53 protein-coding genes and 1 pseudogene (2 of these 54 running past the window's edge) are annotated in these 56087 nt (G+C 64.6%); 16 read left to right on the forward strand and 38 right to left on the reverse strand.

Translation table 11 applies throughout. From position 1 onward, the window contains the following. The 13 genes from HALZIN_RS0110690 to HALZIN_RS0110750 form a co-directional block, all read right to left on the reverse strand. On the reverse strand, nt 1-986 hold the 5' end (the start) of the coding sequence (locus HALZIN_RS0110690) for a DUF4214 domain-containing protein (RefSeq protein WP_031384209.1). Its footprint begins 1639 nt before the window's first position; only the first 986 of its 2625 coding nucleotides appear in the window; it begins with the start codon at nt 984-986; its stop codon lies off the left edge, out of view. 784 nt (nt 987-1770) lie between these two features. After that, the gene (locus HALZIN_RS0110695; protein ID WP_031384210.1) at nt 1771-4242 is read right to left on the reverse strand and encodes a glycosyltransferase family 4 protein; all 2472 of its coding nucleotides are present in this window, start codon (nt 4240-4242) and stop codon (nt 1771-1773) included. After that, the gene (locus tag HALZIN_RS0110700; protein ID WP_031384211.1) at nt 4239-5303 is read right to left on the reverse strand and encodes a glycosyltransferase family 4 protein; all 1065 of its coding nucleotides are present in this window, start codon (nt 5301-5303) and stop codon (nt 4239-4241) included. Before HALZIN_RS0110700 ends, HALZIN_RS0110695 begins: the two co-directional genes overlap by 4 nt. Then, nucleotides 5300-6862 carry a class I SAM-dependent methyltransferase gene (locus HALZIN_RS17120; protein ID WP_051907475.1) on the reverse strand — a complete coding sequence of 521 codons (1563 nt, stop codon included), beginning with the start codon at nt 6860-6862 and terminating at the stop codon, nt 5300-5302. Before HALZIN_RS17120 ends, HALZIN_RS0110700 begins: the two co-directional genes overlap by 4 nt. After that, a complete protein-coding gene (locus tag HALZIN_RS0110710; protein ID WP_035575307.1) occupies nt 6859-8106 on the reverse strand; it encodes an ABC transporter ATP-binding protein in 1248 nt (415 codons plus the stop codon). The genes HALZIN_RS17120 and HALZIN_RS0110710 overlap by 4 nt, the downstream gene beginning before the upstream one ends. Nucleotides 8107-8273: 167 nt before the next feature. Further along, nucleotides 8274-9077: an ABC transporter permease gene (locus HALZIN_RS0110715; RefSeq protein ID WP_031384214.1), complete on the reverse strand. Its 804-nt coding sequence runs from the start codon at nt 9075-9077 to the stop codon at nt 8274-8276. Nucleotides 9078-9108: 31 nt separating this feature from the next. Next, nucleotides 9109-10323 carry a glycosyltransferase family 4 protein gene (locus HALZIN_RS0110720; protein WP_051907476.1) on the reverse strand — a complete coding sequence of 405 codons (1215 nt, stop codon included), beginning with the start codon at nt 10321-10323 and terminating at the stop codon, nt 9109-9111. 7 nt (nt 10324-10330) lie between these two features. Then, a complete protein-coding gene (locus tag HALZIN_RS0110725; RefSeq protein ID WP_236254982.1) occupies nt 10331-11461 on the reverse strand; it encodes a glycosyltransferase in 1131 nt (376 codons plus the stop codon). Between the two features lie 85 nt (nt 11462-11546). Beyond that, nucleotides 11547-13013, reverse strand: coding sequence for a mannose-1-phosphate guanylyltransferase/mannose-6-phosphate isomerase (locus tag HALZIN_RS0110730; protein ID WP_031384217.1), 1467 nt, complete (start codon nt 13011-13013; stop codon nt 11547-11549). 14 nt (nt 13014-13027) lie between these two features. Continuing rightward, nucleotides 13028-14335, reverse strand: coding sequence for an undecaprenyl-phosphate glucose phosphotransferase (locus tag HALZIN_RS0110735; RefSeq protein WP_236254983.1), 1308 nt, complete (start codon nt 14333-14335; stop codon nt 13028-13030). A 72-nt stretch (nt 14336-14407) separates the two neighbouring features. Next, complete coding sequence (locus HALZIN_RS0110740) at nt 14408-15952, reverse strand: TolC family protein (protein ID WP_051907478.1); 1545 nt, start codon at nt 15950-15952, stop codon at nt 14408-14410. A gap of 2 nt (nt 15953-15954) precedes the next feature. Further along, nucleotides 15955-17322: an HlyD family type I secretion periplasmic adaptor subunit gene (locus HALZIN_RS0110745; RefSeq protein ID WP_031384220.1), complete on the reverse strand. Its 1368-nt coding sequence runs from the start codon at nt 17320-17322 to the stop codon at nt 15955-15957. Between the two features lies 1 nt (nt 17323). After that, on the reverse strand, nt 17324-19108 hold the full coding sequence (locus HALZIN_RS0110750) for a type I secretion system permease/ATPase (RefSeq protein WP_031384221.1): 1785 nt from the start codon (nt 19106-19108) through the stop codon (nt 17324-17326). Between the two features lie 708 nt (nt 19109-19816). Here HALZIN_RS0110750 and HALZIN_RS17125 point away from each other — a divergent pair. Next, on the forward strand, nt 19817-21859 hold the full coding sequence (locus HALZIN_RS17125) for a DUF4214 domain-containing protein (RefSeq protein ID WP_084173516.1): 2043 nt from the start codon (nt 19817-19819) through the stop codon (nt 21857-21859). Nucleotides 21860-22015: 156 nt separating this feature from the next. Then, a pseudogene (locus HALZIN_RS17540) lies at nt 22016-22931 on the forward strand (IS4 family transposase). Between the two features lie 239 nt (nt 22932-23170). On the opposite strand, the gene cysQ reads toward HALZIN_RS17540, so the two are convergent. From cysQ to HALZIN_RS0110815, 8 genes are all read right to left on the reverse strand, one after another. Continuing rightward, on the reverse strand, nt 23171-24022 hold the full coding sequence (gene cysQ / locus HALZIN_RS0110775; protein ID WP_031384223.1) for a 3'(2'),5'-bisphosphate nucleotidase CysQ: 852 nt from the start codon (nt 24020-24022) through the stop codon (nt 23171-23173). 229 nt (nt 24023-24251) lie between these two features. Continuing rightward, nucleotides 24252-24656 carry a nucleotidyltransferase substrate binding protein gene (locus HALZIN_RS0110780; RefSeq protein ID WP_031384224.1) on the reverse strand — a complete coding sequence of 135 codons (405 nt, stop codon included), beginning with the start codon at nt 24654-24656 and terminating at the stop codon, nt 24252-24254. Between the two features lie 183 nt (nt 24657-24839). Further along, entirely contained in the window at nt 24840-26102 is a 1263-nt protein-coding gene (gene glyA, locus HALZIN_RS0110785; RefSeq protein WP_031384225.1) for a serine hydroxymethyltransferase, read from the reverse strand. 336 nt (nt 26103-26438) lie between these two features. Beyond that, nucleotides 26439-26906, reverse strand: coding sequence for an REP-associated tyrosine transposase (locus tag HALZIN_RS0110790; RefSeq protein ID WP_031384226.1), 468 nt, complete (start codon nt 26904-26906; stop codon nt 26439-26441). A gap of 276 nt (nt 26907-27182) precedes the next feature. Next, nucleotides 27183-27506: a type II toxin-antitoxin system PemK/MazF family toxin gene (locus tag HALZIN_RS0110800; protein ID WP_201448192.1), complete on the reverse strand. Its 324-nt coding sequence runs from the start codon at nt 27504-27506 to the stop codon at nt 27183-27185. Further along, nucleotides 27503-27739, reverse strand: coding sequence for an AbrB/MazE/SpoVT family DNA-binding domain-containing protein (locus tag HALZIN_RS16870; protein ID WP_031384228.1), 237 nt, complete (start codon nt 27737-27739; stop codon nt 27503-27505). The genes HALZIN_RS0110800 and HALZIN_RS16870 overlap by 4 nt, the downstream gene beginning before the upstream one ends. 75 nt (nt 27740-27814) lie before the next feature. After that, complete coding sequence (locus HALZIN_RS0110810; RefSeq protein ID WP_031384229.1) at nt 27815-30361, reverse strand: ABC transporter permease; 2547 nt, start codon at nt 30359-30361, stop codon at nt 27815-27817. Beyond that, the gene (locus tag HALZIN_RS0110815) at nt 30358-31086 is read right to left on the reverse strand and encodes an ABC transporter ATP-binding protein (protein WP_031384230.1); all 729 of its coding nucleotides are present in this window, start codon (nt 31084-31086) and stop codon (nt 30358-30360) included. The genes HALZIN_RS0110810 and HALZIN_RS0110815 overlap by 4 nt, the downstream gene beginning before the upstream one ends. Between HALZIN_RS0110815 and HALZIN_RS0110820 the strand changes: the two genes are divergently transcribed. The 3 genes from HALZIN_RS0110820 to HALZIN_RS0110830 are packed head-to-tail and all read left to right on the forward strand — an operon-like array spanning nt 31085 to nt 32456. Next, nucleotides 31085-31807: an arylesterase gene (locus tag HALZIN_RS0110820; protein ID WP_031384231.1), complete on the forward strand. Its 723-nt coding sequence runs from the start codon at nt 31085-31087 to the stop codon at nt 31805-31807. The two genes, HALZIN_RS0110815 and HALZIN_RS0110820, sit on opposite strands and share 2 nt — an antisense overlap. Before the next feature lie 41 nt (nt 31808-31848). Continuing rightward, a complete protein-coding gene (locus HALZIN_RS0110825) occupies nt 31849-32112 on the forward strand; it encodes a type II toxin-antitoxin system Phd/YefM family antitoxin (RefSeq protein WP_031384232.1) in 264 nt (87 codons plus the stop codon). Further along, nucleotides 32109-32456, forward strand: coding sequence for a type II toxin-antitoxin system RelE/ParE family toxin (locus HALZIN_RS0110830; RefSeq protein WP_031384233.1), 348 nt, complete (start codon nt 32109-32111; stop codon nt 32454-32456). Before HALZIN_RS0110825 ends, HALZIN_RS0110830 begins: the two co-directional genes overlap by 4 nt. On the opposite strand, the gene HALZIN_RS0110835 is transcribed toward HALZIN_RS0110830, so the two are convergent. After that, complete coding sequence (locus HALZIN_RS0110835) at nt 32453-33343, reverse strand: DMT family transporter (RefSeq protein ID WP_031384234.1); 891 nt, start codon at nt 33341-33343, stop codon at nt 32453-32455. The two genes, HALZIN_RS0110830 and HALZIN_RS0110835, sit on opposite strands and share 4 nt — an antisense overlap. Nucleotides 33344-33454: 111 nt before the next feature. Between HALZIN_RS0110835 and HALZIN_RS0110840 the strand changes: the two genes are divergently transcribed. Continuing rightward, nucleotides 33455-34447 carry a zinc transporter ZntB gene (locus tag HALZIN_RS0110840; protein WP_035575309.1) on the forward strand — a complete coding sequence of 331 codons (993 nt, stop codon included), beginning with the start codon at nt 33455-33457 and terminating at the stop codon, nt 34445-34447. Nucleotides 34448-34508: 61 nt separating this feature from the next. Here the strand turns inward: HALZIN_RS0110840 and HALZIN_RS0110845 are convergent, their stop codons facing one another. Then, the gene (locus HALZIN_RS0110845; protein ID WP_031384236.1) at nt 34509-34778 is read right to left on the reverse strand and encodes an Rdx family protein; all 270 of its coding nucleotides are present in this window, start codon (nt 34776-34778) and stop codon (nt 34509-34511) included. Between the two features lie 160 nt (nt 34779-34938). On the opposite strand from HALZIN_RS0110845, the gene HALZIN_RS0110850 reads away from it, so the two are divergent. From HALZIN_RS0110850 to ettA, 3 genes are all read left to right on the forward strand, one after another. Beyond that, the gene (locus tag HALZIN_RS0110850) at nt 34939-35400 is read left to right on the forward strand and encodes a PAS domain-containing protein (RefSeq protein ID WP_031384237.1); all 462 of its coding nucleotides are present in this window, start codon (nt 34939-34941) and stop codon (nt 35398-35400) included. A gap of 136 nt (nt 35401-35536) precedes the next feature. Then, a complete protein-coding gene (locus HALZIN_RS0110855; protein ID WP_031384238.1) occupies nt 35537-35743 on the forward strand; it encodes a PA3496 family putative envelope integrity protein in 207 nt (68 codons plus the stop codon). A 289-nt stretch (nt 35744-36032) separates the two neighbouring features. Then, nucleotides 36033-37694, forward strand: a complete 1662-nt coding sequence (ettA, locus tag HALZIN_RS0110860) for an energy-dependent translational throttle protein EttA (RefSeq protein ID WP_031384239.1) — start codon at nt 36033-36035, stop codon at nt 37692-37694. A gap of 117 nt (nt 37695-37811) precedes the next feature. On the opposite strand, the gene lpxL is transcribed toward ettA, so the two are convergent. The 12 genes from lpxL to ftsB all read right to left on the reverse strand — a co-directional run bounded on the left by lpxL (nt 37812) and on the right by ftsB (nt 49242). Further along, complete coding sequence (gene lpxL, locus HALZIN_RS0110865; RefSeq protein ID WP_031384240.1) at nt 37812-38726, reverse strand: LpxL/LpxP family Kdo(2)-lipid IV(A) lauroyl/palmitoleoyl acyltransferase; 915 nt, start codon at nt 38724-38726, stop codon at nt 37812-37814. Nucleotides 38727-38913: 187 nt separating this feature from the next. Beyond that, nucleotides 38914-40017: an alanine racemase gene (gene alr / locus HALZIN_RS0110870; protein ID WP_031384241.1), complete on the reverse strand. Its 1104-nt coding sequence runs from the start codon at nt 40015-40017 to the stop codon at nt 38914-38916. 158 nt (nt 40018-40175) lie between these two features. Then, entirely contained in the window at nt 40176-41642 is a 1467-nt protein-coding gene (locus HALZIN_RS0110875; RefSeq protein WP_031384242.1) for a TolC family outer membrane protein, read from the reverse strand. Between the two features lie 198 nt (nt 41643-41840). After that, nucleotides 41841-42812: an RNA polymerase sigma factor RpoS gene (gene rpoS / locus HALZIN_RS0110880; RefSeq protein WP_031384243.1), complete on the reverse strand. Its 972-nt coding sequence runs from the start codon at nt 42810-42812 to the stop codon at nt 41841-41843. Between the two features lie 122 nt (nt 42813-42934). Further along, nucleotides 42935-44146 (reverse strand): peptidoglycan DD-metalloendopeptidase family protein, encoded by a 1212-nt coding sequence (locus HALZIN_RS0110885; protein ID WP_031384244.1) that lies wholly within the window; start codon nt 44144-44146, stop codon nt 42935-42937. A 4-nt stretch (nt 44147-44150) separates the two neighbouring features. Next, the gene (locus HALZIN_RS0110890; RefSeq protein ID WP_031384245.1) at nt 44151-45080 is read right to left on the reverse strand and encodes a DUF368 domain-containing protein; all 930 of its coding nucleotides are present in this window, start codon (nt 45078-45080) and stop codon (nt 44151-44153) included. Between the two features lie 62 nt (nt 45081-45142). Then, nucleotides 45143-45778 (reverse strand): protein-L-isoaspartate(D-aspartate) O-methyltransferase, encoded by a 636-nt coding sequence (locus tag HALZIN_RS0110895; RefSeq protein ID WP_231663925.1) that lies wholly within the window; start codon nt 45776-45778, stop codon nt 45143-45145. A 16-nt stretch (nt 45779-45794) separates the two neighbouring features. Next, on the reverse strand, nt 45795-46550 hold the full coding sequence (surE, locus tag HALZIN_RS0110900) for a 5'/3'-nucleotidase SurE (RefSeq protein WP_031384247.1): 756 nt from the start codon (nt 46548-46550) through the stop codon (nt 45795-45797). A 23-nt stretch (nt 46551-46573) separates the two neighbouring features. Continuing rightward, a complete protein-coding gene (gene truD / locus HALZIN_RS0110905; protein WP_031384248.1) occupies nt 46574-47647 on the reverse strand; it encodes a tRNA pseudouridine(13) synthase TruD in 1074 nt (357 codons plus the stop codon). Further along, nucleotides 47640-48149 carry a 2-C-methyl-D-erythritol 2,4-cyclodiphosphate synthase gene (gene ispF / locus HALZIN_RS0110910; protein ID WP_031384249.1) on the reverse strand — a complete coding sequence of 170 codons (510 nt, stop codon included), beginning with the start codon at nt 48147-48149 and terminating at the stop codon, nt 47640-47642. The genes truD and ispF overlap by 8 nt, the downstream gene beginning before the upstream one ends. Further along, nucleotides 48149-48919 carry a 2-C-methyl-D-erythritol 4-phosphate cytidylyltransferase gene (ispD, locus tag HALZIN_RS0110915; RefSeq protein ID WP_051907479.1) on the reverse strand — a complete coding sequence of 257 codons (771 nt, stop codon included), beginning with the start codon at nt 48917-48919 and terminating at the stop codon, nt 48149-48151. Before ispD ends, ispF begins: the two co-directional genes overlap by 1 nt. Then, nucleotides 48916-49242 carry a cell division protein FtsB gene (gene ftsB, locus HALZIN_RS0110920; protein ID WP_031384251.1) on the reverse strand — a complete coding sequence of 109 codons (327 nt, stop codon included), beginning with the start codon at nt 49240-49242 and terminating at the stop codon, nt 48916-48918. Before ftsB ends, ispD begins: the two co-directional genes overlap by 4 nt. Before the next feature lie 135 nt (nt 49243-49377). Here ftsB and HALZIN_RS0110925 point away from each other — a divergent pair, with 135 nt between their 5' ends. Then, complete coding sequence (locus HALZIN_RS0110925; RefSeq protein WP_031384252.1) at nt 49378-49689, forward strand: YqfO family protein; 312 nt, start codon at nt 49378-49380, stop codon at nt 49687-49689. Next, complete coding sequence (locus HALZIN_RS0110930; protein WP_051907480.1) at nt 49686-50216, forward strand: TspO/MBR family protein; 531 nt, start codon at nt 49686-49688, stop codon at nt 50214-50216. Before HALZIN_RS0110925 ends, HALZIN_RS0110930 begins: the two co-directional genes overlap by 4 nt. Before the next feature lie 183 nt (nt 50217-50399). Here the strand turns inward: HALZIN_RS0110930 and HALZIN_RS0110935 are convergent, their stop codons facing one another. Beyond that, complete coding sequence (locus HALZIN_RS0110935) at nt 50400-50957, reverse strand: NUDIX hydrolase (RefSeq protein WP_031384254.1); 558 nt, start codon at nt 50955-50957, stop codon at nt 50400-50402. Between the two features lie 89 nt (nt 50958-51046). Between HALZIN_RS0110935 and HALZIN_RS0110940 the strand changes: the two genes are divergently transcribed. Further along, a complete protein-coding gene (locus HALZIN_RS0110940; RefSeq protein ID WP_031384255.1) occupies nt 51047-51682 on the forward strand; it encodes a CoA pyrophosphatase in 636 nt (211 codons plus the stop codon). An 8-nt stretch (nt 51683-51690) separates the two neighbouring features. Next, nucleotides 51691-52362, forward strand: a complete 672-nt coding sequence (locus HALZIN_RS0110945; protein WP_051907481.1) for a 2OG-Fe(II) oxygenase — start codon at nt 51691-51693, stop codon at nt 52360-52362. A gap of 22 nt (nt 52363-52384) precedes the next feature. On the opposite strand, the gene HALZIN_RS0110950 is transcribed toward HALZIN_RS0110945, so the two are convergent. Further along, nucleotides 52385-53164 carry an enoyl-CoA hydratase-related protein gene (locus HALZIN_RS0110950; protein WP_031384257.1) on the reverse strand — a complete coding sequence of 260 codons (780 nt, stop codon included), beginning with the start codon at nt 53162-53164 and terminating at the stop codon, nt 52385-52387. Between the two features lie 90 nt (nt 53165-53254). Then, nucleotides 53255-54658, reverse strand: a complete 1404-nt coding sequence (locus tag HALZIN_RS0110955; protein ID WP_084173522.1) for an MFS transporter — start codon at nt 54656-54658, stop codon at nt 53255-53257. Between the two features lie 316 nt (nt 54659-54974). On the opposite strand from HALZIN_RS0110955, the gene HALZIN_RS0110960 reads away from it, so the two are divergent. The 3 genes from HALZIN_RS0110960 to HALZIN_RS0110970 form a co-directional block, all read left to right on the forward strand. Further along, complete coding sequence (locus HALZIN_RS0110960; RefSeq protein ID WP_031384259.1) at nt 54975-55358, forward strand: VOC family protein; 384 nt, start codon at nt 54975-54977, stop codon at nt 55356-55358. A 38-nt stretch (nt 55359-55396) separates the two neighbouring features. Further along, nucleotides 55397-55777: a DUF4870 family protein gene (locus HALZIN_RS0110965; RefSeq protein WP_031384260.1), complete on the forward strand. Its 381-nt coding sequence runs from the start codon at nt 55397-55399 to the stop codon at nt 55775-55777. Nucleotides 55778-55869: 92 nt separating this feature from the next. Continuing rightward, nucleotides 55870-56087 carry the start of a lysophospholipid acyltransferase family protein gene (locus HALZIN_RS0110970; RefSeq protein ID WP_031384261.1) on the forward strand. The gene runs 727 nt beyond the window's last position, so the window shows 218 of its 945 coding nt (coding positions 1-218); its start codon is at nt 55870-55872; its stop codon lies beyond the right edge, outside the window.

The raw sequence follows: 56087 nt of genomic DNA on the forward strand, positions 1-56087 counted from the left end.
GTCGCAGCACTGGCAGCAACACTGCTCAGGCTCAGTGCCAGAGTAGAAGCTGTCGAGCCGGAGAAAGTGACATTTTCAGACTGGTTAGCCACGTTCAGGGTACTAACGGCACCAAGGCCGCTTACAGTAGACGTACCAGTACTATTGGCAACGGTTACTTGCTCAACGCCAGTAGAGGCAGAAAGAGCCAGATCCGCACCGTCTGCAGTAGAACGGAGCTGAACGTTTTCAATATTCTCAAGCGAAGGTGTAACTTGCGCACCTCCGTTCAGCGTCACATTCAGCGTGTCGTTGCCCTCTGCGCCGTCCAGAATATCAACGCTCTGCAGAGAGTCCACCAATGCGCCGCCACCAGCGGAATCTGCAACAGCAGTCGCTGTAAACGTGTCGTCGTTAGCAGTACCGGTCAATTCGTCGGTACCTGCAGTGAGCGTGAAGGTCTGACCAGGATTCTGGTCGTTGTTATTGACCAACTCAGCGAGTTCGGCCTCGACATTGACAGCCGCCGGGTCGGTGGTTTCATCAACTGTGGACAGGAAGTCGCGAGCGGCCTGGGCAGCGCCTGTCCCCTGGTAGGCCAACACTTCTTCAGTGGTGTCGATGTTGGTGGTGAACTCGTTGGCCACAGCCACCTTGTTGTTCAGCGCGGTTGCGTCTTCGTTCTGGGCGCCATTGGCGATGTCCAGAGCGATTTCAGCCAAGGTGCTCTCGCCGGAAGCCAGTTGCTCGGAATAGTAGTTCAGACCTTCCAGCTCGGCGTTACGGCCGAACATCTGGTTGTAGAGGTTGTTGACCAGCTGCTCGTTGGTCAGGTCACCGAAGCGTGCGTCAAATTCCTCGGACGTGCCGAAGGCATTGACGACACTTTCCACACCGTTGGCTTCGATCTGGTCGGCCCAGTAAGTCAGACCTTTTGAGTCGGCGGGGCGACCGTAGTAGGCGACATAAAGTTGCTGGGCCAGGTCAAGATTAGCTTGTGTTGCCATGGGACTATAGTCTCCTAACGTTTGCAAAGTTGGCGGCCTAGTAACGCCAACCGTTCACACTGCGTGAGCGCTCGAGCTCTGCTCAGTGAGCCGCACCCGATTGCCAGTGATTGCTGTTGTGTCGTGCCGATTGTTCCTTAGGACCGGTCACCACATGAACCACCGCGAGGGATGCGGATACCGGCTAATGTAATGACGCAGCTCCTACCAAGTCAACGAGCGATGCTAACGAACAATCGACAAATTACCCTTCTCTTCGTGACATGCCGATGACCGAAAGTGCGCCTCGGGAGCGCCTGATGGGGTCACCTAAAGCCTGCCACTGACAGCGAGATTAGCTTATATCCGGGCTCATGGCGAGAGTGAACGCTTACTTTTTTGCAACTTTCGCCTGCCCTTCGCAAGCCGCTGATCTGGCTGAAGAAAACACTGTTTCCTTGAGCCGGCAGTATAGCGCATGTGACATTTTATTGCAGCGCGGGGGTGGAAAAATCATCTCGCGGCATTAAACCTCTATTCAACCCTTATCGCTTCATGCGGCCTGCGAAAGAAGCGGCCACTCACATTCAACTTAGCGCAGCGTGTGGCGACCCGAAAGCTCGGTGAAAAGCGACCCACTTTGGTTGTAAGCCATTTGCCACAGCCAAGAAATAATGCCGAAAGCGACGCATGGAATAACGCTCATCAGCACTTTCGGCATGGCTAATAAACGCTTGTTTTATAAGACTAAACGCGTTGCACACGTTTAGCTTTCGTCAAAAAATCGCTTTTGCCGGCCAATGCCTCAGACGACGCTCGCCAGTACGCGCACCGCCGAGCCCCAGGCGAAGTGGCGCTCGGTGCGCTCGCGGGCGCGGGCGACCCGCGCCTGGCGCGCCGCGTCGTCGCAGGCGAGCAATTCGCCCAGGGCGCGCGGGAACGCTTCGAGCTCGGCCAGCCACACGGCGTCGGCGGCGAAGTCCAGCCCGCGGTTGCCGAACGCCGTGGTAAGCACCGGCACGCCGCTGGCAGTGTAGTCGAGCATCTTGAGGTTGCTGCCGGAGCCGCTGGTCATGGGGTTCAAGGCGACGTCGACGCTGGCCAGCAGCACGCGCAGTTCGGCATCGCCGACCCGGCCCAGGGCGCGCACGTTGGGCGGCAGATGGCGAAAACCGGGGTGATCGCAGAGGCTGCCGGCAAGATAGAAGATCGTCCCCGGGTGGGCCGGCGCCAGCCGCCGGCAGATGAATTCCGCGGCCTGCAGGTTGGGGCCGTGCCAACTGCCCAGGAACAGCGCCACCGGCCGGTGCTGGCCGAGCCGCGCCTGCCAGCGCCGCCGGGTGGGCAGGTCGATCATTGGCAGCGCCGCGAGGTCGGCGCAATTAGGCACCACCCGCCCCTTGTCGGCGGGAAGCTGGTAGCGCTCGCGGAAGAGGCGCAGGTCGCCCTCGGCGCAGGCCAGCACTTCGCTACTTTCCTGACAGGCACGGCGCTCGGCGGCTTCGACGTCGGCCAGCGCGGCTTGCGCCTCCGCGACGCCACGGCTGAGCGCATCAGCGAGGATCGCTTGCTTCAAGTCGCGCTCGACGTTGTGCGATTCGTACAGCCAGGGGCCGTCGAAGTGCTCGCACAGCGCGTGGACGAGGTAGGGGTGGGCGCATACCCCCAGCGTGGCGTGGGCGGCGTGACGCTTGAGCGCGGCGATGAAGGCGGGGTTGTCGCGCCAGCCGTGGATGGCGGCGATGTCGTCGACCGGCGCCTCGAGCGCCTGGGTCAGATCGTGCAGGCGGCGCGCTTGAGCGCGGCTGAGCGGCACGCGATGTTCGCTCACGCCGGGGGCGATGGTCTGTTCGCGCTCCTCGTCGTCGGGGCCGGTCAACGAGAGCAGCGTGACGCGCACGCCGAGCTCGCTGGCGATATGTCGGTAGAGGTGAAACATGCGGCTCTGGCCGCCGCCCATCGGCGGATAGACCGGAAAGGTGTTGAGCACCAGCCAGTGCGCGCCGCCGCCGATGCCGGTGACGACAGGGAACTGCGGGTCGCTCGGGCGTTCGACCGGGGCCTCGGCGAGCAGGTGATCGAGCGTCTGGCGCCAATTGACGTGGGCGACGCGCACACGGGCATTGTCGCCCATCTGCCGGGTGCGCGCACGGTCCATGGCGGCCTCGTTCAGCGCCCTGGCCAACGCCTGCTCGCTGGGGGCGACGCTCCAGCCGGTGACGCCGTGTTCGACGAATTCGTTGACGCCGCCGGCATCGGCGCAGGTGATCACGGCCTTGCCGGCGCCCATCGCCTCGACGGTGATCAGCCCGTAGTCCTCGTCATATGGCAGAAACGGCACGGCGAGCGCGTCGCGGTACTGGGCGACGATCTCGCTGTCGCGAACGAAGCCGAGAAAACGCACTCGCGGGTCGTCGCCGGCGAGCGCCTTCAATTCGGCTTCCTGCGGGCCGGTGCCGGCGATGCGCAGCTCGATGTCGGCCTCGCTGCGCAAGAAGGCGCGCAGCAACAGGTCGATGCGCTTGGGGCCGTCGAGCCGGCTGACGGTGAACAGATAGTCGTGATTGCGGCCTTCGAATACCGGCAGGTCCGAGGGGTGGTGAATCACCTGGATGGGCACGCCGCGCGGAAAGTAGTCGGCGCGACGGGTGACGTTGCGCGAGATGGCGGCGTAGCGGCGGATCGCCCTCGGCGCCAGGGCGATGGCGTCGAGGTGATGGACGATCGCCCGGGTCAGCGGGCCGGGAAAGGCGAACAACCCGTCGCGGGCGGCCTCGGGCAGGCCGCTGCCGTTCAGCAGGGCGTGGACGATGCCGAACAGCTCGGGCAGTTGAGCACGCTCCGGCGTGGCCTCGAGCAGGTGCTTCAGGCGCTTGAGCCGTGGGTGGTGGCGCAGCAGGCGAATGGCCTGGCGGCCCTTCTCGCCCGGCCAGGCTTGGGGCTCGAAAGGGGCGTGTTCGGCGCGCTGCGGCCAGGGGTAGGTGTCGTAGAGCCCGCGCAGGGTGTGCTGCAGGTACAGGTGATGGTCGGGGTGTTCGACCATCCAGGCCGGGTACTTGGTGGAAATGACCCGGTCGAAATGGCTCAGGTCCAGCTCGGCGAAGCGCCGGTAGCTGGCGATCAGTTCGGGAAAGTTGCGCTCGGCGCTGGGCAGCTTGATCAGCTCGAGCTGATGATCGCTCAACTGGTTGACGTGATGCTGCAGGCCCCACCACAGCTTTTCGGCCCCGCCGACGGCAAACGGCACGCCACTGGGCGCGACCAGGGCGATCTTCATGCACCCTCCCCGAGCAGCGTGGCGACGACCTGCTGCCAGCCGATGCCGGCGCGGTGGTAGGCGGCCTGGCCGGCGCGGCCCATTTCGGCGCTGCGCGCGCGGTCGGCCCAGGCCTGGTCGATGGCGGCGGCGATCGCTTCGGGCTCGGCCGGCAGCACCCATCCGGTTTCGTCGTGTTCGACGAATTCACGCGGGCCGCCACTGTCCTCGCAGGTGATCACCGGCTTGCCGGAGAGCATCGCTTCGAGGGTGATGTAGCCGTAGTCCTCGTCGCGCGGGCCGAAGAATACCGCCAGGGCGTGGGCGTACCAGGCGCGCTTTTCGGCCTCGCTGAAGCGCCCGGTGAGGCGCACGCGGTCGTGCAGCCGGTGACGCTCGATCAGCTGCTGGTAGTGCCCGCGCTGGCCGCCGTCGCCGGCGATCAGGATGCGCGCCGGGCTCTTGAGGTGGCGCGCGGCCTCGATCAACAGGTCCTGACGCTTGAGGCTTTCCAGGCGGCTGGGGCAGAACACGTAGCCCCAGTCCTCGTCGCAGTAGAAGCGCTCGGCATCGAACGGCGGATGATACAGCGGCGTGGCGGTAAGCTCGTTGTAGTGCGCCAGGCGCTCGGCGACCCGCCGCGAATTGGCGAACAGCCGGCTGGCGCGCGCCAGGTGGCGGTTGTCGTAGGCGTGGATGGCATCGCGCAGTTCGCGCTGGGCGGCGCTGGCCTGATCGTCTTCCCCCGATTCGTCTTTCCCCGGTTCGTCTTCCCAAAGCTCATAGACGGCGCGGTGCTGATGCATCACCCACACGACATGATCGGGATGGCGCACGCCGTAGCCGGGAAACTGCAGGCTGACGACCTTGTCGATGGCCACGCCGTTGGGGGCGGTGAAATCCAGCGTTTCGGCGTAGTCCATGGCGCGCTGGATGTCGGCTTCGGGCTGGAAGCGAAACGGCAGCCTGAGCAGTTCGACCTCGTGGCCGTGCCGGCGCAATGCACGGGTCACGCCCTCGATGTGGTAGTCGGCGCCGCCGCGCATGAACGGAACGAGATTGGCGGTAACCAGCACTCTCACGGCTGCGCCTCCTCGGCCGGCGTGTCGTCATCGCTGGCGGCTTCCAGCCGGCGTGCATCGGCCGGTGCGGCCTTGCGGCCGACCACGGCGAAGTCCTGCGGGCCGCACAGGTGGCCGTTGACGCGCTCGGTGAGCGGGTCGTCGCCGGGCACCTTGGCCTCTTCCGGGTAGGGATTGAAACGCCGCACCTCGACATCGGCGAACCCCAGGTAACGCAGCAGAAAGCTCATCGCCGTGGGGGTGAGCGGGTTGAGATGCGTGGGGTCGTGATAGAAGGTGTGGCTGCCCACCAGCAGGTTCTCGGGATTGGGCGTCTCGACGATCAGCACGCCGCCGGGGGCGAGCACGCGCTGGGCTTCGTCGATCATCGCGTAGAGCGCAGCGAACGGCAGGTGCTCGGCGAGATGAAAGGCGCTGATCAGCGCATGGCTATCGGCGCCCTGCTGGCGCAATGCCTGAATGATGTCGCCGTGCTCGACCTCGAAGCCGGCGTCGCGGCAATGATCGATCATGGCGACGTTGAGATCGACCCCATGCGGCGCGAAGCCCTGCTCGGCGAGCAGCTGGAGCCATTCGCCGCGGCCGCAGCCCAGGTCCAGTGCCCGGTTGCCGACCTCCAGGGCCTGGTCCCACTGTGGCCGGTACTGGCGCAGATGCGCGTAGATCGCCGCCTCGCTACCGCGGCAGGCGTCCTCGAACGCCAGGTAGTAGGCGTCCAGCAGGTCCTGGTCGAGCAATTCGCCCGCTGGCGCCGTGGGTGGCGTCGCGGGGGGCTCGACGAGGCGTTCCACGGCGCGCCGGTGCTGCTGCAGCGCACTCCACAGCGCCGGTTGGTGGCGCTCGATCTCGTCGATTCGCTGACTTTGCTGCTGGGCTGACTCCAGCTGCTCGGTGAAGCGCTCGTCGTGCGCTCTCAGACGCTGTTCATGCACGTTGCCGGCGGCCTGCTGACGCTGCAGTTCGCCGTCGAGTTCGATCAGTACATCGCGCATCAGGGTATCGCGACGCTCGGCGCGATCCTCGAGCGAGGCGATGCGCTCCAGCAAGCGCATGCGCGGGCGCAGGGCGATCGATGCCAGCCGGTAGGCCAGGCGCATCGGCGGGCGCAGCGCGCGACCCAGCGGCCCGAGGCGGCCAACCAGGCGAAACGGCAGCGTGAGCATGCCCCGCCGCGGCACGGTCACGCCGTGACGCGCCAGGTAATCGCGCGCTTCGTTGGCACACAGCAGCTCGGCGAGTACGTACAGACGCCCGGCGCGGGGCAAAACGCCCAGATAGTGGCTGAGCCCGTCGTGGTCGGCGTCGCGGCCCATCAGGGTGCGGTAAACGCGCTGCAGGAAGATTTCGTCGCCATGGCGGGCGGCGACGAGCTCTTCGAGCCTTGGCCGGAGCGGATCGCTGACGCGCAGCGGGTCGACGGTGTCGTCGAGCAGTTCGCCGAAGCGCTCGCGGTAGGCGAACGGCGGCGGCTCGGTGGTGGCTTCGTCGGCTTCGACTTGCCGGGCCACGGCCTTGAGGCGGCCGATCAGGCTGTCGATGGAATCGAAAGTCTGGGTCATGACTGGCTTTCCTGGCGTTCGGTCGGCTGGCCCGCGTGCTGGGCGGCGGCGACCGGGGTCATCTGGATGTCCGTGGGGAGCCGGCAGATGCCGGAGAAGAGATGCTGCTTGTAACCGGCCACTTCGAACTGCAGGTAGCTGTCGCACCACCAGTAGCAGTCCTCGAGGTGATGCTCGCGGCTGTGCAGCGCCACGGTGACCGTGTACTTGCCGGGGGCGATGTTGGCGTCGAGCCGTAGCCGGGCCTGCTGGCGCTCGCCCGCCCGCAAGCTGAACGTCTGGCCCAGTTGGAAGGTATTGACGCCGAAGATGTCCTGGCCGAAGCGATCGCGGATCAGCACGCCGAGGGTGACGTCGTCGACGGCCTCGCGGGCTTCCAGCGTCAGGTCGAGCTCGAGGCGCTCGCCGCTGGCCAGAGTACTGCTGAGGCTGTTTTCGCCGAACAGCGAGCCGTCGACCACGCTGATCTCGCCGCTTCCGTAGGCGCGATCGTTACGTTGCTGGTGGCGCCCCTCCTCTTCTTCGGCCTGGCGCGCCATGATGCGGTTGTAGAGATTGACGGCGTCGTCGGCGTTGCCGTTGTAGGCCAGCTGCCCGCCTTCGATGACCAGCGCGCGGTCGCAGAGCATCTTCACGGCGTTGAGGTCGTGCGAAACGAACAGGATGGAGCCGCCGCCGTTTTTGAATTCACGAATGCGCTTCATGCATTTCTGCTGGAAGTAGCCGTCGCCCACCGAGAGGGCCTCGTCGACCAGAAAACAGCGCGGGTCGGCGTGGATGGCGATCGCGAAAGCCAGGCGCATCGACATGCCGGATGAATAGGTGCGCAGCGGCTCGTCGATGTAGCCGCCGAGCTCGGAGAACTCGACGATGGTGTCGCGCTTGGCGTCGATCTCCTCGTGACTCATACCCAGCATCAGGCCGTTGGCGGTGATGTTCTGCAGCCCGGTGAGTTCGGGATTGAAGCCGGTGCCCAGCTCGAGCAGACCGGTGATGCGTCCGTCGATGTGGATCGTGCCGCTGTCGGGCAGCAGCACCCCGGTGAGCAGCTTGAGCAGCGTCGACTTGCCGGCGCCGTTACGCCCCAGCACGCCGAGCACCTCGCCGGGCGCGACCTGGAAGCTGATGTCCTGCAGGGCATGGTAGCTGGTGTGCCGGCACTTGCCGGTCACCGCTTCGAAAAACCGGTCGAGCGGGCGGTGAAAGAGCTTGAAGGTCTTGCTGAGTCCCTGGATTTCGATCATGGCTCTCTCCCTACGCTTAGCCTGAAAAATGTCTGCACTCACTCATACGGCGTTAAAAATCAGCTCAAAATACTCATTTACACCATGTAAACTCGTGTGCGAGTCCAATCCGTTTCTCGCTGATTTTTGCCTTGTCTGAGCATCGCTCGCCTATTTTTCAGACGAAGCTAGAGGCAGTCGCGAAGGTCGCGTTCGGTGCGGCCCAGCAACCACAAAGACAGGCACAGTATCAGCGCAGTGACTGCGGTAAAGATGCCGAGCGGCAGCAGTTCGGGCAAGCGCTGGTACATGATCAGGTCGCGGTAGGCGTTGACCAGCGTGAAGAACGGGTTGAGCTGCATCCAGCCGAGCACCCAGGGCGGCAGGATCTGAGTGACGTAGACGATCGGCGTGACCCAGAACCAGACCTGTAGCACTACGGCGACGACTTCCTTGATGTCCTTGAGGTAGACCGCCATGATCGCCAGGCTCAGGCCGACCGCATAGACGCTCAGGCATTGCAGGCCAAAAATCACCGGTACCCCGATCCAGTAGGCCGACAGCGGAAAATCGATCAGCAGCAGAAAGCCGATGAAGAAACCCATGCTGATGATATAGACGATGGTTTCGGCGAGTAGCACCGACAGCGGCAACGCCAGGAGCGACACGCTGACCTTGGTGACCAGGTGGCTCTGATCCTTGTAGAGGTTGGTGATGCGGCCGAGGCTGTTGGCGAAGGCGGTCCAGGCGAGTACCCCGCAGATCAGGTAGATGCTGTAGGAGTACTGATCGATTTCGGCACCGAAGCCTTCCAGCTTGGCGCCCATGATGCGCGAAAAGACCAGCACGAACACCAGGATATTGACCAGTGGCGCGATGAAGGTCCAGGTTGCACCGAGCAACGAACCGGAATGGCGCTCGATGAGATCTTGCCGTGTCAGGTGCAGGATGACCGGCAGGCTGGCACGTATAGCGCTAAGGCGTTGTCGCATGAAGACGTATCGCTAGTTAAAAGATGGCTTGTTAACGCGTGGCTTGCAGGAACGAGGCTTCCAGGGCATCGGCCGATTTCTGCCAGGTGTAGGATTGGGCGCGTTGTCGCCCTGCTTTCCGTAGTTGCTGGGCCAGAGCGGTGTCGTCCTGGAGCCGGATCAGCGCACCGCGAATGGCCTCGACGTCGTCCGGCCCAACCGTGAGCGCCGCTTCGCCGGCCACTTCGCGCGTCGCTGTCCGGTCCGCCGTGAGTACCGGAACGCCGGCCGCCATGGCCTCGATCACCGGCATGCCGAAGCCCTCGTAGCGAGAGACGTAGGCGAAAACCGTCGCGTTGGCATACAGCGCCGGCAGGTCCTGGTCGCTGACATAACCGAGCCGACGTACCCGCCCTTCTTCGAGCGCTCGCGCCGTACCGTCCGGCAATTGCTCGTCGCCCCATCCGGTGATGCCGACGACCAGCAGCGGGCAGTCACGCTGGCGTTCGTGAGGCAAGCTGAGAAAGGCACGCAGTAGCGTCGTCAGGTTCTTGCGCGGCTCGAGCGTTCCCACGCTCAGGCAGTAACGGGCGGGCAATCCATGAATCTTGCGAACCCGGTCACGCCGAGCCGAATCGACGTCGAAGAAACGCGGCGCCACGCCCGGCGACACGAGGTCGATCCGCTCGGGAGGAACGTCGAACAGATCGACCACTTCATTGGCGGTAAATTGCGAAACCACGTTGATACGCGTCGCGCGGGCGACGCTCCGGGCCAGATGCCGATTGAAAAAGGTCGTTCGCTCCTTGGGGTGATATTCGGGAAAGCGGCAATGCGACAGGTCGTGAAGCGTGACGACACTGCGTCCCGGCCACGGCAGGCGGATGAAATTGGGCTCCCAGTAGAGGGTGTCGTGCACGTCCCGGCTGGTCAGGGCATGCACACGCAGACGCTGAGCGAATGCCTGGCGATAGGCAAACCGCGTCACCGAATTGCGCAGATACCGCCTGGCGAATTGCCAGGCGCCGACACGAGCACGTGCCGCATTCGCACTGCCCGGCTCGGCGATGCCCTGCGAAGCGGCGGCATCCAGCAACGGGTGATTGGCAGTCACGGCGTTCAGCCTCAACCCGGCCAGGCCGAGCAGCGACGACACAGGCCCGGCCGTCTGCTGGCGGCTCGCCAATTCACGGGTCAGCTCCCGCGTGTAATGGCCAACGCCGGTCAAGGGGCTCAGCAGGGGTTGCAGATTGACGATGACTTGCATGGGCGACTCAGTCATTGAACGCAAGCGCCGGCATGCAGCCAGCCAACTGCTGATGAAGGTTATGGTAAAAGGCGTCGTGGCGAAACCGACGGGCCTGGCTCAGACAATCCACGGCCTCGAAGGTGCGCGCTTCAAAACGCTCAAGGGCCGCCAGCAGGCTGGTCACCGTCTGTTCCTCGAAGAAACAGCCCGTGGCGTGTTCTGCGCCTTCCTCGCCACGCACGGTCTCGCACGCTCCGCCACTGCCGTAGGCGATGACCGGCGTGCCGCATGCCTGAGCCTCGAGCGGCGCGATGCCGAAATCCTCGTCAGCCGCAAAGACGAATGCGCGCGCGCGCGACAGCCGTTGTTGCAAGTCGTCGATGGGTAGATACCCCAATATCTCGATGTTTTCCGCGCCTTGCGCCAGTTGCTCCAATCGCTTGCGCTCGGGACCATCGCCGATTACCAGCAAGCGTCGCTGGGGCGTTTGGCGGAACGCCTCGATGATCAGATCCTGGCGCTTGTAGGGGACCATTCGCGAGGCGGTGAGATAATAACCTTCGCGTGGGCCGGGATAAAACGAGAACGCATCCAGGTCGACAGGAGGAGGCACGATGGCCGACGAGCGCCGGTAGTACTTGGTAATGCGTCGCGCGACGTTCTGCGAGTTGGCGATGAACAGATCGACCTGGCCGGCCGTCATGTAATCCCACTGCCGCAAACGATGCAGCGTATAGCGCATCAGCCAGTTCAACGGCGGAAACTTGACCCCGGAATCGGCCAGGTAGGCTTCCTTCATATCCCACACATAGCGCATCGGCGTATGGCAATAGCACACGTGAGCCTGGCCGGGATGGGTCATGACGCCCTTGGCCACGGCGTGGCTGGAGGAAATGACCAGATCGAAATCGCGCAGGTCGAGCTGCTCGATGGCATAGGGCATCAGCGGCAGATAATGCCGGTAATGCCGCCGCGCGAACGGCAGGCGCTGGATCAGACTGCAGTGGACGCGATGCCGAGAGATACGTTCGCGTATCTCCTCGGGCATAAAGTCGACAACGGTATAAATAGCGGCCTGAGGAAACGCCTCGAGCAGTGCATCGAGCACCTTTTCCGCCCCGCCACGAGCAACCAGCCAGTCATGGACGATGGCCACGCGTAATGAGGCTGCCGAATCACGCAGCGATTCCAAGGCATTCACGGTCGTACTGTCTGAGACGTCTGTCGGTTCAAGCGAGACTTCATGCATTCGCATCGACACCGGCCACGAGTGTCTCGACCCTCCCGTAGACGTCATCGAAACGCACGATATCGTCTTCTCCCAGGTAACTGCCGGTCTGCACTTCTATCAGTCGCAGCGGAATCTTTCCGGGGTTTTCCAGCCGATGTACGGTGCCCAGCGAAATGTAGGTCGACTCATCCTCGGAGAGCAGGAAGCTGTTCAGCGTGTCGTCGTTGCCTTGCCCCTGGGTGACTCGCGCGGTCCCCTGGACGATGACCCAATGCTCGGCACGATGATGGTGCATTTGCAGCGATAGCGTATGCCCCGGGTTGACGACGATCTCCTTCACCTGGAAACCGTCGCTGATCACCATGGTGCGGTAGTGCCCCCAGGGCCGGTAGACGCGCTGATGACTATGGCACTCGCTACGCTTGCGCGACTTGAGCACGTTGACGATCTGCTTGGTGTCCTGGGCATGGTCGCGATCGGCCACCAGGACGGCGTCGTCGGTTTCGACGATGATCAGGTTGTTGACGCCGACGGCGGCCACCAGCCGCGATTCGCTGCGCACGAAGTTATTGCGCGATGCATGCAACAGCACGTCACCCTGGATCGCATTGCCCTCGGCGTTGGCGTGTTTCGCCTTGAGGTCATGCAGAGAGTCCCAGGCGCCAATGTCATTCCAGCCCGGATCCATGGGGATGACGGCCGCGTGCCGGGTACGCTCCATGACCGCATAGTCGATGGAGTCGCTGCGGCATTCACCAAAGGCAGCGTTATCGACACGTAGAAAATCGAGATCTTCACTGCGATTGTGATAAGCGGTTTCACAAGACTGCAATATGTCCGCCGCGTGCTCGGCGAGCTCGGCCAGGTATTGGCGTGCCCGAAACAGGAAAATTCCACTGTTCCACAAATAGTCGCCGCTTTCCAGGTATTGCTGGGCCCGCTCTGCATCGGGCTTCTCGACGAAAGCGGACACGCTGAAGCCCGCTCCCTGCGGCGCGCCCTTGCGAATGTAGCCATAGCCCGTATTGGCGGTCGCCGGCTGGATACCGAAGGTCACCAGGCTGCCGCTTGCGACCATGGAAAAACCATCGGATACGGCTGCAAGGAAGGCTTCCGGCCGTTCGATGACATGGTCGGCCGGCATCACCAGCAACTGAGGATCGTCCTCGACTTCCAGCGCGGCCATGGCGGCTAGCGCTAGCGCCGGTGCGGTATTACGGCCTTCCTTTTCAAGCAGGATGCGCGCCGGCGGGACACCCAGGCTATTGAGCTGTTCGGCAACGAGAAAGCGATGCTGCTCGTTGCAGACGATCAAGGGTTCCCGACAATCCGGCAGGCCCTGTAGGCGCAGCACGGTTTCCTGCAGCAGGCTGTGGGTATCGGAGTTCAGCTTGAGGAACTGCTTGGGATAGTGCTCGCGTGAGACAGGCCACAGACGCGAGCCGGAGCCGCCGGACAAGATGACGGGTATGATCATGAAAACTCCTGAATTTAGGGTTTGTCGTTGACAAATCCCCGCGTAACTGTCAGCAACAGTACCTTGAGATCAAATCCCAGCGACCAGTTATTGATGTAATACAGGTCATATTCGATACGTTTTTCCATGTCGCTGACATCTTCGGTGATACCACGCAGGCCATGAACTTGCGCCCAGCCAGTAATCCCCGGCCGGACGCGATGACGCTGCATGTAAGCACCAATCATATCCTTGTACAAGGCATTATGATCCATTGCGTGGGGCCTGGGCCCGACCAATGACATTCGGCCCTGCAATACGTTATAGAACTGCGGAAGCTCGTCAAGACTGGTTCGCCTCAGCCAATACCCAAGCCGAGTAATGCGACCATCCAGATGCTGAGCCTGCTGGGTGCTGCTGCCCGTCTCATGCTTGTGCATGGTACGAAACTTGTAGATACGAAAACGCTTGCCATCCAAGCCGTGGCGGTACTGCTTGAACAATATCGGGCGCCCCATGGTTAGCCAGATGACCGCTGCGATCAGCAGCATGACCGGCACGAAGAGCGCGAACAGCAACGTCCCCAGCAACCGGTCTTCTATCGCCTTGGCAATCCGCGCCGGACCGCGCAAGGGGCTGTAGTTGAGATCGATGGAAAACATGTCGGCGACCTGGGTCATGCGATGATTGAGCAATCGCACATCTGAAAGATCGGGAAAGTAGCGCACGTCGACCGGCACGGCGATCAACTGATCGGCCAGTGCCTTGACGGTATTGCCGTGATTCAGTGGATAGCTCAGCCATATCTCGTCGAAGGTACGACTGAAAACTGAATCGTTGACCAACAGGCGAACCTGATTGAGGACCTGAGCCTCATCCTCGTGCACGATCAGTCTGTCGATGCGATAGCCCGCATAGGGGATTTCGGTCAGCCGCTGGCGCACCTGGTCGACGTTCTCGGGACGACCGATGAATAGCACGGACTTGAGATTGTGTCCGCTCGCTCGCAGGCGACGCAGGTAAACGTACAGCCCCCCCCGCGCCAACAGGCCGATGGCCAGGACGCCCAGACTGGAAAGCGCCATCCATAAGCGCGAATAGATATAGCCGCTCTGCGTGACGACCAGAAAGGCACTGATCAGCAGAACGGTGACCGCCCAACTGATGACGTAGGTACCGAACATGCTGAATATGCTGCGACCACGCCATGCCTGATAGAGGCCGAACATCTCACCTACCGCGGGTAACAATAGAGCCCCAGCGATGATCAACAGGGGATATTCGATTCCGTAGATATAGTCGAGATTGGGCAGACACCACAGGAAGAAGGCGCCGACAGCCATGGCCAGGGCGGCATCGAAGCCGCGCATGACCAGACGCAACATTTCATTGCTCGTTCGCGACGCCATGTCTTTTTAACCGCTTACACGCGACAGCAGCGCCATGCTGTCGACCAGATCCTGGGTGCCGAGATCGCCGACGGCGGCTTGCAGGTTCAACCGGTCGAGCAGGTACTGGCGCACGACGTCGACGAATTGGATACGCAGGTCGTAGAGATCGGCGCGTGCATTCAGCACGTCGACCAGGTCGCGAAGCCCCAGCTGTTCGCCCTTTTCGGCGGCCTCCAGGAACAGGCTGGCGGATTCGATCGAGCGCTTGAGCGCTTCGATCTGACGCGCATCGCCTTGCAGGCTACGCAGGCGCTGGCGAACCTCCTGGCGCGCCAGCTTGAGCGCATTGATGTAGCCCGCCTGGGAGGCTTGCTGAGCAAGCTCGCCCTGCTTGACGCTGGCGCTGGTGTAACCACCCTGATAGATCGGCACGTTCAGGCGCAAGCTGGCCGAGGTGTCACTGCTTTCGCGGAAGGGGTCGTTGGAGGCGCGATCCGAATACGAAAGATTGAGATTGAGCTCGGGGTAGCGTCCGGCGCGGCGTACACCGGTGTCGGCCCGGGCGATTTCCATCTGCTGCTTGCCCAGGGCGACTTCGACGTTGTTGACCGTGCGCGCGAGCCAGGGCTCGGGCTCGTCCCAGCTTCCCGACAGCGTCAGCCCGCCGAGATCGCCCAGGCCGCTACCGGCGAATTGGGGCAGTTGCCCGGTCAAGCGCTCCAGCATGCTCAGCGCGTTGTTGAGTTCGTTCTCGGCGCTGACGGTATCGGCGACCGCCTGATCGAGCCGCGACTGGGCTTCGAGCAGGTTGATGCGATCGCCGACGCCCAGGTCGTAGGCGCGTTGGGCCTGCTTGACCTGAAGCGTCAGCGATTCCTGCTTCGAGGCAAGCAAGCCGAGCTTGCGCGAGGCCACGAAGGCGTCCAGGTAGGCTTTCGCGACCTGCAGCGCCAGGTCGCGCTCGGCGACCGCGACTGTCAATTGCGCCGCATCGCTCTGCGCCTCAGCCTTGTCGACCTTGCGCCAACGCTCGAGGCTGAACAGCGGCTGGGTCAACTGCACCTGCCAGGTCTCGTCGCGAGTGACGCCCTGATAGCGCGCCTGGTAATCGTCGCTGGCGCCGCTGAGCTCGTTATCGGGATCGTAGGCCGGATTATCGGTATAGTAGTTGTCCGACTCCTGGTAGACGTAGCCGGCACTGGCCGATATCTGTGGCTTGAGCCCGGCCTGTGCCATGGGCACCTGCTGCGCGGTGGCCTCGGCATCGTAGCGCTGGCTGGCCAGATCGGCATCGTTCTGTAGCGCCAGGGCGAAAAGCCGCGGCAGCGAGGGCAGTGTCTCGGCCTGCCCGCCAGCCGTCGGCGCGGCGGCCTCGGGCAGTGTGGCGGCGCCGGACAGCCTGGCGGCGTCAACAGCCCGGCCGTCCAGCGCCGGCAGACTGGCATCGATCTCATCCATTAGCGTCGTCGCCTGAGCGACAGCCAGTGGCGCAAACAACTGCGCTATCAACAACGGGCCGGACAACAACAGGCCGGGCAGCCCCGTGCGCAACGTGCGTGGGCGTTGCATGCTCACTCCTCCCGCATGGCGCGAGCCAGCATGTCGGTGATCGGCTTGGTCATGTAGCTGGCGAACGTCCGTTCGCCGGTGCGAATCAGCACTTCGGCGGGCATGCCGGCGAGCAACTGCATGTTCTCGGTCATCTCGCGCTTGCCTTCCTCGGTGACCTTGACGCGCGCCTTGTAGTATTTGGCCCCGGTGGCTTCGTCCTCGAAGGAGTCGGCGCTGACGTTGATGACTTCGCCATCGATGACGTTGGACAGCCGCTGATTGAAGGCGCTGAAGCGGATTTCGGCGTACTGGCCGGGATAGATGTTGTCGATATCGCGATCGGGAACGCGCGCCTCGACGACGAAGTTATCGCCGGACGGGACGATTTCCATGATCGGATCGCCGGGCTTGATCACCGCGCCGACGGTATGCACTTTCAAGCCGACCACGGTGCCGGTCACCGGGGCGGTGACGGTGGTGCGCTTGACCTGATCGCTGAGCGCGGTGATGCGCTCCTCGGCATCGGCAATGTTGGCCTGGGCCTCGCGCAGTTGCTCGCCGATCTCTTTCTGGAACTCCTGGATCTTGACCTGCTTCTGGACCTTGTTCTCGCTGATCTGCGACTTGAGCTCGGCGATCTTGGAGCGACTCTGGGCGATCTCGCCCTGGTACTGCATGACCTGACGTTCCAGCTCGCGCAGGCGCTGGTTGTCGCCCAGCCCCTCCTTGAACAGCGCGCGGTAGTCCTGGGCCTCTGCCTGCAGCGAGGCCACGCGCTGCTGGTTGACCTCGATCATGCCCTGCAGGCCGTCGATCTGCTCGCGCATCTGGGCCATCTGCTCGTCGAGCGCGCTGAGCGTCCCCTCGAGTGCGCCGCGACGGGCCTGGAACAGGGCGCGCTGAACGGCCAGCACATCCTTGACGCGCTGGGCGTCGCTCGCGAGCAGTTCATCGGGAAAGGTCAGCGAATCGGCACCCTTCTGCTCGGCGAGCAGGCGAATCTCGGCGGCGCGATTGATCAGGTACTGGGAGCGCGATATCTCGAGCTGCGAACGCGCCTGGGTATTGTCGATCACCAGCAGGGTATCGCCGGCTTCGACATGGTCGCCGTCTTCAACGTTGATCTTCTCGACGATCCCGCCTTCCAGGTGCTGGATGGTCTTCTTGAACGATTCGACCGATACCGCGCCGGGGGCCACCACCGATACCGCCAGGTCGGCGGTCGCCGCCCAACCGCCGAAGCCGCCGAAGGCGACCAGCAGGATCGCCAGGCCCAGCCAGCGATAGCGCTTGTCGCTGGTGGGTAGCGAACTGGCCGGCGCCGACTCGCCCGAGCTCAACTGCCGAGGCGGCGTAATATCGATACTGCGGGAATTGTCGCCTGCCATGCTACTCGTACTCCCCAGGTTGCGGCTTGTCGGAATTGCTCGCCCCTTGCACGGCGGTCAGCCGGCCGGTGCTTGAACGCCCCAGCGCGGCGTTGCTCCTTTGCGCCGGCGTCTTGGCAAACTGGGCCAGCACCTGATCACGCGGGCCGAACATGCTGACCTGGCCCTCCTTGAGCACCAGCAGCTTGTCGACATGCTTGAGTACGCTATTGCGATGACTGATCACGAACAGCGTGACGCCTTCGGCCTTGAGCTGCTTGATCGATTCGCCCAACGCGCGCTCGCCGCTGTCGTCAAGATTCGAGTTGGGTTCGTCGAGCACCACCAGCACCGGGTCGCCATACAACGCGCGGGCAAGCCCGACGCGCTGGCGCTGGCCGCCGGACAGCGCGCCACTGGCGGCATTGATATAGGTGTCGTAGCCGTTGGGCAGCTGCAGGATCATCTCGTGCACCCCGGCCTTCCGGGCGGCGGCGACGACCTTACCGGCATCGACCTCGCCGAAGCGGGCGATGTTTTCGCTGATGGTGCCGTCGAACAGCTCGATGTCCTGGGGCAGATAACCGATATGCGGGCCGAGTTCGTCGCGGTTCCACTGGACGATATCGGCGCCGTCGAGGCGCACGGTGCCGACCTGCGAGGGCCAGATGCCCAGCAGTACCCGTGCCAGGGTCGACTTGCCGGCAGCGCTGGGGCCGATGATGCCGATATGCTCGCCCTTGCCGACCGTGAAGTTGATACCGCGAATCGTCGCCATGCGCACCCCCGGCGGCGCGGCGGCGACGGTCTCGATGGCGATGTCGCCACGCGGCGCGGGCAGCGACATGCGGCGCTGTTCGTCGGGAATCTGATCAAGCAGTTCGTTGAGGCGGTAATAGGCGCTGCGCGAACTGACGAAGCCCTTCCAGCTGCCGATCATCTGATCGATCGGCGCCAGGGCCCGTCCCATCAGGATCGAGCCGGCGATCATCATGCCCGGCGTCATCTCGCCCTTGAGCACCAAGAATGCACCCAGGCCGAGAATCAGCGACTGGAACAGCATGCGCAGCACCTTGGAGGCGTTGGTCAGCGCGCCCGCGCGATCGCTGGCCTGCGACTGCTTGGAGAGGAATTCGTGATGCTTGCCGGCCCAGCGCCCCATTATGCCCGGCAGCATGCCCATGGCGTACAGCACCTCGGAGTTGCGCAGATTGCTGTTGGCCAGATCCTGGGCCTTGATGTGGTCGTTATTGGCCTCGGCCAGCAGCGTCTTGGTGGCCTTTTCATTGACGATCGCCAGAACCAGCAGGACGATACCCGCTACAGTGGCAAACACGCCCAGCCAAGGGTGAAAGAGATAGAGAACCGCCAGGTAGATCGGCACCCAGGGCGCATCGAAGAAGGCGAACAGCCCGTTGCCGGTGAGGAACTGGCGCAGGTTGGTCAAATCGCTCAGCGGCTGCGCGGTCTGCTTGCCCTGGGTCAGCACACTGCGCCGGAACATTGCGCTGTAAAGGCGCTCGTTGACCAGCTTGTCCAACCGGTTGCCGACGCGAATCAGGATCCGCGAGCGCACCAGCTCCAGTCCACCCATGACCATGAACAGGAACACCACCACCAAGGTCAGCATGAACAGGGTTTCTTCGCTGCGCGAGCTGATCACCCGGTCGTAGACCTGCAGCATGTACAAGGGGGGCACCAGCATCAACAAGTTGATGAACATGCTGTAAAACCCCACCGAAAAGAAAGACCCGCGGCACACTTTCAAGGCGCGCTGCAGATCGGTGGCTGCTTTCTGGGTGGCCATGCAATCGCTCGCTATTGGACGAAGAAACAGGATGAGGAACAGGGTATTGCGTCGGCAGGCGCCCAGGCCCGGACCGACCGAGCGCCAAGGATATCAGATTCTCGTCGATATCATGAGAGGAGAGGACCATGGAATAGAACGTGGCATCGCTTGGCGAGGCCTCGATTAGGCACTTACCTGGAGGAGGGCCACCTGGTCCTCGACAATAACGCCACCGAGAATGCCATCCGCCTCCGACGCCAGTGCCATGCTCTACACACTGGTGGAAACGGCCAAGGCCAAGGCCTGGATCCCCATGCCTACCTGACCTACATCTTCGAACACCTGCCACGCGCCAAGACACCGGATGCGGTGCGATCGCTCCTTCCGCAGCAGCTTACAATGGCGGATGTCACGCCTTTGCCGCAATCCTGCCGATCACCGGACGCATACGAGCTACCCGCAATGAGTGAGAGACGACCTTTCGAGAGTGAACGGGCCTTGTAATGATCCCGATAGCGGCCTTGAAATGCTTTTAGTCGGTTGGGTCGTAAAAAATTTCCAGATGGCTGAAACCAAACCATCCCTTCGCACGTATGCCCTGAGAGGCTTGAGGAACTGGCCAACTCGCCTACGCTGAGGGTGGGCCAGGCTCAGCCCGATCCAGTACTGGTGAGCGCCATTCGCTACCGGTGCTGAAATGCTCAAGGACAGCAAAGAGGTACAACCATGGCTACACAAGCTGCTGAGAATTTCGTTCAAACCATGTACGTCGCCTATTACGGTCGCCCGGCGGATCCCGACGGTCTCGCCTATTGGGCGAACAGGGTCGACGATGAGGGAAATGAAAGCATCGTTGACGCCTTCGGCAATTCCATGGAGTTCACGACCCGTTTCGGGTCGCAATCGCCCCAGGATATGGTCGACAACCTCTACCAACAGTTGTTCAACCGTGAAGCCGAACCGGAAGGCCTGCAGTATTGGGTCGACCAACTTCAGTCCGGACAACGCTCACTGGCCGACATTTCGGTGGCGATTACTGAGGCGGCCCAGGGCGATGACATGGTGGCCCGTGACGCCAAGGTGAGCGCCGCGAGTGACTTTACCGACGCCCTCGACACGCCGGCCGAAATGGCGGCTTATCAAGGCGCCGATGCCGTGATGGTGGGGCGCGACTACCTGGACCCGGTAACCGATCCGTCATCGGCTGCCGCCGCCGACCCACAATCGGCGATTGCGAACCTGAATCCGGTGGATGGCAACGTGACACCGCTGACCGCGGCTGCCGATACCCTGGGTGGTACGGCCGACCGCGATCTGTTCATGGCACCACTGGATGACAATGGCGCCAATACGCTGACCAGTGACGACACGCTCAATGGCTTGGGGGGCGATGATACGCTGAGGGCGACACTGAGCGGGCCGGGCACCGCGGCACCGGAATTGAACAGCGTTGAAAACGTCCAGGTCGGGTTTGCCGGGGAGCCGGGTGCCACACTCGACTTGAGTAATGCGAGTGGTGTGGCGTCCGTTGGCGTGACGGGCAGTAGCTCACCCGGGTTCGTCACCAACCTGGGCGGGATCTCGTCGTTCAGGGTCGCCAACCAGAGCACCACGGTCGGGTTCGAGAGCGTGGCTGCTTCCGCGTTTACCTTGGCGCTGTCCAATGTGGCGGCACAAGCCGATGGCGATCTGGCCGTGGTCGACTTCGATGATATCCAAACCAGCGATATCACGATCGACGCGAACAACTCCACGGCAGCGCTCGGGCTTGCCAACATCCAACGTGATGAGGCGGGCAACCAGGTTGCCGACAACAGCACGCTTCAAACGCTGACCGTCAACGCAACGGGTAACAACACCCTGGGTATTACCGGGACCGGCAATACGACGACCCTCAATGTGACGGGCGAAGGCAACGTCAATTTGGTTACGGGTGCCGTCGATGGCGCGACCTCGGTCAGCCCCGTGGATGGACTGAATCTAGAAACGGAATTCAACCCCGGAGCTTTCGACGCGCTGGAGACGGTCAACGCCGGCGATGCCCAGGGCAACATCTCGCTGACGGCAGGTGCGGCGTTGACGTCCGCTGACCTGGGTAGTGGCGACGATAGCCTGGCCATTGCCGATAGCGATGACGCAGCCAACGCCGGGGCGACCGTCAATGCCGGGGCCGGCAACGACACGGTGCGCGGGGGTAGAGGCGACGACACCCTCAATGGCGATGCGGGCGACGATCTGCTGGTCGGTGGTGATGGTGCTGACAGTCTCGATGGCGGCGACGGTAACGATATCTTTGGCGGCCTCGCCGGCAACGATACCTTGACCGGGGGCTTGGGCAGCGACGAGTTTCATTTCGATGCCGGCGTGGGGGTGGACACGATCACTGATTTCGATGTCAACGACGACGTGATCTCCTTCCTCGACACTGAAGACGGCGCCATCCAGTTCGCCAACTCGAGCACCGATGACGTCCGCGGGGACAGCGACTTGGCTGCCGGCGACTTCCAGATGCGTACGTCGCTGGCCAATACCACCACGGCCGATGATCAGAAGGTCGTATCGCTCGATGAGTCGATGACCGCTGATCAGCTGATGACGAGCGCTGGCGCCGCCGCCGAGTTCTACCTGGTCGCCAATAACTCGGATTCGGGTAATGCCGAGATCTACTATGACCAGGATTGGTCCGATAGCGCGGGGCGTGAACAAATCGCCACCTTGACCGGCACGGACAGCAACGATCTATCGGCAGCTAACTTCGACGTGTATTGAGCAATGACGATGGCCCTGCTTGAAGGGTCTTTCGCTTTGCATTTGGCAAGCCGTTCCTCAACCTAGGGGTAATGCCAGTCAGTTAAGTCTATTCTCAAAAAGCTGATGATGAGGATGAGATCGTCCCGTGTCAGATCCACTGACACGGGACGATCCATGCACTTCAGCGACGCCATCGATGCCATCGCCAAGGTGGCACCCGACGACTTCTCCAGCCTCTCCGAGGTTCTCTCGCCCGAACTGATCGACACCTGTCTTGAGCAAGCCGGCGTGGCCACACTGCGCAAGCGTCGCCTGCCGCTGGACATGGTGGTCTGGGCCGTGGTCGGGATGGCGATGTTCCGCCACATTCCCATGGGGCAGATCGTCAACCACCTCGACATCCTGCTGCCCGGCAAGCGCCCCTTCGTCGCGCCCAGCGCCGTGGTTCAGGCGCGCCAACGGTTGGGGGTCGAGCCCGTCAAGCGCGTCTTCGCGCAGACCCAGGCCCTGTGGCATCGGCAGACCCCTCACCCTCACTGGTGCGGGCTGACGCTGCTGGGCGTCGATGGCGTGGTCTGGCGCACCCCCGATTCCCCGGAGAACCAGGCGGCGTTTGCCCGCACGCGCAATGCCCAGGGGGACGCGAGCTACCCGCAGGTGCGCATGGTGTGTCAGATGGAGCTGACCAGCCACCTGACCTGTTGACGGGCTCGGCCTTCGACAGTGTGGCGACAAGTGAAATGGAGCTGACGCCCGAGCTCATCGCCAGCACCCCGGAGATGGTGCGCCAGGAGCTCTGGGGCACCTTGCTGGCCTACAACCTGATCCGCTTCCAGATGGCGCGCATGGCCTATAGCCTGAAGGGCGTTCACCCGAATCAGCTCAGCTTCCACCAGGCCGCCCACTGGCTCATCAAGGAGCTGACGATACTGCCTTGGGTATCGCCGGGCGAGCGCCCGGCGTGATTCAGTCGATGCTGGACATGGCACCGGCCTTCGTTCTACCAGAACGACGCGAACGATCGTATCCCCGATCGGTCAGGCCCAGACCACAGAAGTACCCCACCACAAGAAATGCCAGTCAGCGCTAACTGACTGGCATTACAACCTAGGGGCGGTTTTTTATGGTGCGCCAGGTATGGCGCTGTTCTAGTACAGGTGGTGCTGGCGGGATGACTTGGAGTACAGGGTCGACAAGCGAAGGGAGCTGGGACATGGGAGCGAGTCTCAAATGCCCCAGCTATAGCGCTTCAGGCTACATTGAGCAAATGCGATTCATTCCGGGTGTACGATTACCCTGTCCCGCCATGCTAAATCAGACTGACCTTCATCAGCAATTGTTAACATCTCCTAGACTTAGGCACAGCGCTCGTTCCCAGCGCTCGTCGCGTTGGCTGCAGGCGATGAAGAACGGGTTGAGCACGCTGTCGTGCTGGTTGCAGCGCAGCGGCTCGAGCGTTTCGACGTCGAGCACCTCACCGCCGGCGGCGGTGGCCACGGCCTGGGCGGCGGCGGTGTCCCATTCGCAGGTGGGCGCGAGCCGTGGGTAGAGATCCGCTTTGCCCTCGGCGACCAGGCAGAGCTTGAGCGAGCTGCCCATGGAAACGCGCTCGTTGGCGGGCAGGTGGCGACAGAAAGCCTCGAATTCAGCGCCGCCGTGGGAGCGGCTGCCGACGACCTTCCAGACGGCCTGCGCGGGGTCGGGCAGGCGGCGCACCTGAATCGCGCACGGCGCTTCATCGCCCTGCTGTTTCCAGGCGCCCTCGCCCACTTGCCCCAACCAGGTGGTACCGCCTTCGCCAACCACCGGGGCGTGCACGACGCCGAACACCGGCACGCCCGACTCGATCAACGCCACGTTGAGGGTGAACTCGCCGCTTTTCTTGATGAATTCCTTGGTGCCGTCCAGCGGGTCGATCAGCCAGTAGCGCGCCCATGACCGGCGCGTGGCGTAGGGGATCTCACCGGATTCCTCGGAGAGAATCGGCACGCCGGGCGTCAGCGTCTCGAGCAATTTCACCAGGGCATGGTGCGAGGCCATGTCGGCTTCGGTCAGCGGGCTGTCGTCGCTTTTGGTTTCCACCTCGAAGTCACGGCGGTAGATGGCCAGCACCGTCTCGCCGACTTCGCGGATGCCCTCGACGAGGCGCTTGCGTATGGCGGTGGTTATGAAATCGGTCAATGAGACTCCTTAGAACAGCTACGGGCTTCGAGCGCCAGGTTCGGGGCGCTGTGAAGAGCGGCTTCGAGCGCCAGGTTCGGGGCGCTGTGAAGAGCGGCTACGGGCTAGACAAAAATAATGCACCAACACTTTCATCTTGCAACTTCCAGCCCGAAGCTCGTTACTGGCGCGCAGCACTCGGCCAAGGCTCGGCGAATGGCCTCGCTCGTGGTCTCTGATAGCCCCAACATCAGCGATATTGCTCCATCATCTCCCGAAACTGCTTCAACGCCGGACAATAGCGTTCGACGATCTTCTGGAACTCGGTTTCCAGGATGCTGCGGCGGTAGGCATACACTGTGTGATTGCGGGTTTCTATCATGTCCATCCATACCTGACCATCTTGCAGCAGGCCGATGTTGAAGGCATGGCGGGCCGCGCTGCGCGATCCAGTCACGTTCTGGATACCTTCATGCTCGAGGTAATCCTTCATGACCTTCCAGGCGAGTTCGTGCGTGAACTCGAAGCGCTGGATGACACCCTCCTTGATGATATCCAGTTCCGTATCGCCATATGCTTCGACAGCCTGCTCCAGCTGTGATAACGCGTTGAGATAGTTGGAAAATCGCTGTTGCCAGCGGATATCGTCCGCCATCACCATCCCCTTTGTGGTTTGCCACGGCGCGCCTGGCGCTCGCTACTGCCTATCCTTCACGATTCTACGCACCACCCGGCAAAGGGACTATTGTCAGGCCAGCAGACGAAAAGGCCATGCCCCTTGCGGGGACATGGCCCGAGCCTTGGTGACGCCGCATGCAGCGTCAAGCCTTCACGTCACTCAGCGATACACCGGCAGGCGCGCGCAGACCGCTTCGACCTTGGCCTTGATCTTGCTCTCGGCGACGTTGGAGTCGCCCTCGCCCATGGCGTCGAGAATGTCGCAGATCCAGCCGGCCAGATCGCGGCACTCGCTCTCGCCGAAGCCGCGGGTGGTGACCGCCGGGGTACCGATGCGCAGCCCGGAGGTGACGAACGGGCTCTGTGGATCGCCGGGCACGGCGTTCTTGTTGACGGTGATATGCGCGCGGCCCAGCGCGGCGTCGGCGTCCTTGCCGGTCAGGCCCTGCTTGACCAGCGAGAGCAGGAACAGATGATCTTCGGTACCGCCGGAGACCACGTCGAAGCCGCGTTCGAGGAACACCCCGGCCATCGCCTTGGCGTTGGCGACCACCTGCTGCTGGTAGGCCTTGAATTCGGGCTCCATGGCCTCCTTGAAGCACACCGCCTTGGCGGCAATGACGTGCATCAAGGGGCCACCCTGGCCGCCCGGGAACACCGCCGACTGCAGCTTCTTCTCGATCTCGGCGTTGCCCTCGGCGGACAGGATCAAGCCGCCACGCGGGCCGCGCAGGGTCTTGTGGGTGGTGGTGGTGACCACATGGGCGTGGGGCAGCGGGCTCGGGTAGACACCGGCGGCGACCAGCCCGGCGATGTGCGCCATGTCGACCAGCAGGAATGCGCCCACCTCGTCGGCGATCGCGCGGAACTTCGCCCAATCGATGATCTGCGAATAGGCCGAGAAGCCGGCGATGATCATCTTCGGCTGGTGCTCGCGGGCCAGGCGCGCGACCTGGTCGTAGTCGATCAGGCCGTTCTCGCCCAGGCCGTACTGCACGGCGTGATAGTGCTTGCCCGAGAAGTTGGGCTTGGCGCCGTGGGTCAGGTGGCCGCCGGCGTCGAGGCTCATGCCCAGCACCGTGTCGCCGGGCTTGACCAGCGCCTGGAAGACCGCGCCGTTGGCCTGCGAGCCGGAGTGCGGCTGGACGTTGGCGTAGGTGGCGTTGAACAGCTGCCTGGCGTAGTCGATGGCCAGTTGCTCGACCACGTCGACGTGCTCGCAGCCGCCGTAATAGCGCTTGCCGGGATAGCCTTCCGCGTACTTGTTGGTCAGCTGCGTGCCCTGAGCCTGCATGACGCGCGGGCTGGCGTAGTTCTCGGAGGCGATCAGCTCGATGTGCGCTTCCTGGCGGGCGACCTCGTTGCGCATCGCATCCCACAGCGCGTCGTCGAATCCGGCAACCTGCATATCACGGGTGAACATCGGCGATAATCCTCGGCTCAAAGCGAAAAAATCAGCCGCCATGATACCCCAGCGCCCCGGGCCTTTCACATGAAAGCCGGTCACGCCGACCCGAGAATTTCTCACCTTGGGTTTAGCCAAACTGAAGGCTTGGGGCTGGCAGAGGCAGGATTTGGAAGGAGGCGCTGGGCTGGCCCGATTGCCTGGGGTCCTTGTGGGAGGGAACTTGTTCCCGATTGGCTTCGGCTATCCCCATCGCGAATAAATTCGCGTCCACGAAACCCAGACGTGGATGGCCCACTGGAGCATGGAGCTGGGGATTTTTGTGGGAGGGAACTTGTTCCCGATGGGATAGGCTCACAGCCATATAGCATCCCAGTGAGGATAGAGACCGATATTCTCGACCAGTCCTGCGCGCAGTGGGTTGGCCACGATATAGCGAGCTATTGCCTGCCAATCCTCTTCCGCTCGGCTCAAGTGATCATGATAGCCCTCTTCCCAAACCGCACCCTGTCGGGCCAAGTACCGGTTGATAGCCTGCGCCGAGCGTCCCTTGAAACGTTTCACGACTTGGCTCAGGGGTGGACCGTCACTCAAAGTGAAAAGCCAGTGAACATGATCCGGCATGATAACGAAACATAGCGAGCCCACCCACTGATCGTCATGCAGGTCCTTCATCGAATGGATGGTTAGCCTGGCCAACCACCAATCGGTAAATAAGGATTGGCGTTGATGGGTGCAGGTCGTTATGTGATAGGCATGGCCCGTTACCGAACGCCGGCCCGCCCGCAAAGCTTTGTAACCTGGCCTGTTGTTCTGGGGCATTTTGAGTACAAACTGGTGCTTGGAGCTGCCTCGATAGGACTAACCTACCCCATCGCGAATACATTCGCTCCCACGAAACCCGGGGCGTGGGTAGCTATTGGAACATGAGGATGGAGATTCCTGTGGACCGAACGAATCTGAAACCGGGCCTGCTGGAGACATTAGAGCGTCTCGAGCTCCTCGATGAGTCGCTGGGAGACGTCGACGACGGCTTGCTGCCACTCGACGACGTCGAACTATGAGTGCGGCTGGCCACCTTGGACACCCATGTCCTCGCTACTCGAACATTTCCAGTAGCAGTGGATGCCATAACGCCTTGTCGATCTCGCCCAGCCGACCCAGCAGGCGGGTTTTATCGATACAGCGCACCTGGTCCAGCAGAATGCGGGCTCGCTTGCCCTGAAAGGTCAGTTCGGGCCGACAACCCAGTGGCTGGCCCTTGCTGGTGATGGGCGCCACGATGACACGCGGCAAGGCTGCGTTCATGTCATCGGGCGAGACGACCAGCGCGGGCCGGGTCTTGCGTATCTCGCTGCCCAGGGTCGGGTCCAGGTTCACCCAGAAGACATCGCCGCGCCGGATCGATGTTGGCCGTTTCACCATTCCCAATCGTCACTGTCGGTATCGGGGGGCAATCCCTGCCAGGCGTCGGTATCTCGCTGTTCCTGATAGTCGTCGAACCATCCCTGACGGGCCGGCTTTATCGGCTCTATGACGATGCGTCCGTTTTCCTGGTGCAGCTCGATCTCGCCATCGATACCGCACTCATCGAGCAGTAGCGCGGGAATCAGCACGCCGCGTGAATTGCCGATCTTGCGCAATGTCGTTCTCATGGTTTCTCCTGGTCGAACCGAGTAATAACTATGTTATTACTTTACAGACGGTTTCGCCAACGCCATTAGCTTGAATCACGCCTCGCCCAGCAGCCCCAGGCTGGCCATCGGAGTCTGTCGGCGTACACCGCGCGACAGCAGATGACCGATTACTCCGATCAGCAGCGCCCCGCCCAGCGGCAGTACCAGCCACAGCGTGAGGTGCAGGCGCGGCGCCAGGTCCAGCCAGCCGACATACACCCCGGCCGCGGCGAGCTCGGCGAGCAGCGCGCCCATCAGCCCGCTGGTCAGCCCCAGCAAGGCAAATTCGACGCCCTGAATGCGCGAGATCAGCCGGTCGCCGGCGCCGAATACCCGCAGCAGGCCGCTTTCGTGGGTGCGCAGCGAGTGACTGGCGGTGAGCGCGGCGTATAGCACGCTGATCCCGGCCAGCAGCACGAATATCAATACCAGTTCCACGGCGCGGGTGACCTGTGCCAGCAATTCGCGAACCCGTTCGAGAATGGCATCGACGTTGAGCAGCGACACGCCGGGGTAGGCTTCGACCACGCGTCTCAGCAGGTCGCGGTTCTCGCTGGCATCGAGCTTGAAGGCGGTGATGTAGCTGTGGCCGTAGCGCTCGAGCACCCCGGGCGGGAAGATCACGAAGAAATTGGGCCGGAAGCTGTCCCAGTCGAGATCGCGCAGGCTGGTGATCTCGCCGGTGACCCGGTCACTGCCGATGGTGAAACTCAGGGTGTCGCCGAGCCCCACGCCGAGCCGTTCGGCCAGGCCGTTCTCGACCGAGATCGGCACCGGCCGTTCACTATCACCGCCCACCGGCTCGCCGCTGTCGTCAGCGAACCACTCGCCGGCGACCACGCGGTTGCCCTCGGGGACGTCGGCCCGCCAGGTCAGGTTGAGCTCGCGTTGCAGGGCGTTGTCGCCGCGATTCTCTTCAGGCACCGCCTCGCGGGGTTGGTCGCCGTTGATCGCGGTGAGCCGGCCACGCACCATCGGATACAGTGCGGTGCGCGCATCCACCGCGCCATCGAGCAGTTGGACGAAGCCGTCGCGCTCGCCGGGCTGGATGTTGATGGCGAAGTAGTTGGGGGTGTCCGTGGGCAGTTGCGCCTGCCAGGCGCTCAGCAGATCGCCGCGTACCAGGGTGATGATCGCCATCGCCGCGAAGGTCACGGCGAAGGCCAGCAGTTGACCGAGACTCGCCTGGCGGCGCCGCGCCAGCTGGCGAGCGCCGAGCCGCAGCGCCTGGGCGAAACTGCCACTGGCGACGCTAGAACGCCCGGCCAGCCGCAGCACCAGGCCGAGCAGCAGCCCGCCCAGCCCCCACAGCAGCGCCAGCGCGATGAGCCCGCCGACCAGCAGCCCCGCAGAGAGCGCAAGATCGCCGGAATACAGCCACAGCAGCGCGCCGAACACCAGGCTGGCCACCGCCACCACCAGCCACGCCGAGGCGGGCAGCGGGTCGAGTTCGCGGCGCAGCACCTTGAGCGCGCTGACCCGCTTGAGCCGCAGCAGGGTCGGCCCGGCGAAGCCCACCAGCACCGCCAGCGCGGTGAGTATGCCCATCAATAGCGGCAGCAAGCCCGGCGGCGGCAGCTCCATTGGCAGGAACTGTGCGAGCAGCGCCAGCAAGCCCGCCTGCCCGGCCAGCCCCAGCAGCGCGCCGAGCGCCGAGGCGCTGAGCGCCAGCCACAGCAATTGCCAGGCGAACAGGCTCGACAGCTGCGACTGGGTGGCGCCGAAGCAGCGCAGCAGCGCAGCGGTATCCAGGTGGCGGTCGACATAGCGGCGGGTGGCCATCGCCACGGCGACCCCGGCGAGCAGTACCGCGGCCAGCCCCGCCAGGCTCAGGTATTTCTCGGCGCGCTCCAGTGCACTGCCCAGCTGCGGACGATCGTCGCGCACGTCCTCGACATCGACGCCCTCGCCGGCGAGACGCTCGAGCAGCGCGTCGACGCCGGCCACCGCCTCGGGCGGGCCCTTGGCCAGCAGTTCGTACTCGATGCGCGAGCCGGGACGCACCAGTCCGGTGGCATCGAGATCGGCAATGCGCATCATCAGTCGCGGGTTGAAGCTGGAAAAGCCCGCCGACTGGTCCGGTTCGCGCTCGATCAGCCCGCTGACCGTGAGCTCGGCCTGACCGACCTGCACGCTGTCGCCGACGCCCACGCCGAGCAGCTGGGCGAGGCGCGGCGCGATCCACACCGAGCCCGGCTCGGGCCCCCGGGGCAACTGGCTGATCTGGCCGTCTCCGAGGTCGACGCGGACTTCGCCGTAGAGCGGATAGGCCGCGTCGATCACCTTGAGACTGGCCAGCTGGAAGGCCTCGCCACGGCTGATCATCGAGACCATGTCGACCTGGTCGGCGAGCGTCAGCCCGGCGTCGCGCAGCGTCTGGTAGAGCGACTCGTCGAACGGCTGGCCCTGTTCGAGCTTGATGTCGCCGCCCATCAGCTGGCCGGCCTGGCGGGTCAGGCCGCGATCCAGGCGGTCGAGAAAGAAGCCGATCATCGTCGACGCGGCCACCGCCAGCGCCAGGGCGATGAACAGCGCCCGTACGTCGCTGGCGCGCAGGTCGCGGCGCAGCCCCTTGAGCGAGAGTCCGAGCATGCCGTTCATGCCTCGACCTCGTCGCGATCCAGCGCCACCAGCCGCCCCGCGTCGAGACGCAGGCAGCGCCCGCAGCGCCGCGCCAGGTGATGATCGTGGGTGACCAGCACCAGCGTGGTGCCGGCCTCGCGGTTGAGCGTGAACAGCAGGTCGATGACGGTCCGCCCGGTCTCGCGATCGAGATTGCCGGTGGGTTCGTCGGCGAACACCAGCTCGGGCCGGGTGACGAAGGCCCGCGCCACAGCGACGCGCTGCTGCTCGCCGCCGGACAGCTGCTTGGGCAGATGGTCGAGACGCTCGCCGAGCCCGACCCGTTGTAGCCATTCACGCCCGCGCGCGGCGGGATCGCCATCGGATGCGAGTTCCAGCGGCAGCAGCACGTTTTCCAGCGCGGTCAGCGTCGGCAGCAGCTGGAAATTCTGGAACACGAAGCCGACCCGCCCGGCACGCAGCCGCGCCCGACCGTCCTCGTCGAGCGCCGGCAGCGACTCGCCGAACAGCTCGAGACTCCCCGCGCTGGGCACGTCGAGCCCGGCCAGCAGGCCCAGCAGGGTCGACTTGCCGGAGCCCGAGCTGCCCAGGATCGCCACGCTCTCGCCGGCCGTCACGCCGATGTCGAGCCGGTCGAGGATGGTCAACCGGCGCTCGCCGCTGTCGACATGCTTGCTGAGCCCCCGGGCCTGTAGAATGGGTACCGAGGACACCGATGATTCACGCGCTTGGGAGTTGGACATGATGCAGACGTTCCCTGTGGTTGGGCAATCTATAGTTGGGCGAGGCTTGGTTGGGCGATGGTCCGACCACAATGGTAAACGTACCTGGCTGGCGGCGCTGTTGTTATGGCTGCTGTTGGCGGCCTGGGCCGGGCCGGCCATGGCGGCGCCCAAGCTGCTGGTGATGGGCGACAGCCTGAGCGCGGCCTACGGCATCGAGCGCGAGTCGGGCTGGGTGCAGCTGCTCGACGAGCGGCTCGCCGACGAAATCGAGGTGATCAACGCCAGCATCAGCGGCGAAACCACCTCGGGCGGCGCCACGCGACTGCCCGAACTTCTGCGACAGTATCGGCCCGACATCGTTCTGCTCGAGCTCGGCGGCAACGACGGCCTGCGCGGCCTGCCGCCGCCGCAAATGCGCGCCAACCTGGCGGACATGATCGAGACCAGCCAGCAGGCCGGCGCCGAAGTGCTGCTGCTGGGCATTCGCATTCCGCCCAACTACGGGCAAGCCTACGCCGATGCCTTCAGTCGGGTCTACCGCACCCTCGCCGAGCGCTACGACGTGCCGCTGGTGCCGTTCATCCTAAAGGGCATCGCGCTCGACGACTCGCTGATGCAGGACGACGGCATCCACCCCACCGCCGAGGCGCAGCCCCTGGTCCTCGACAACATCTGGCCGGCGCTGGAGAAGCTGCTGCCCGAGCAGGCCATCGCCGAGGCCACATTGCCTAAAGACTAAAAAAAGACCAAGATAAGACCACTCAACTGGAGAAGCGAGCCATGCGTGTCGAAACCATCAGCTACCTGAAGAAAAACGCCGCCACTCTGGATGTGCAAGAACCACTGGTGATCACCCAGAAGGGCAAGCCGACCTATGTGGTCGAATCCTACGCCGCCCATGAGCGCCGGGAGCAAGCCATTGCCCTGCTCAAGCTGCTGAGTCTGGGCGAAAAGAGCCGCGCGGAAGGCAAGACCATGAGCGCCGAGGAATTCATGGCGAAGCTGGAAGCTCGCCACGAAGCCGACAGAGGCGAGTCGATGTGAACTCGCCTGTCGAGATCACCTTCGAGCAAACCGCAGATGCGACGCTCGAGGCCTGTGAGCACTTTCTGATCGACAAGCTGGAGATGCCGATCGATCAGGCCCAGGCGCTTTCCCTGCGATTGCTCTCAAGCACGTTGGAGCGGCTGTCGCAAAGACCCGGCACCTATCGTATCTGTCGCATCGCCCTGGAAATGGGCGTCGACCATTATCGCGAGCTGCTGGTCGACGACTATCGGGTCATCTATCGCTTCTGGCCCGAGGAAAACCAGGTCTCCATCTACCTCTTTGCCCACCAGCGCCAGGACTTCAAGCAGTTGCTGTTCGAGTATCAATTGCTGCGTTAAGGCTCTGAAACCGGCAGCGGGGCCTTCTGCAACTGCTGCAGACCCAGCCCGGCGAGGATCAGCACCAGGCCGATCAGCGTCGAGGCCAGGATCGGCTCGCCGACGATGAAGTGCAGCAGCAGCAACGACACCGGCGGCGAGAGGAAGATCAGGTTGGAGACCTTGGCGGTGCGCGAGACCTGATGCACCGCCATCTGCCACAGCACGAAGGCGAAGCCCATCTCGAACAGCCCGACGTAGACGCCCGCGCCGAGGCTCGCCCAGCCGTGCCAGTTGAACCCCGGGCCGAAGGCGACGATGGCGGTCAGCACCGGCAGGCCGACGCTGAAGTTCTGCCATTGAGCCACCAGCGGCTGGCGATGATCGCGGGTGTTGAGCAGCCAGTAGAGCGCCCACAGCAGCGTCGAGAGCAGCGCCATCGCCACCCCCAGCGGGTCGGCGAAGGCCACGTCGAGCACCTGCCCGCGGGTGGCGATGGTCCACACCCCGGCGTAGGCGATCAGCCCCGCGAGCACATCGAAACGGGTCAGTCGCTGGCCGAGAATCGGCACGGCGAGGAACGCCATCGCCAGCGCCCAGGTGTAATTGAGCGCCATTGCCTCCTGCCCGGGCAGCCGGTCGTAGGCAGCAAACAGCGTCAGGTAATACGCCACCGGGTTCATCAGCCCGGCCCATAAAGCCGTCCGCCAGCCATGGCGCAGGGCGCTGGCCAGTTGCCCGCGGCGCACCACCAGCACGCCGATCAGCAACCACGAAACCAGCGCGGCAAGCCACATCAGCTCGGCCGGCGTCATGCCGGCCAGCGCCAGCTTGAAGGCGGTGGCCACCGTCGACCACAGCCCCACCGCCCCGACGCCGCAAAGCATCGCCCGTTGATCGCGCGTCATCTCGTTCCCCCGCTTCCACGCCTGGCGCGGCTTCCATTAGGATGAGGCGAACAGCCTAGCCGGGCCGCCGAGCGCTGGCGAGTCCGGGGCGCCGCCCACAAGGAACCGTTCATGCCGAGTCAATTGCCGACAGCCGTCGAAAGCGCCTTCGTCACCGCCTACCGTCTCGATGGCCGCGGGGGCGGCGTAGAGCTCGATAACGAGGCCCTGCACCGCGCCTGGGACAGCGACAATGCCCCGCTGTGGCTGCACCTGGATTTCCGCCACGACGACGTCACCGACTACCTGGGGTCGCTGGCCGGGCTCGAGGAGGCGGTAATCGAGGCGCTGCTCGAAGCGGATACCCGGCCCCGGGTCGCGCGCTTCGGGCGTGGCGTGGTGACCACCCTGCGCGGTATCAACTTCAACCCGGGCGCGGCCCCCGACGACCTGATCTCGCTGCGCGTGTGGATGACCCCCAAGCGGCTGATCACCCTGCGTCGACGCACCCTGCATGCGGTCAACGTGGTCCGCGAGCGCATCGATGCCGGCGAAGGCGCGCTGTCGGTTCCCGACCTGGTCGCCTGGCTGGCCGAGACGCTGGTCGACCAGGTCGGTGATGTCACCCATCAGCTCGAGGAGCGCATGGCCGAGCTCGAGGACGCCCAGCTCGCCGCCCGCGGCAACCTCAACGCCGACGAGCTGACCCGCATCCGCCGGCCGCTGATCACCCTGCGGCGTTTCATGGGCCCGCAGCGCGACTGCCTGTCGCAGCTCGCCCAGGGCCCGCTGTGGCTGGACGACGAAAGCAAGGTGTCGATTCGCGAGAGCGCCAATCAGCTGTCGCGCTACGTCGAGGACTTCAACGCCATGCAGGAGCGCGCGCTGATTCTTCAGGAGCAGCTGTGGAGCGAACACAACGAACAGCTCAATCAGCGCATGTACATGCTGGCCATCGTCACCACGGTATTTCTGCCGCTGAGCTTTCTGACCGGGCTGCTGGGCGTCAACGTCGGCGGCATTCCCGGCGCCGACAGCCCGCTCGGTTTCACGGTGTTCGTCGTCATCACCGTGGCGATAGGCATCGCCGTGATGGCGCTGCTCAAGCGCAAGCATTGGTGGTGAATTGCAGTGACGAGCTACGGGCAGCGAGCTGCGGGTTTCGTGGGAGCGAATTTATTCGCGATTATCGATCGACATGCCCCAGATCGCGCTGCGGGTCGAGCCGATCGCGCACGCGGCGCTTGAGCTCCTTGATGTCGGGAAAGCCACCGTCGCGCTTGCGCTCCCAGAGCGTCTCGTCGTCGTAGCTGATTTCGAAATGCCCGCCGTGGCTGGGTATCAGCGCGACACTCTCGAGCTCTTCGCCGAACGTGGACAGCAACTCCTGGGCGTACCAGCCGGCACGCAGGAGCCATTGGCATTGCGTGCAATACTGAATGCGAACCGAGGCCATCGCGGATCTCCTTTACATCGCCTTGCAGGTCGCCGATGACCCGATGATAACAACTCGGCCGGTACGCTCAACGCGTTGAAATCCCTGTCCGCTCTGGCCATGATGCTAATTCTGTAGCAGCGTACGCGCGGCACGCCAACGTCACAGGACAGCAAAGCGCATGAAAAGACCCGCCATGATCGACGCCCGGTTGCTGGAACGCATCGTCGATGCCTCGGCCGACGGTATCGTGGTCGCCGAACAGGAAGGCGACGAGACCATTCTGATCTACGTCAACCAGGGCTTCGAGCGCCTGACCGGCTATAGCGCCGACGAGATCCTCTACCGCGACTGCCGCTTTCTGCAGAACGACGACCGCGATCAACCCGCCCTGCCGCGCATCCGCCAGGCGCTCAGCGAGCATCGCCCGTGCCGCGAGGTGTTGCGCAACTATCGCAAGGACGGCACGCTGTTCTACAACGAGCTGTCGATTACCCCGCTGTTCGACGAGCAGGACCAGTTGACCTACTTCATCGGCGTGCAGAAAGACGTCACGCAACTCGCCGAGGCCCTGGCCGAACTCGAGGCGCTCAGGCTGAAACAACAGGAGTTGCAAGAACGGACGAAACACGGCCACGAGTGAGGCCGCCCCACATACGACGACGCGCCTGGATTTTATTGGCCTCAGCCTCTTGTACAGAGCGCCGGGTGGCGTTATATAGCGACCAAGGCATCATCGGGATGCCCGGAAGCTACCCGCGTCAGGGAGGTAGGTGGTCATGAGCCGTGAATCCTTCATCGCAGAACAGGCCAGCGAAGAGCAGGACTTCTTCGAAGCCGTCAACGACGAACACTTTACACGCCCCCGCGCCAGTCGCGCCGACAGCCTGCGCGCACGCCGCCAGGTCGAAGCCTTGCTCGAGGAGCGCCGCCTCAAGAAAGCCATCGAGGATGACTGGTTCACCGGGCTCGACGAGGAGGAGTAGACGTTGCGTGGGAGCGGTTCATTGGCGGTGGAATAGCTGACACCCATCGGGAACAAGTTCCCTCCCACTAAAACCCCCGACCCATGCTCCAATGAGCCATCCGGGCCGGGTCGCGTGGGAGCGAATCTATTCGCGATCGGGTGGGCAGCTTTACTTGCCGGGCTATACCGGGCGCCTGACGGCGCCAATCGGGAACAAGTTGCCTCCCACAAGACCGGCTGGCTGGCCTTTCCGCTGGACCGCCACTATCATCGAGGCCCATCGTTCATTTCCAACCGACCGGATTTCCATGGCGCAATACGTCTTCACCATGAACCGGGTGGGCAAGATCGTGCCCCCCAAGCGCGAGATCCTCAAGGATATCTCGCTGTCCTTCTTTCCCGGCGCCAAGATCGGCGTGCTCGGCCTGAACGGTTCGGGCAAATCGACCCTGCTGCGGATCATGGCCGGCGTCGATACCGAATACAACGGTGAAGCTCGGGCGATGCCGGGGCTGAACGTCGGCTACCTGCCGCAGGAACCCGAGCTCGACGACAACAAGACGGTGCGCGAAACCGTCGAGGAAGCGGTCGGCGAGATCAAGCAGGCGCAGGAAAAACTCGACGCCGTCTACGCCGCCTACGCCGAGCCGGATGCCGACTTCGACGCGCTGGCCGCCGAGCAGGCGCGGCTGGAAAACCTGATCGAGGCCGCCGACGCCCACAACCTGGAGCGCAAGCTCGAAGTCGCCGCCGAAGCGCTGCGCCTGCCCCCCTGGGACGCCAATGTCGGCGTGCTCTCGGGCGGCGAGCGCCGCCGCGTGGCGCTGTGCCGGCTGCTGTTGTCGAATCCCGACATGCTGCTGCTCGACGAGCCGACCAACCACCTGGATGCCGAATCGGTGGCCTGGCTGGAGCGCTTCTTGCACAACTATTCGGGTACCGTGGTGGCGATCACCCACGACCGTTACTTCCTCGACAACGTCGCCGGCTGGATTCTCGAACTCGACCGCGGCCAGGGCATCCCTTTCGAAGGCAACTACTCCGACTGGCTCGCAGCCAAGGAGAAGCGCCTCGAACAGGAAGCCAAGCAGGAAGCCTCGCGCAACAAGGCGATCAAGCAGGAGCTCGAGTGGGTGCGCAGCAACGCCAAGGGCCGCCAGGCCAAGAGCAAGGCGCGCCTCAATCGCTTCGAGGAGATGCAGTCCGGCGACTTCCAGAAGCGCAACGAGACCAACGAGATCTACATCCCACCCGGCCCGCGGCTCGGCGACAAGGTCATCGAACTGCACGACGTCGCCAAGCGCTACGGCGACAAGCTGCTGTTCGAGAACCTGTCGTTCCAGGTACCCAGGGGCGCGATCGTCGGCATCGTCGGCGGCAACGGCGCGGGCAAGTCCTCGCTGTTCCGGATGATCAACAAAAGCGAGACCCCCGACAGCGGCGAGGTGGTGCTCGGCGATACGGTCCAGATCGCCTATGTCGAGCAGCTGCGCGATGCGCTCGACGACAAGCAGACGGTGTGGGAAGCGGTCTCCGACGGCCAGGACATGCTCAACATCAACGGCTATGAAGTGTCGTCACGGGCCTACGTGGGTCGCTTCAACTTCAAGGGCAACGATCAGCAGAAGCGCCTGTCGGAGCTGTCCGGCGGCGAACGCGGCCGGCTGCAGCTGGCCCAGACCCTCAAGCAGGGCGCCAACGTGCTGCTGCTCGACGAGCCGTCCAACGATCTCGACATCGAGACCCTGCGCGCCCTTGAGGAGGCGCTGCTCGCCTTCCCCGGCTGCGCCATGGTGATCTCCCACGATCGCTGGTTCCTCGACCGCATCGCCACGCACATCCTGGCCTACGAGGGTGAATCGCAGGTGGTGTTCTTCGAGGGCAACTACACCGACTACGAGGCGGATCACAGGAAGCGCGTCGGCAGCGATACGCCCAAGCGCATGAAGTACAAGCGCATCGACGCCTGACCGGCTTCGCCGGAGCTATAAGCTGTAAGCTTATAGCGGTAAGTAAAACCCCACGGACCTCAGGGTCGTGGGGGTTTCTTATAGCTTACAGCGCCCGGCCTGTATTGACGCTGCGCGTCAATACAGGCCGGGCTCGCCACGCGGACGCGTCTTGAAGCGCCGGTGCAACCACAGGTATTGCTCGGGTTGGCGGCGGATCGCCGCCTCGATCACCGCATTGATGCGTGTCGCGTCGGCCACTTCATCGCCGCTGGGGAAGTCTTCCAACGCCGGCAGGTATTCCAGAGTGTAGCTGCGATCGTCGGGGTTGCGATGGAAGATCAGCGGCATCACCGGCGCTCCGGTCATGCGGGCGATCTTGCCCGTGAGCTTGACGGTCGCCGCCTCGACGCCGAAGAACGGCGCGAACACGCTGGCATCGCGCCCGAAGTCCTGGTCCGGCGAATACCACACCGCATGGCCGGCCTTGATGCGCCGTACCACGCCGCGCAGGTCGCGACGGTCGATCGCCTGGCCGAAGATCCGCGAGCGCGCGCGGGTCATGAAGCGCTCGAACAGTGCATTGTCGTGCGGGCGATAGACCACGTCGGCGGGGAAATACAGCGAATGCAGCGCGCCGCCCAGGTCGAGCGTCGAGAAGTGAATGCCGATGATCAGCGCGCCCTTGCCCTGGGCGAGCGCCCGGTGCATGTGCTCTTCACCACGGAAGGTGACGCGGTGACGCAGGTGCTCGGGGTCACGACACCAGCCGGTCGCCGTCTCGAGAATGCCGATGCCGTTGGCCAGAAAGGTCGACTTGACCAGCCCGGCGCGCTGGTGCTCGTCGAGCTCGGGAAAACACAGCCGCAGGTTGGTTTCGGTGATGTGCCGGCGGCGCTTGCCGAAGCGCCAGGCCAACCAGCCAATGGCCCGGCCGACGGCCAGCTTGAGCGACCAGGGCAGCCAGGCGCCCAGGCGCATCAGGCCGATCGATAGCCAGGTCGGCCAGTAGCGCGGATGGGCCAAGGAGCGTGGCGAAGTCGTATCGGTCATGGAAAGCGCTTCCGTCATGCTGCGAAAAGTGGCTAGTTTACCCATCGGCGTGGGGAGCGTCAGTGCAGCCTGTTGATGGGGGCGAATGTATTCGCGATAGCGGTGGCCACTGTGCCTGCCGGGCCATGCCGGGCGCCTGGCGGCGCCAATCGGGAACGAGTTCCCTCCCACAAAATCACCCATCCCCTCAGGATTGGCGGTAGCGCCGCGGCACCCGTGGCAATATCCCGGTCAGCAGCGTATAGCTGACGGTGTCGCAGTGCCGGGCGACCTCGTCGATCGACAGCCGCGTGCCGTCGGCCGCATCCTCGCCCCAGAGCACCACGCGACTGCCGATGTCGGCCCCGGGCAAATCGGTGATATCCACCGTCAACATATCCATGGAGACCTTGCCGGCCAGCGAACAGCGCTGGCCGTCGACCAGCACCGGGGTGCCGTCGGCGGCGTGGCGATCGTAACCGTCGCCATAGCCGGCGGCGACCACGCCGATCCGCGACGGCCGCGGCGCTCGCCAGCGCCCGCCGTAACCCACCGGCTCGCCGGTGGCGATCTCGCGGACCGCGATCAACTCGGAGCGCAGCGTCATCACCGGCCTGAGGTCCCGCGTGGCATCGTTCTCGCCCACGAGCGGGTTGCTGCCGTAGAGCATCACCCCGGGGCGATTCCAGGCGCCATGCGCTTGTGGCCAGGCCAGCGTCGCCGGCGAGTTGGCCAGACAGGTCGGCGCGCCGAGTCGCTGCGCCAGCGCCTCGATCATCCCTAGCTGGTATTGGAAATAGCCCGGCTCCAGCGCATCGGCGGTGGCGAAATGGGTCATCAGGTGCAGCGCCGTGACCCGCTCGGGCACGGCGCGAAGGCGTTGCCATAGCGCCTTAGCCCGCGCCGGATCGAAGCCCAGCCGGTGCATGCCGGAGTCGACCTTGAGCCAGGTCGGAATCGGCCGGCGCGGCCGGTAATCGAGCAGCGCCGCGACCTGCCACTCGCTGTGCACGACGAGCCACAATCCCCATGCATCGACCCGTTCGAGCTCGTCATGGGCAAAGATTCCCTCGAGCAGCACGATGGGCTTGGCGATTCCCGCCTCGCGCAACACGGCGGCCTCTTCGAGACTGGCAACGGCGAAGGCCGGCGCCAGATCCTCGAGCGCCCGGGCACAGGCCACGGCGCCATGCCCATAGGCATCGGCCTTGATCACCGCCAGCGCCTGGCTGGAAGGCGCCAGATCGCGTGCCAGGCGATAATTGTGGCGAAGCGCGTCGAGATCGATATCGGCATGGAGCGGCCGGGCCATGCGAGCCTCCTGAGACGGCGTGTTCGGGATTCAAAGGACCCATTATTTGCTAACGGAATCATGATTTCACGCAGCTGAACTCAACAGCGCGACAATCCAGCGATGGTCGCTGAATTGTCGCGCTTCTGGCGGCCTTTGGGGCTACGGCAAATCGGCCGTTATTCGCTGGGTGGCGTCGGCGGCTCGCCGATGTCCATCATCGCCTTGTAGCGACCGCCCTCTTCGTTGGGCAGAGCGAGGCGAACTTCCTCGCCGGTCTGCAGCCACTCGCTGAGGGCCTGCAAGGTCGCGGTCTCGAGAATGCCCGACTCACGGCGCAAGGCCAACAGGTCGATGACGTAGCTGTAGCGCGCCTCGGCATAGTTGGCCAGGGCGGTATACAGGCGCTGCTCGGCGTCGAGCACGTCGACGATGTTGCGCGTGCCTACCTCGTAACCGGAGCGTGTGGCCTCCAGGGCGCTGCGATTGGAGACGATCGCCTGCTGCTGGGCCTCGACGGTCTCGACGTCGTTGACCACTTGAGTGTACAGCGAGCGAACCTGCTGAATGGTCAAGCGACGCTGCGATTCGAAGTCGTATTGTGTGGCCTCGAGTTGATAGGTATTGCTATTTATCTGGGCACTGGTGCTCCCGCCGTTGAAGATCGCCCATGAACCGCGCAGGCCGATCTCGGCACCCGAGCTCTCGCCCACGAGGTATTCGTTGTCGCTGTCCGCGTAGTCGTAGCTGGCGTAGGCGTCGAGACTCGGCAGGTAGCCCGCCCGCGCGACATCGACGTCGCGATTGGCGACATTGATGGCCTGGTTGGCGGCCAGCAGGATCGGGCTGTTGTCCATTGCCAGGGTCACCCAGGCATCCCGGGAGCTGGGCTGGGGAACTTCGATGGGCAATGTCTCGGACAGCGTACTGATGGCGTCGTAACGCTTGCCGGTAAGCCGCTCGAGCGACTCGAAGCTGACCTGCAGATCGCTCTCGGCGGCGATGCGCTGGGCACGCGCCAGGTCATAGCTGGCCTGCGCCTCGTTAACGTCGGTGATCGCGATCAAGCCGACCTCGAACTGCTCGCGGGCCTGCTCGAGCTGACGACTGATCGCCTTCTCCTGGGCGACCCGCGCAGCGAGGATATCGCGCGCCTGAAGGATATTGAAGTACGCCTCGGCAACGTCGTAGAGCGTCTGCTGGCGCTCGCCCTCCAGCACCAGCGCCTGCTGGCCGATCTGCTCCTCGGCGCGTTGCAATTCGTACCAGTTGGTCGCATCGAACAACGCCTGGGTGGCCTCGATACCGACACTTGCCGAATTGTAGTTATCGTCGTTGGGCGACGCCCCGGCGCGCGCAGTGCTTGTCTGGCTCTCGAACGTGCGGTTGTTGGCGGCATTGGCGGTAGCGTTGACCTGCGGCAACAGATCGCCACGCTGGACATCACGCGCTTCCTCGACGCTCTTGAACGTGGCGCGCGAAGAGGCCAGATCGGCATTGTTTTTCATGGCATCGCGGGCAATCGTGGCGAGATCGGCAGCCTGGGCCTGGGCACCCAATGCGGAAGCGACCAGCACGAACAATAGCCGCCGGGCAAAGCCCGACCGCGGCGACGGGTGCGGAAGTGAGACGGAACGTGACGGCATCGATGTTTCCTTTCGATAGCAAGCGATAACGGCAGACATTATACATACAATGCCGCATGTTAGCTTGCTTAGCAAATGACAGTACCTTGCTTGGCCAAGGACAATAAAGAGTCACATCGAATGCATGGCCGGCCTAACGGCAAGCGCGGGCCAGGGCCCGCGCTTGCCGATGCCTCGATTCTTGTGGGCAACTCCGCCTCACTCGAAGATTGCGTCCAGCGAGAGGCCCTGCTTATCCAGCACGCGGCGCAGCTTCTTCAACGCCTCGACCTGGATCTGACGCACCCGCTCACGGGTCAGGCCGATCTCCTCGCCGACCTCCTCGAGCGTCGCCGCCTCGTGACCACGCAGACCAAAGCGGCGGACGACCACCTCCATCTGCTTGTCGGTCAGCTCGGCCAGCCAGTCGTCGACATGCTGCTTGACGTCTCCATCGACGAGCGAGGATTCCGGACCACTGTCGTTCTCGTCGGCCAGGGTCTCGATCAGCGGCTTGTCGCTCTCGCCGCCGAGCGGATAATCCACCGACGAGACACGCTCGTTGAGTCCCATCATCCGCTTGACCGCGCCCACCGGCTTGTCGAGGAATTCGGCGATCTCCTCGGCGGTCGCCTCGTGGTCGAGCTTCTGGGTCAGCTCGCGGGCGGCGCGCAGGTAGATGTTGAGTTCCTTGACGACGTGAATCGGCAGGCGGATGGTGCGGGTCTGGTTCATCAGCGCCCGTTCGATGGTCTGGCGAATCCACCAGGTCGCGTAGGTCGAAAAACGAAAACCGCGCTCGGGGTCGAACTTCTCGACCGCGCGAATCAGGCCCAGATTGCCCTCCTCGATCAGATCCAGTAGCGACAGGCCGCGATTGAGATAACGTCGGGCGATCTTGACCACCAGTCGCAGGTTGGACTCGATCATGCGTTGCCGCCCGGCGGGATCGCCCTTCTGGGCGAGGCGCCCGAAATGCACTTCCTGCTCGGGCGTCAGCAACGGGGAAAACCCGATTTCATTGAGGTAGATCTGGGTGGCGTCGAGGCTTTGGTGGTAGCTGCTCTCTTCGCGGCTAAGCGCCTTCTCGAAGGCTTCCTCCTGCTTGGCATCGCCGTCGTCGACGACCTCGACGCCGGCATTCACTTCGTTGAGATCGACTTCTTGAAGGTCCCGTTCAAGCATGCTCATGTCGCTACCCCGTTTGTCTGCTGCGTTCAATGCAGCCATCGGCCGGCTCGAATTATTGTTCTGGCCTGGCTGGGGCGACCGGCATTACCGGTCGTCCGTCCCTGTTGGCGATCACGATCCCCTCAACGCGATGGCAGGTACTCGAGGGGATCTTGAGGCTGGCCTTCCTTGCGTACCTCAAAGTGCAACTTGACGCCATCGGCATCGGTATTACCCATGGTGGCGATCACTTCTCCCGCCTTGACCACGTCGTTTTCCTTGACCTTAAGGCTGTCGTTGTGCGCATAGGCACTCAGAAAACGATCGTTGTGCTTGATAAGAATGAGATTGCCATAGCCACGTACGCCGTCTCCTGCGTAGACCACGATACCCGGCCCTGCCGCTTTGACAGGTTGCCCCTTTTGCCCGGCTATATCAATGCCGGCGGTGATGTTAGATCCATCACCAAAACGTCCAACAACCTCGCCCTCGGCGGGCCATTGCCAGGGGATATTCTCGACCGGCGAGTAGCTGCGCTGCTGCGCGTTCGGCTCGTTCGCCTCACCGGCGACCGCCGTGCCGGCGTCGGTCGCGCCCGAGGTCGATGAACCGGACTGCGACGCACCCGGTGCGCTCTGGCCAGCGGGCGTCGAACGCTGCTGGCTGTCCGTTATAGCCGAGGAAGATGACGCCTGTGTGTCGCTCGTTGCCACCGAGTTTTCGCTCGCGGCACGGTCAGCCGTATTCGCGGTTTCGGTTGCGGCACGCTGCGCCCGCTCACGGGCGATAGCGGCCTGCTCCTGACGTTCGCGCTCGCTGAGCTGGCCATCGGCGCCCGGGCTCTCGAAGTTGTAGATGGGGCCGGGGCCGGCAGCGCCACCGACGCCCGCCAGCACCTGGCTGCTGGGCGCCTGCGATGCCGTTCCCCCGTCCAGCGGTTCGCCGGACAGTCGCCGGTTACGCTCGATCGTCTGGGTGTCCGGGGCCAGCCAGTCGGGGTTCTGTTCAGCCGCCTGGGCAGAGGACGCGTTGCCCATCGCGCTCGCTTGCGTACCCGACGCCCCCGCGGACGCCAGCGCCTGACCCCGGGAGCCGGCCCCGGCGTCTAGACGCAGGGTCTGGCCGGGCTCGATACGATAGGGTGGCGAGATGCCGTTGATCCGCGCCAGCTCACGAAAGTCCATGTTGTTGCGCCAGGCGATGCCGTAGAGGGTATCGCCGGACTGCACGGTGACCGCTTGCTTGGGTTGCTGATTGCGGCTGACGGACAGGTCGCTGACCTGAGGGGCACTGCCGGACGAGGCGCAGCCCGCCACAGTCAGGGTCAGCAGCGAAACCAGAAAGGCCTTGCGCATGAATTCAATGCTCCTTGAAGGATGACGTGGAACGTTCGCCCACCGCCAGTACCAGCACCAGGCCAACGGCCATGAGCGCCAGCGCCGACCACAACTGGGCCGGGTCACCGGTCAGCGAGGCATACTCCTGGGGCCACAGAAAGCGATAGTCGAGCGGTATGAGCTGTTGCTCGGGGCCCAGTTGGTAACGCGTCATTTCTCGCCATGGCCAGAGCAACGGCAGCGAGCCGACAATGAACCCGGCCAGCAGCTGCAACGTGGCGGCATGGTAATGGCGAAACAGCCACGCCAGCAGCCGCGAGAACGTCACCAGCCCGATCAAACAGCCGAGTCCGAACTGCAGGATCAGGCTTATATCAAGACTCTTAATGCCCGTCATTACCGTGCCGTAAAGGCCCATGCTCAGCAACAGGAAACTGCCCGATATGCCGGGCAGCAGCATGGCGCTGATGGCAATCGCCCCGGCAACCACCAGCTTGAGAGCGCCGAGCCCACCCAGCGCCGGCATCAGACCCGGCAACAGCTGCGCCAGCAGCACGCCCAGCCCCAGTAGCAGCACATGCCACAGCCGCCAACCGTCGATATGGCGGGTGACCACCACCGCCGACGCGAGCACCAGGCCGAAGAAGAAGGCGTTGAGCAACAGTGGCTGATTGTCCATCAGGTAGGTGACCAGGTGGGCGACGCTGACCAGGCTCATGGCGATGCCCAGCATCAGCGGGATCAAGAACGCCAGATTGAGATGGCGCGTCAGACCGCGCGCGCCATCGCGACGCCAGGCGCCCAAGGCGTCCGGGCCGAAGCGCCGGATGGTGTCGATGAGTTCTTCGTAGATGCCGGTGACAAAGGCGATGGTTCCTCCCGAAACGCCCGGTACCGCATCGGCGGCGCCCATCCCGGCGCCCTTGAAGAACAGCGAGACTGTTCGTTTCAATGATGAACTCCTTGCATGCTTTACCCGACCAGCCGATGGCTGGCTCCTTGAGTCACGTCTTGTCAACGAATCACGCCTTCCAGCAACGGCACGAAACGGACCCGCTCGAGCCGCTGATATTCGTAGCGCTCGCCGTGCCGCTCGACGCGGGTCAGCCACTGTTCGCCGTCGTCGTCCTCGATCGGCGCGATCAACGTCCCGCCATCGCCAAGTTGCGCCAGCAGCGCATCGGGCAGCTCGCTGGCGCAGGCGGTGAGCAGAATGGTGTCGAACGGCGCCGCTTGGGGCCAGCCATGACCGCCGTCGGTCAAGCGTAGCCGCACATTGTGGACCCTCAGCCGCGCCAGTCGCATGCGCGCGCGTTCCTGCAGCACCCGGATGCGCTCAAGCGACCAGACCGCCGGCACCAGCCGCGACAGAATCAGCGTCTGATAGCCCGAGCCGGTGCCGATCTCGAGCACCCGCTCGGGTTCGGTGGCCAGCACCAGTTCGCTCATTCGCGCCACCATCCACGGCTGGGACAGGGTCTGGCCATGACCGATGGGCAGCGATGAGTCCTCATAGGCGCGGTGCGCCAGGGCCTCGTCAAGAAACAGATGGCGCGGCTCGCGGGCCATCGCCTCGAGCACCCGCGGCTCGTCGATGCCGGCCTCGGCGAGCCGCGCGACCATGCGATCGCGGGTGCGCTGCGAGGTCATGCCGATCCCGCTGAGCTCACCCCTGTCCAGACAGCGCATCCAGCCAGCCCCGTACATCGCTGATCGCCGCATGCCGGGTCAGATCGGTGTGCAGCGGAGTGATCGACACGTAACCGGCCTCGACCGCGGCGAAATCGGTGTCCGGGCCGTCGTCGGCGTTCTCGCCGACCGGGGCGATCCAGTAGCGGGTACGTCCGCGCGGGTCCTCGACCTCGAGCGGCCGCTGCGCCGGACCGCGATAACCCATGCGAGTGACGCGAAAGCCGCGGATCTCTTCCCACGGCAGGTCGGGCACGTTGACGTTGAGCAGGCTGCGCGGCGGCAGCGACAACGTATCCGCCGCGCCCACCAGGCTTGCCGCGACCCGCCCGGCGGTCTCGAAATGCTGGGCGCCGACCAGCGACACGGCGATCGCCGCCATGCCCAGGTTGCGGCCTTCCATCGCCGCCGCCACGGTGCCCGAATAGAGCACGTCGTCGCCCAGGTTGCCGCCGTGGTTGATGCCCGAGATCACCAGGTCGGGCTTCTCGTCCCATATCCCGTTGACCCCCAGGTAGACGCAGTCGGCTGGCGTACCGTCGACGCTGTAGAAGCCGTTGTCGAGGGCCGAAAGCGCCAGCGGCCTCGACAGGGTCAGCGAGTTGCTCGCCCCGCTCTTGTCGCGATCCGGCGCCACCACGCGCAGCCGCGCATGCACGCTGAGCGCCTCGTAGAGCGCCTTGAGTCCCGGCGCATGAACGCCATCGTCATTGGAAAGCAGCAATTTACGCATCGTGTCTCCTTTATATCCCGACGCTACAGCGTGGGATGCACGATCAGTTCGCGCAGCACCGCCGTGGCGAAGGCGCCGCGCGGCAATTCGAAATCGATCTCGAGCGTCGCGCCACGGCGTTCGAGACGCGGCTCGATCAGCCGGATGCGCAGCGCGCGCCGGGCCAGGCGCACGCCGCTGCGCTCAAGAGCGCTGCACAGCGCGGCATTGTCGCTTGCCAGGCGGCGCTCGTGGTTCGCCGGCTCGGCCCTCGCCTCGCTCACCCCCGCGCCCCACAGCGGCCCGGCGGGATGCAGATCGAGCCGCGCGGCGCGCGCGGCCAGCGGCGCGCCGCCCGGCAACCCGGCGTCCGCATCGGCGACGAACTGGCTCTGCGTGCCGTCGAGCATCACCACGTCGCCGGCCAGCGGCATCGCCCAGTCGCCGGCGCGGATGCGCGCCGCCAACAGCTCGTTGAACAGATAGCTGCGCGCGGTCGATAGCATCATTCCCTGACGGTCGTCGCGCTTGCGCCAGCCCCTGGCGAGTATGCCACAGGCGCGGGTCAGGTTACGGCCCTCGACACCGAAGCGCTGGGGACCGAAATAGTTGGGCACGCCGGCCGCGACGAGGCGCTGCCAGCGCGTCTCGAGCTCGGGATGGGCGACGATCGGGCCGCTCAGCCGCAACAAAAAGCGGTTGCGACGATGCACGCCGCGCTTGAGCTTGCGCGGGTGGCGCGCATGGGCCAGCACGCAGACCGGCATGTCGCCCAGGCGCACGTCGAGATCGTCCGGCGCTTCACGTCCCGGCAGATGCACCGACAGCCATTGACGGGTCACCGCGAAACGGTCCTTGATCCCCGAAAAGCCGATGTCGCGGGGCGTGACCGCGCAGGCCCGGGCCAGGCGCCGGGCCAGCTCGGCGGTGCTCAGGTCGCGTTTCTCGAGCCACAGCCAGAGATGCTCGCCGTGGCCCTCGGGGGCGAAATCCAGGCACTCCTCGACCACGAAGTCCTCGGGGCTGGCGCGGTAGTCGCCCGCCGCCAGCGGGCCGCCGTGGGCGCAAGGCCAGTGTGGCGGCCAGCCCGGCCGCGGGGTCTCGGCGGCTTCAGCCATGCGCTGGCTCGCCGTTGTTGCGTTCATCCTGGCGGCCTTCGAGCAGCGCCACCGCCTCGGCGGCGATGCCCTCGCCGCGCCCGGTGAAGCCCAGCCGCTCGGTGGTGGTGGCCTTGACGTTGACCGCGCCGAGCGCCACGCCCAGGTCCTCGGCGATGACTGCGCGCATGGCGGCGATATGCGGGGCCAGCCTGGGCGCCTGGGCGATCAGCGTGGCATCGACGTTGGCGATCCGCCAGCCGGCCGCGGCGAGGCGCGCGACGACGTCGCGCAGCAGGCCGCGACTATCGGCGCCGGCCCAGCGCTCGTCGTCGTCGGGAAACAGGTGGCCGATATCGCCCAGCGCACAGGCGCCGAGCAGCGCATCGCAGAGCGCGTGGAGCAGCACGTCGCCGTCGGAGTGGGCGATGAAGCCGTGATCGTGGGCGATGCGCACGCCGCCGATCATCAGATGATCGCCATCGCCGAAGCGATGGACGTCGAAGCCGTGGCCGATTCGCATCATGCGCGGGTCTCTCCAGGGTTGCGGTGGTCGGCGTCCGGCACGCGGCCGGCGGACGCCGGGTGCTGGGCCGCGAGAATCTGCGCGGCGTGGATCTGCTCAGCCAGGCCCAGGTCTTCGGGATGGGTGATCTTGAGATTGTCGCGACGCCCGGCCACCAGCCGCGGCGACAGGCCCAGCGCCTCGACGGCCGAGGCTTCGTCGGTGATCGCCACGCTGCTGCGCCCGGCCTCGTCGAGTGCCCGACGCAGCAGCGCATAGCGAAAACCCTGCGGCGTCAGCGCGTGCCACAGCCCGTCACGCGGCTCGGTGGTCGCGACCCGGCCGGCGGCATCGGCGCGCTTCATGGTGTCGGCCACCGGCACGGCCAGCAGCGCCCCCATCGGCTCGTCGACCAGCGCGGCATGCAGCCGGGTCAGGTCGTCGCCATGCACGCAGGGCCGGACAACGTCGTGGACCAGCACCAGATCCTCGTCAGCGGCCTCCTCGGCGATCGCCGTCAGCGCCAGCGCCACGCTCGCGGCGCGCTCGACGCCCCCGTCGACGCGCCGCCAGTCGGCGAACGGCACCCAGGCCGGATCGAACCAGGCGTCCCTGGGGTCAAGGCAGAGCAACAAGCGCGCCGTGGGGAAGGTCGCATGAAGCCGCGCCAGGGTCTGCGCGAGCACCGGCCGGCCGGCCAGTTGCAGATACTGCTTGGGGCGATCCGCGGCCATCCGCCGCCCCTGGCCGGCGGCCGGCACGATCAGCCACAACGGCGTCCCGTTCATGAGCCGCTCCCGGTGCTCGGGGCCCGGCCCGACTCACCAGCGCTGCCCTCGACGCCAGGCACCCAGAAGAACTGCTCGTCCTGGCGCACCATGCCGATGTCGCTGCGCGCGCGCTCCTCGATGGCATCGAGGCCATTCTTGAGATCGACGACCTCGGCGGCCAGACGCTCGTTGCGCGCCCGCTGGGTGTCGTTCTCCGCCGCCAGCGAATCGGCGCGGGCGCGAATAAGTGTCAGCTCGCGCAGCCCGCCCTCGCCGAACCACAGGCTGTACTGCAGCAGGCCGAGCAGCGCGATCAACAATACGCCAAGCCACTTGAGCATGCGGGGCATCCCGTTTCGGTTTAGGCAACGCCGGGCATTATGCCATCATGAAGCGGCAATTGCCGACGCCCGGCCCCATCGCTGATCGGCTTTGCTGTGCGTTCGTCATTACCCGTAAGCCCACTGGAGACGTTTATGTACAAGCTCGCGTTCTTCATCCCCGTCGACGCCGCCGAGGCCGTCAAGGAGGCCGTGTTCGAGAGCGGCGCCGGACGCATCGGCGATTATGAAGCGTGCTGCTTCCAGACTCGGGGCACCGGCCAGTTTCGCCCCATGGGCGGCGCCGACCCGCATATCGGCCGGGTCGGCCAGCTCGAACGGGTCGACGAGCTCAAGGTCGAGCTGGTCTGCCGCGACGAGCGCATCCACGCCGCGGTCGCCGCGCTCAAGCTGGCCCACCCCTACGAGGAACCGGCCTATGAAGTGTGGCGGCTGGAGGACATATGACATATAGATATGGAAGCATTCAGGCAAATGCAAGACGCTTACATCGGCGTCATCAGACCCTCGGTCTCGCCGGCTGGCTGACGGTCAGCTTCATGGCCGCCGGGGTCGGCGCCATTGCCTCGGTGGACGCCACTCGCTTCTACGCCGCGCTCACGCAACCCGGCTGGGCGCCGCCCGCCGGCGCCTTCGGGCCGGTATGGACGACGCTCTTCGCGCTGATGGGCATCGCTGCGTGGCTGGTCTGGCGTGAAGGCGGCTGGCGCCGGCAGCGGGGTGCGCTGGCGCTGTTTCTCGTCCAGCTCGCCGTCAATGCGTTATGGAGCTGGCTGTTCTTCGTCTGGCACCTGGGGGCGCTGGCCCTTGTCGAGGTCATCCTGCTGTGGAGCATGATCCTCGTCATGTTCATCGCCTTCTGGCGCGTACGCCCGCTGGCTGGACTTCTGTTGTTGCCCTATCTCGTCTGGGTGTCGCTGGCCATGGCGCTGACCTACAGCGTATGGCAACTCAACCCGCAACTGCTGGGGTGAATCGCACGGCGCCAATCGGGAACGAGTTCCCTCCCACAAAAATCCCCGGCCCCATGCTCCAAATGGCCATCCAGGCCGGGTCGCGTGGGAGGCAATTTATTCCCAATAGCGAGGCCTTGACGTTTCACGCTGATCTGCGAAGAACCCATTTATTCCCGATGACAGTGCGCAGAAGCTCAGTGGTCAGGCGCTGCCGAAATAGCGCTCGCGGTCTTCCTCGCCGATGTCGCTGACATGCAGCGGAAAGTCGCCCTGACGGCGATCGCTGAAATAATGGCGCAGGGTGCGCTCGATGGTGGGAAACGCCAGCGCGTCCCAGGGGATCTCGTGCTCGGCGAACATCGCCACTTCCAGGCTTTCCGGGCCGGCGGCGAAACCACCCGTGAGCTCGGCACGAAAGATCATGTAGACCTGGTCGATGTGCGGTAGGTTGATCAATGTGTACAAATCCTGCAGCTCGACCTCGGCACAGGCCTCTTCGCGGGTTTCGCGGGTCGCCGCCTCGCGGGTCGTCTCGGCGTTTTCCATGAACCCGGCCGGCAGCGTCCAGTAACCGTGACGCGGGGCGATGGCACGCCGACACAGCAGCACGCGCTCGTCGCGCACCGGCAGCGTGCCGGCGACGATGCGCGGATTCTGATAGTGGATGGTGCCGCAGGTGTCGCACAGATAGCGCGGGCGGTCGTCGCCCTCGGGGATCGCGAAACGCACGGGCTGGCCGCAGTGACTGCAGAAATTCATGGGCTCCTCGGGCGGCACGACGTCGCTTGACGCCTTCTTTTTTCGGCTGGCCGGCTGGATAATAAGAACATTAAATTCTCGGAACGCCCATGTTAGAGACACTTCACGAGCGCCTGCAAGCGCACACGCCGCGCAAGGTCGGCCTCGCCCTGCCCCGGGCGGCAGTGTTGCTGCCGATCGTCGAGCGTGCCGAGCCGACGCTGCTGTTCACCCGGCGCGCCGGGCATCTCAAGCAGCATGCCGGTCAGGTGGCCTTTCCCGGCGGCAAGCGCGAACCCCAGGACCCGGACCTGCTGACCACCGCGCTGCGCGAGGCCGAGGAAGAGATCGCCCTGGCGCCCGGGCGGGTGCGTCTGCTCGGCCGCTTGAGCGACGTGATCTCGCTGCACGGCATCCGCGTCACCCCGTTCGTCGGGGTGATCCCCGCCGACCTGGCGCTGCGCCCGCAACTCGGCGAGCTCGATACCATCTTCGAGGTGCCGCTGCGCTTCTTCCTCGACGATCGGCGCAGCCATACCGACGTCATCGAGGTCGATGGCGTACCGCGCTACGTGCCCAGCTACCCCGCCGAGGGGCATGTCATCTGGGGGCTGTCGGCGATGATGCTGGTCGAGCTACTCGCCGAGGGCTTCGGCTGCCCGGTGAGTCTGGACCACGCGCCGCCCGACAGCCCGCTGCGCTACCGGCCGGAACGCCGCCGGACGATTCCCGACATCGACGCTTAGGCCACCCAATGCTTGCGCCAGATTCCGCCAATCCGCTCTCGGGGCTCGATGGCACCGCGCTGACGACGCTGGTCGACCGGCTCGTCGACCACGGCTGGTTCGTCGGCGAGCGCTTTTTCGACCCGGCGCTGTGCCGCGCCCTGCACGCCGAGGTCCACACGCTCGCCGAACACAGTGCCCTGCAAGCCGCGGGGGTCGGCCGCGGCGAGGCGCACCGGCTGCGCCGCGATATCCGAGGCGACGCCATTCATTGGCTGAATCGCGACAGCCAGGCCCAGCGCGACTACCTGGCGTTGATGGCGCAATTGCAGGGTCAGATCAACCAGGCGCTCTACCTGGGGCTGTTCGAGTTCGAGGCGCACTTCGCCCACTACCCGCCCGGCAGCTTCTACCGCACCCACCTCGATAGCTTTCAGGGACGCGCCAACCGGGTGATCTCGACGGTGCTCTATCTGACCCCCGACTGGCCGTCCGACGGCGGCGGCGAGATGGCCATCTATGCCGAGCACGACGACACCCGCGAACTCGCGCGGGTGCGTCCCGAAGCCGGCACCTTGGTATGCTTTTTCTCCGACCGGGTACCGCACGCGGTGCTGCCGACCCGTTATCCGCGTACCAGCATCGCCGGCTGGTTTCGCCGCAACGCCTCGCTTTGCGGCGTGATCGACCCGGCGCGCTGACCCGCCGGGCACGGCTGCGGGGTCAGCGCTGGAAGTCGGGCGGGCGCTTGTCCAGGAAAGCACTCATCCCTTCGCGCTGCTCGGGGCCGGCGAAACCCAGTGCGAACAGGCTGGTTTCCAGCGCCAGTGCGCTGTCCAGATGCTGACCCTGGCCGGCGTGAATGGCCTGCTTGGCGGCACGGATCGCCTGCGGCCCGTTGGCGCCGAGTTGCCGGGTCAATTCCTCGGCCAGCGTCTCGAGCTCCGCTTGCGGCACCATGCGGTTGACCAGGCCGACGCGTAGCGCTTCCTGGGCATCGATCTTGCGCCCGGTGGTGATCAGATCGAGCGCCATCGCCGGGCCGATACGCCGTGGCAGCCGCTGGGTGCCGCCGAAGCCGGGAATCACCCCGAGCAGCACCTCGGGCTGGCCGAACAGCGCGTTGTCGCTGGCCACTGCCCAGTCGCAGGCCAGCGCCAGTTCGCAGCCACCACCCAGGCAGAAGCCGTTGACCAGCGCGACGACCGGCACCGGCAGGCGCTCGAGACGCTTGAAGGTCGCCAACGCCTGGCTGGCGAAGTCGCGCGCTTCGTCGGGACTCTTGTCGCGCATCTCGGCGATGTCCGCCCCGGCGACGAAGGACTTGTCGCCGGCGCCGGTGATCAGCACCGCGCGCAAGTCGTCGCGTGCGGCCAGGTCGTCGAGCACCCGCTCGAGCTCGCCGAGCAACTCGCTGTTCAGCGCGTTCAGCGCCTTGGGTCGATTGAGCGTCAACCGGACCACGCCGCTGTGCTCGCTGACGCTAACCAATGCCTCGCTCATGCCGTCCTCCGCGATTGGGGTATCCAGCCTCAGCATAACCGCGTCGCGCTGCGCGCGACATTGCACTATCGGCGGTCTACTCGGGTATCGCTAACTGCGCCAGTCGCCGGTCTCTTCCTCGAATTCGGCCCTGCGCGCCTCGCGCGGGGACTCGCCAGACGGCGGTTGCGAGTCAGTCGGCGGCGGCGGGCCGACCAGCGGCGCGGCGACATCCACGTCGGGTACCGCCTGCGACAGATCCTCGGCGTGCTCGTGATCGATCGCCCCCTGCACCAGCTCGTCGGTCACGCTGAGCTCGGCACCCACCACCGTCTGCGGCGGGTTGGGCGTGAATGGCGCCACCGGCAGCGGCGCGGGACGGCGGCTGCGCCGCCAGGTGAAGAACAGCGTCAGCGCCGCGCCCAGCGCGGCCAGCGACCAGAACAGCCCGGCGTCGCCGAGGGTCGCCATGATCGGCGAGATCAACGGCGAGCTGAGCGTCGAACCCAGTGCATTAATCAGCAACAGCCCCTGGCTCATGCGCACCAGCGCACCGGCCGGGGCGCGGTCGGCGGCGTGGCTCACCGCCACCGGATACAGCGCGAACACGCCGCCGCCGAGCAGGAACAGCACGCCGGCCAGCAGCCACGGCCAGTCGGCCAGCGACAGCGCGCCCAGCGACAGCGCCAGGCTGGCGATGCCGATCAGGATCAGCACCAGCTGGCGGTCATGGCGGTCGGACCAGCGGCCGATGGGGTATTGCAGCAACATGCCGCCGAGCACCATCACCGCCATCATCTGGCCGATGTGCTGAACGCTGAATCCGCTGCGCTGCAGGTAGAGCGGCAGCAGCGAATAGAGCGCGGCGACCGCCAATCCCGATCCGAAGCAGCCCATCACCCCGGTCGGGGTGAGCATGATCAGGCGCAACGGCGGCAGCGGCTCGGCGTGCTCGAGCAGCGGCGAGACCCGCGGAATCATCGCCATCGGCAGCACCGACAGCGACGCCAGCAGCCCGATCACCATGAACGGCACCTGCGCGCCGGCGGCATCGGTCACCCCCAGCAGCAGTTGGCCGATCACCCCGGCGGCATACAGCGAAATCATGTACAGCGCCAGCAGCCGGCCGCGCACCCGGGTGTCGGAGGCGGTCAACAGCCAGCTCTCGATGACCAGATACACACCCACCGTCGCCCAGCCGCCGATCAGCCGCAGCACGAACCACGACCAGGGATTCAGCCATAACCCCGCCAGCAGCACGGTCACCGCCACCAGCGAGGCGAAACAAGCATAGGCACGGATGTGGCCGATGCGCAGCAACAGCCGGTCGTTGAGCAGCGCACCGATCGCCAGGCCGATGAAATACGCCGACGAGACCCAGCCGATCACTACCGCCGAGGCGCCGGCGGCGTCCAGACGCAGGGTGATCAGCGTTGCCAGAAAGCCGTTGCCGATCCCCAGGATGAAAAGACCCAACAGGGGAGCCAGGGCCATGGCCAGTAACTGGGGCGACATGAAATGGATGCCTCACGATCGATGGTAACGGCGGTGCCACGCCAAGGTGGAACGCCAGACGGACAACGCTGTCATGGAAGTAGCGCAATTTCGCGGGCGACTATACGCCGGCGCCTGCCGGCAACAAAGCACTTTTGCGCGGCCAGCACCGCCCGTTGTCACAGCGTATTAGCGGTTGGCGATTCATGCCACTGGTCACTCGGTGACGCGGGACAGCGACGCGCGTATCAGCGTATGCTGGAATACCGAGAACAAGCCGGGTCGCCGTCGCCGACCGGCGGCTGCGCAGCCATGAAAGCCCATGAGGAACATGCCAATGCTAGCGGGCCTGGACCATCTGGTCGTCACCGTCACCGACATCCCCCGGGCGGTGGATTTCTACACCCGGGTGCTGGGGCTGGAGGCGCGCTATCGCGACGCCGAGCGCGTCGACCTGGTGCTCGGCGACATCGCCCTGCGCCTGCATCCGGTCGATACCTCGATCGCGCCGCGCGCCGGCTGCCCGATGCCCGGCAGCCTGGACATCTGCTTTCGCAGCCTGCTGCCGCTCGACGAGGTACAGGCGCACCTGGATGCCCTGGCCATTCAGGTCGAGACCGGCCCGGTGGCCCGTCAGGGCGCCGGCGGGCCGATCGTCTCGCTGTATCTGCGCGATCCTGACAACAACCTGATCGAACTGTGCCGCCCCGATCGTCAATAGTTTCCATCCCCCCGCCTTCATCGACCTGGAGATCCGTCATGGCCGATCCGCTTTTCGACAGCCCCGAAACGTTCGCCGACGAAGCCCCGCAGCCTGCCGACACCACCATGGCCATGGTGGTCTACGCGTTGCTGCTGGCCGGCTTCGTGGTCGGCATCACGCCGATCGTCGGGGTGATCATCGCCTACGTGTATCGCGGCAAGGGCCCGCCGTGGCTGGATGGGCATTACCGCTACCAGATCCGCACCTTCTGGATCGGCCTGCTGTATGCCATCGTCGCCGCGCTGCTGTCGCTGATCGGCATCGGTCTGATCCTGATGCTGGGCTTGGCGATCTGGCTGATCGTGCGCTGCGTCAAGGGCTTCAAGGGCCTTCAGGAAAAGCGCGCGCCGAGCAATATCGAAACCTGGCTGTGGTAGCGTGACGACACGACACCGACCGAAAGCGCTGCATGAAGCCCGCGGCGCAACCCGTTAAATGCTCGCCCCGGAGTTTGAAGCCGTCGACCCGCATGAGTGACCGACCCTACCCCAGCGCCTTGCAAGCGCGCTTGATCGCTGCCCTGTGGCGCCTGCTGTCGCACGCCCGACCCATCACGCTGTGGCGTCTGGCGCGCCGACTGGGGCCGCTGATCTATCGCTTCAGCGCCCGCGAGCGCAAGGTCACCGATATCAACCTGCGCGAGGTCTACCCCCAGTTCGATGACACGCGGCGCGCTCGGCTGGCTCG

This window comes from Halomonas zincidurans B6, from assembly GCF_000731955.1.
Taxonomy (GTDB): Bacteria; Pseudomonadota; Gammaproteobacteria; order Pseudomonadales; family Halomonadaceae; genus Modicisalibacter; species Modicisalibacter zincidurans.

Excerpts from the sequence above, each read along its gene's own strand:
- ispD (WP_051907479.1), bottom strand. The coding sequence starts at position 48,919 with ATGAACGGGACGCCGTTGTGGCTGATCGTGCCGGCCGCCGGCCAGGGG.
- HALZIN_RS0110930 (WP_051907480.1), top strand. The coding sequence starts at position 49,686 with ATGACATATAGATATGGAAGCATTCAGGCAAATGCAAGACGCTTACAT.
- ftsB (WP_031384251.1), bottom strand. The coding sequence starts at position 49,242 with ATGCTCAAGTGGCTTGGCGTATTGTTGATCGCGCTGCTCGGCCTGCTG.
- HALZIN_RS0110740 (WP_051907478.1), bottom strand. The coding sequence starts at position 15,952 with ATGCAACGCCCACGCACGTTGCGCACGGGGCTGCCCGGCCTGTTGTTG.
- HALZIN_RS0110720 (WP_051907476.1), bottom strand. The coding sequence starts at position 10,323 with ATGCAAGTCATCGTCAATCTGCAACCCCTGCTGAGCCCCTTGACCGGC.
- HALZIN_RS0110895 (WP_231663925.1), bottom strand. The coding sequence starts at position 45,778 with ATGACCTCGCAGCGCACCCGCGATCGCATGGTCGCGCGGCTCGCCGAG.
- HALZIN_RS0110835 (WP_031384234.1), bottom strand. The coding sequence starts at position 33,343 with ATGACGCGCGATCAACGGGCGATGCTTTGCGGCGTCGGGGCGGTGGGG.
- HALZIN_RS0110790 (WP_031384226.1), bottom strand. The coding sequence starts at position 26,906 with ATGCCCCAGAACAACAGGCCAGGTTACAAAGCTTTGCGGGCGGGCCGG.
- HALZIN_RS0110925 (WP_031384252.1), top strand. The coding sequence starts at position 49,378 with ATGTACAAGCTCGCGTTCTTCATCCCCGTCGACGCCGCCGAGGCCGTC.
- HALZIN_RS17120 (WP_051907475.1), bottom strand. The coding sequence starts at position 6,862 with ATGACCCAGACTTTCGATTCCATCGACAGCCTGATCGGCCGCCTCAAG.
- HALZIN_RS0110715 (WP_031384214.1), bottom strand. The coding sequence starts at position 9,077 with ATGCGACAACGCCTTAGCGCTATACGTGCCAGCCTGCCGGTCATCCTG.
- HALZIN_RS0110815 (WP_031384230.1), bottom strand. The coding sequence starts at position 31,086 with ATGTCCAACTCCCAAGCGCGTGAATCATCGGTGTCCTCGGTACCCATT.
- HALZIN_RS0110825 (WP_031384232.1), top strand. The coding sequence starts at position 31,849 with ATGCGTGTCGAAACCATCAGCTACCTGAAGAAAAACGCCGCCACTCTG.
- glyA (WP_031384225.1), bottom strand. The coding sequence starts at position 26,102 with ATGTTCACCCGTGATATGCAGGTTGCCGGATTCGACGACGCGCTGTGG.
- HALZIN_RS0110735 (WP_236254983.1), bottom strand. The coding sequence starts at position 14,335 with ATGGCTGTCGGCGCCTTCTTCCTGTGGTGTCTGCCCAATCTCGACTAT.
- HALZIN_RS0110820 (WP_031384231.1), top strand. The coding sequence starts at position 31,085 with ATGATGCAGACGTTCCCTGTGGTTGGGCAATCTATAGTTGGGCGAGGC.
- HALZIN_RS0110955 (WP_084173522.1), bottom strand. The coding sequence starts at position 54,658 with ATGTCGCCCCAGTTACTGGCCATGGCCCTGGCTCCCCTGTTGGGTCTT.
- HALZIN_RS0110695 (WP_031384210.1), bottom strand. The coding sequence starts at position 4,242 with ATGAAGATCGCCCTGGTCGCGCCCAGTGGCGTGCCGTTTGCCGTCGGC.
- HALZIN_RS17125 (WP_084173516.1), top strand. The coding sequence starts at position 19,817 with ATGGCTACACAAGCTGCTGAGAATTTCGTTCAAACCATGTACGTCGCC.
- HALZIN_RS0110855 (WP_031384238.1), top strand. The coding sequence starts at position 35,537 with ATGAGCCGTGAATCCTTCATCGCAGAACAGGCCAGCGAAGAGCAGGAC.
- HALZIN_RS0110840 (WP_035575309.1), top strand. The coding sequence starts at position 33,455 with ATGCCGAGTCAATTGCCGACAGCCGTCGAAAGCGCCTTCGTCACCGCC.
- surE (WP_031384247.1), bottom strand. The coding sequence starts at position 46,550 with ATGCGTAAATTGCTGCTTTCCAATGACGATGGCGTTCATGCGCCGGGA.
- HALZIN_RS0110885 (WP_031384244.1), bottom strand. The coding sequence starts at position 44,146 with ATGCGCAAGGCCTTTCTGGTTTCGCTGCTGACCCTGACTGTGGCGGGC.
- truD (WP_031384248.1), bottom strand. The coding sequence starts at position 47,647 with ATGGCTGAAGCCGCCGAGACCCCGCGGCCGGGCTGGCCGCCACACTGG.
- lpxL (WP_031384240.1), bottom strand. The coding sequence starts at position 38,726 with ATGACCGATACGACTTCGCCACGCTCCTTGGCCCATCCGCGCTACTGG.
- HALZIN_RS0110935 (WP_031384254.1), bottom strand. The coding sequence starts at position 50,957 with ATGAATTTCTGCAGTCACTGCGGCCAGCCCGTGCGTTTCGCGATCCCC.
- HALZIN_RS0110960 (WP_031384259.1), top strand. The coding sequence starts at position 54,975 with ATGCTAGCGGGCCTGGACCATCTGGTCGTCACCGTCACCGACATCCCC.
- HALZIN_RS0110850 (WP_031384237.1), top strand. The coding sequence starts at position 34,939 with ATGAAAAGACCCGCCATGATCGACGCCCGGTTGCTGGAACGCATCGTC.
- HALZIN_RS0110745 (WP_031384220.1), bottom strand. The coding sequence starts at position 17,322 with ATGGCAGGCGACAATTCCCGCAGTATCGATATTACGCCGCCTCGGCAG.
- HALZIN_RS16870 (WP_031384228.1), bottom strand. The coding sequence starts at position 27,739 with ATGAGAACGACATTGCGCAAGATCGGCAATTCACGCGGCGTGCTGATT.
- alr (WP_031384241.1), bottom strand. The coding sequence starts at position 40,017 with ATGGCCCGGCCGCTCCATGCCGATATCGATCTCGACGCGCTTCGCCAC.
- HALZIN_RS0110810 (WP_031384229.1), bottom strand. The coding sequence starts at position 30,361 with ATGAACGGCATGCTCGGACTCTCGCTCAAGGGGCTGCGCCGCGACCTG.
- ispF (WP_031384249.1), bottom strand. The coding sequence starts at position 48,149 with ATGCGAATCGGCCACGGCTTCGACGTCCATCGCTTCGGCGATGGCGAT.
- HALZIN_RS0110730 (WP_031384217.1), bottom strand. The coding sequence starts at position 13,013 with ATGATCATACCCGTCATCTTGTCCGGCGGCTCCGGCTCGCGTCTGTGG.
- HALZIN_RS0110710 (WP_035575307.1), bottom strand. The coding sequence starts at position 8,106 with ATGATCGAAATCCAGGGACTCAGCAAGACCTTCAAGCTCTTTCACCGC.
- ettA (WP_031384239.1), top strand. The coding sequence starts at position 36,033 with ATGGCGCAATACGTCTTCACCATGAACCGGGTGGGCAAGATCGTGCCC.
- HALZIN_RS0110750 (WP_031384221.1), bottom strand. The coding sequence starts at position 19,108 with ATGGCCACCCAGAAAGCAGCCACCGATCTGCAGCGCGCCTTGAAAGTG.
- HALZIN_RS0110965 (WP_031384260.1), top strand. The coding sequence starts at position 55,397 with ATGGCCGATCCGCTTTTCGACAGCCCCGAAACGTTCGCCGACGAAGCC.
- HALZIN_RS0110940 (WP_031384255.1), top strand. The coding sequence starts at position 51,047 with ATGTTAGAGACACTTCACGAGCGCCTGCAAGCGCACACGCCGCGCAAG.
- HALZIN_RS0110780 (WP_031384224.1), bottom strand. The coding sequence starts at position 24,656 with ATGGCGGACGATATCCGCTGGCAACAGCGATTTTCCAACTATCTCAAC.
- rpoS (WP_031384243.1), bottom strand. The coding sequence starts at position 42,812 with ATGAGCATGCTTGAACGGGACCTTCAAGAAGTCGATCTCAACGAAGTG.
- HALZIN_RS0110945 (WP_051907481.1), top strand. The coding sequence starts at position 51,691 with ATGCTTGCGCCAGATTCCGCCAATCCGCTCTCGGGGCTCGATGGCACC.
- HALZIN_RS0110845 (WP_031384236.1), bottom strand. The coding sequence starts at position 34,778 with ATGGCCTCGGTTCGCATTCAGTATTGCACGCAATGCCAATGGCTCCTG.
- HALZIN_RS0110875 (WP_031384242.1), bottom strand. The coding sequence starts at position 41,642 with ATGCCGTCACGTTCCGTCTCACTTCCGCACCCGTCGCCGCGGTCGGGC.
- HALZIN_RS0110950 (WP_031384257.1), bottom strand. The coding sequence starts at position 53,164 with ATGAGCGAGGCATTGGTTAGCGTCAGCGAGCACAGCGGCGTGGTCCGG.